This window comes from Streptomyces sp. NPDC058664, assembly GCF_042716635.1.
Taxonomy (GTDB): domain Bacteria; phylum Actinomycetota; class Actinomycetes; order Streptomycetales; family Streptomycetaceae; genus Streptomyces.
Window position 1 is genome coordinate 56066 of sequence record NZ_JBHXRW010000023.1, and the last position, 56438, is coordinate 112503.

Here is a 56438-nt window from a genome sequence, read left to right on the forward strand (position 1 = left end):
GGCAGCCACCACCTGCTGCTCTCCGGCCCACCAGGGGCCGGAAAGACCATGCTGGCCGAGCGCCTCCCCGGCATCCTCCCGCCGCTCACCCGGCAGGAATCCCTCGAAGTCACCGCCGTCCACTCGGTCGCCGGCATCCTCCCGCCCGGCGAACCCCTCGTCCGCCGCGCCCCCTACTGCGCGCCCCACCACTCCGCCACCACGCAGTCCCTCGTCGGCGGGGGAAACGGACTACCCAGGCCCGGAGCGGTCTCCCTGGCGCACCGCGGCATCCTCTTCCTCGACGAAGCCCCCGAGTTCTCCGGAAAGGTCCTCGACGCCCTGCGCCAGCCCCTCGAATCCGGGCACGTCGTCATCGCCCGCGCCGCCGGAGTCGTACGCCTCCCCGCCCGCTTCCTCCTCGCCCTCGCCGCCAACCCCTGCCCCTGCGGACGGCACACCCTGCAGGGCGCCGGCTGCGAATGCCCGGCCGCGCTCGTCCGCCGCTACCAGGCGCGCCTCTCCGGACCGCTCCTCGACCGCGTCGACCTGCGCGTGGAAGTGGAACCCGTCACCCGCGCCGACCTCCTCGGCCAGGGCGACCGGGGCGAGACCACCGCCGCCGTCGCCGCCCGCGTCCGCGAGGCCCGCGCGCGTTCCGCCGCACGCCTCGCCGGCACCCCCTGGAGCGTCAACAGCGAAGTCCCCGGGCACGAACTCCGCACCCGCTACCTCGCCGCACCCGGGGCCCTCGCGACAGCCGAACGCGACATCGAGCGCGGGTTCCTCACCGCCCGCGGTCTCGACCGCGTGCTCCGCGTCGCCTGGACCGTCGCCGACCTCGCCGGGCACGACCGGCCCGACGGCCAGGACATCGCCCTCGCCCTCGAACTGCGCACCGGCATCACCCGGGGCGTGCCCGTCGGAGCGGGGGAGCGCGCATGACCGCCCCCGGTCCCCTGGACGAACGGCGCGCCCGCGCCACACTCAGTCGAGCCGTCGAACCCGGCGACGAACACGCCGGCCGCTGGCTCCACCGCTACGGAGCCGTCGGCTTCCTCGACCGGCTGCTCCACCCCGCCGGCACGTCCGGCGCCTCCGGTTCCGGTGACCCCGGTGATCACGGTGGTTTCTTCGGGGGAGATTCCTTTCCCGGTACGGGGCAGAAGCGCGTCACCTCGTGGCGGCTGCGCGCCACCGCGGCGGAGCCCGACCGCGACCTCGCCGCCATCCACGACCTCGGCGGCCGGTTCCTCATCCCCGGCGACACCGAATGGCCCCGTCAACTCGACGACCTCGGGGACGCCCGTCCGCTCGGCCTCTGGGTCAGAGGCCCGGCCGACCTGCGCACCTGGGCCCTCCGCTCCGTCGCCCTCGTCGGTGCCCGCGCCTGCACCCCGTACGGCGCCCACACCGCGGCCGACCTCGCCACCGGGCTGGCCCGTCATGGCTGGGTCGTCGTCTCCGGAGCGGCCTACGGCATCGACGGCGCCGCCCACCGCGGCGCACTCGCGGCAGCCGGTGCCACCGTCGCCGTCCTCGCCTGCGGGGTCGACTCCCCGTACCCCAGAGGCCATGACCAGCTCATCCGGCGTATCGCCGAACAGGGCCTGGTCGTCGGGGAGTTGCCACCCGACAGCCATCCGACGCCCAGCCGCTTCATCCTCCGCAACCGCGTCATCGCCGCCCTCACCCGGGGGACCGTCGTCATCGAGGCCCAGCACCGCAGCGGCTCCCTCGTCACCGCTCGTGCCGCCGTCCGGCTCGGCCGCCACACCATGGGCGTCCCCGGGCCCGTCACCAGCGCGCTCTCCGCGGGTGTCCATGAACTCCTGCGCGGCGACGCCACCCTCGTCACCGACGCCGACGAGATCGTCGAACTCGTCGGCGACATGGGTGAACTCGCCCCGGCGCGCCGGGGGCCCGTCCTTCCCCGCGACCTCCTCGCCCCCGCGGCGGCCCACGTCCTCGAGGCGGTCCCCGCCCGCGGTCCCACCTCCGTGACCGTCATCGCCCGCCGTGCCGGCGCCACCCCCGACGACACCCTCGCCAAGCTGTACGAACTCCACTCGCTCGGCTTCGTCGAACGGCACGGAACGGGCTGGCAGTTGACGAAGGCGACGCCGTCGGAGTCGAACGCGCGGCGAGGCGGTACTTGACCTGGAGCATTCGGGTGAAAAGGTGAAGGCGATGAACAACCGAGTTCTCTCGGCCGCCCCCGAGGGGCCGACGCGCGCCACGGCCCGGGTTCGAAGATGTGGCCGACGGTGTCCACCCGGAGCGGCGCGATCCGCCGATGTTCGCGCACCGCGACCGCGCACTCACGCTACGCTCACCAGAATTCCGTCCAGGACACCCCTACCGACCCACCCGACAGCAGAACGGCTCAAGGCAACGCATGCCCCAGCACACCTCCGGGTCTGACCGCGCTGCGGTGCCCCCAGCAGCCCGGGGCACCGTGCGACCATCCGCACCGACCTCCCTCGACGAGCTGTGGCGGTCGTACAAGGACACGGGCGACGAGCGGCTGCGGGAGCAGCTGATCCTGCACTACTCGCCGCTCGTCAAGTACGTCGCCGGACGAGTCAGCGTCGGGCTGCCGTCCAACGTGGAACAGGCCGACTTCGTCTCCTCCGGCGTCTTCGGCCTCATCGACGCCATCGAGAAGTTCGACGTCGAGCGGGCCATCAAGTTCGAGACGTACGCCATCACCCGCATCCGCGGCGCCATGATCGACGAGCTCCGGGCCCTCGACTGGATCCCCCGCTCCGTCCGCCAGAAGGCCCGCAACGTCGAACGCGCCTACGCGACCCTCGAGGCCCAGCTCCGGCGCACCCCCTCCGAGGGTGAGGTCGCCGCGGAGATGGACATCACACTGGAGGAACTGCACGCGGTTTTCAGCCAGTTGTCCCTGGCGAACGTGGTCGCCCTGGAAGAGCTGCTGCACGTCGGCGGCGAGGGCGGCGACCGGCTCTCCCTGATGGACACCCTCGAGGACACGGCCGCCGACAACCCCGTCGAAATCGCCGAGGACCGTGAGCTGCGCCGACTGCTCGCCCGCGCCATCAACACGCTCCCCGAGCGGGAGAAGACCGTCGTCACGCTCTACTACTACGAGGGCCTCACCCTCGCCGAGATCGGCCACGTCCTCGGCGTCACCGAGAGCCGCGTCAGCCAGATCCACACCAAATCCGTCCTCCAGCTCCGCGCCAAGCTGGCCGACGTCGGACGCTGACCGGACGCGAGCCGGTCGTACAGTGGTGCCGTGCCCAGGATTCGAGCGGCCTCGGTGGCCGAGCACCGGACGATGCAGCGCGGCGCCCTCCTGGACGCCGCGCGTTCCCTGCTGTCCGAGGGCGGTACGGAGGCGCTGACCTTCCCCGCACTCGCCGAGCGCACGGGCCTCGCCCGCTCCTCGGTGTACGAGTACTTCCGGTCGCGCGCGGCCGTCGTCGAAGAGCTGTGCGCCGTCGACTTCCCCGTCTGGGCCGCCGAGGTCGAGGCCGCCATGGACGGGGCGGAGTCCCCCCAGGGCAAGGTCGAGGCGTACGTCCGCACGCAGCTGGAGCTGGTCGGGGACCGGCGCCACCGCGCGGTCGTCGCCATCTCGGCGAGCGAGCTCGACGACGGCGCCCGCGAGAAGATCCGCGCGGCCCACGGCGGACTCGTCGCCATGATCGTCGAAGCGCTCGCCGCGCTGGGCCAGCCCCGGCCCCGGCTCGGCGCCATGCTCCTCCAGGGCGTCGTCGACGCCGCCGTCCGCCGCATCGAGCTCGGCGCCGCCGAGGACCCGACGGAGATCGCCGAGGCGGCCGTCACGATGGCCCTCCACGGCGTCAACGGCTCACCGGCCTGACCCCTTCGCGGGGACCCGACCGTCCGCCCGTGGGCAGCAGGCGTGAGGGGGCTCTCCGGGTCAGGGCCAGGGGGTTCAGATAGACGTCGCCGCGGAGCAGCCCCCAGTGCAGGCAGCTCTCCGGGCAGTGGGTGCCGGTGGCCACCCGGGCGATCGGGGTGCCCGCCCGGACCCGGGTGCCCTTCCCCACCAGGGGGGTCACCGGGGAGAAGGTCGTCCGGAGCGGGGGAGTGCCCGTATCCGGCAGGGTGAGGGTGAGGACCCCGCGGCCGCCGACCGGGCCCGCGAAGGTGACGGTCCCCGCCGCCGGGGCCAGGACCGGGGTGCCCGGTGGCGCGGCCAGATCGGCGCCACGGTGCCCGGCGGCGTACGGGCCGGCCGGGGGCTGCCAGCCGCGGAGGACCACGGGAGGCGGCGGAGGCACGGGCCACAGCAGCCCGAGGGTGAGGATCAGTGTCATGAGACGCATGGCGAAAGGCTCCCTGGAGTGATCGTCCCGGACCGGTCGCGGGCGATTTCTGTGGACCACTCGCAGGTTGTGGACAGCGCCGTCACCCAGCGCTCCCGGGGTCCCGTACACTTCCTATGGCGACTCGGGTCACCGGGTCGACTTCGCACGCCCCGCCACTGCCCTCACCGGTCGTGGCAGCGCCTTTCGGTCCCTCGTGGGCATGGCGCGCCGGGGCGTCAGGAACACAACCGAGAAACCCAAGGAGATACGGCCATGGCCGTCGTCACGATGCGGGAGCTGCTGGAGAGCGGCGTCCACTTCGGTCACCAGACCCGTCGTTGGAACCCGAAGATGAAGCGCTTCATCTTCACGGAGCGCAACGGCATCTACATCATCGACCTGCTCCAGTCGCTGTCGTACATCGACCGCGCCTACGAGTTCGTCAAGGAGACCGTCGCGCACGGCGGCTCCATCATGTTCGTCGGTACGAAGAAGCAGGCCCAGGAGGCCATCGCCGAGCAGGCGACGCGTGTCGGCATGCCGTACGTCAACCAGCGTTGGCTCGGTGGCATGCTCACCAACTTCTCGACCGTCTACAAGCGTCTGCAGCGCCTCAAGGAGCTCGAGCAGATCGACTTCGAGGACGTCGCGGCCTCGGGTCTCACCAAGAAGGAGCTCCTGGTCCTCTCCCGCGAGAAGGCCAAGCTGGAGAAGACCCTCGGTGGTATCCGCGAGATGTCCAAGGTGCCCAGCGCCGTCTGGATCGTGGACACCAAGAAGGAGCACATCGCCGTCGGTGAGGCGCGCAAGCTCCGGATCCCGGTCGTCGCGATCCTCGACACCAACTGCGACCCCGACGAGGTCGACTACAAGATCCCGGGCAACGACGACGCGATCCGCTCCGTCACCCTGCTCACCCGCGTGATCGCCGACGCCGTCGCCGAGGGCCTCATCGCCCGCTCCGGCGCCGCGACCGGCGACTCGAAGCCGGGCGAGAAGGCCGCCGGCGAGCCGCTCGCCGAGTGGGAGCGCGACCTGCTCGAGGGTGAGAAGAAGGAGGCCTCCGCCGAGGCCGCCGCCGAGGCCCCCGCCGCCGAGACCGCCGAGGCGCCCGCCGCCGAGGCCGTCGAGGCTCCGGCCGCCGCCGAGGACGAGGCCGCTGCCGAGGCTCCGGCCGCGGACGCCGAGCAGGCCTGACCCTTCAGGACCTTCGGGTGACGACGGCGGGGGCCCACGAAGCCCCCGCCGTCCACCCGTAGACCGCCCGATCTTTCAGACTTCGAGAGAGAAACAGACTCATGGCGAACTACACCGCCGCTGACGTCAAGAAGCTCCGCGAGCTCACCGGCGCCGGCATGATGGACTGCAAGAAGGCCCTCGACGAGGCCGACGGCAACGTCGACAAGGCCGTCGAGGCCCTGCGCATCAAGGGCCAGAAGGGCGTCGCCAAGCGCGAGGGCCGCTCCGCCGAGAACGGCGCCGTGGTCTCCCTCATCGCCGACGACAACACCTCCGGCGTCCTCGTCGAGCTGAAGTGCGAGACGGACTTCGTCGCCAAGGGTGACAAGTTCCAGGCCGTCGCCGACAAGCTCGCCGCCCACGTCGCCGCCACCTCCCCGGCCGACCTGGACGCGCTGCTCGCCTCCGAGATCGAGGCCGGCAAGACCGTGCAGGCGTTCGTCGACGAGGCCAACGCCAACCTCGGCGAGAAGATCGTCCTGGACCGCTTCGCGCAGTACTCGGACGGCTTCGTCTACTCGTACATGCACCGCACGATGCCGGACCTCCCGCCGCAGATCGGTGTCCTCGTCGAGTTCGACAAGGCCGACGCCGCCGTCGCCAAGGGTGTCGCCCAGCACATCGCCGCCTTCGCGCCGAAGTACCTCACCCGTGAGGACGTCCCGGCCGAGGTCGTCGAGACCGAGCGTCGCGTCGCCGAGGAGACCACCCGCGCCGAGGGCAAGCCCGAGGCCGCGCTCCCGAAGATCGTCGAGGGTCGCGTGAACGGCTTCTTCAAGGACGCGACGCTGCTCGGTCAGCCGTACGCCCTTGACAACAAGAAGTCCGTCCAGCAGATCCTGGACGAGGCCGGTGTCACCCTGAAGCGCTTCACCCGCATCAAGGTCGGCATCTGAGTCCGTCCGCGAACGCGACGGACACCGGACCCCGGTAGGGTCTGAAGCAGTCGTCCAGGCCCGCGCAGGACGACCGCAGATCTGACAGGAGGCCATTGCCACACGGGATACCGCGAGGACCCAAGGCAATGGCCTCCTTCGTATGTGCACGAGGAGATCTCCATGAACCAGGGCGCCGTACAGGGCGACGACAACAACGGCAGGACGGCCGGCCGCTACATGCTGAAGCTGTCCGGAGAGGCCTTCTCCGGCGGTACCGGCCTGGGTGTCGACCCGAACGTCGTGCACGCCATCGCGCGTGAGATCGCGGCGGTCGTCCGCGACGGCGCGGAGATCGCGGTGGTGATCGGCGGCGGCAACTTCTTCCGTGGCGCCGAGCTCCAGCAGCGCGGCATGGACCGGGCCCGCTCCGACTACATGGGCATGCTCGGCACGGTGATGAACTGCCTCGCCCTCCAGGACTTCCTGGAGAAGGAGGGCATCGACTCGCGCGTCCAGACCGCCATCACCATGGGCCAGGTCGCCGAGCCGTACATCCCGCTGCGCGCCGTGCGCCACCTGGAGAAGGGCCGTGTGGTCATCTTCGGCGCGGGCATGGGCATGCCGTACTTCTCCACGGACACCACGGCCGCCCAGCGTGCGCTGGAGATCGACGCCGAGGCCCTGCTCATGGGCAAGAACGGCGTGGACGGCGTCTACGACTCCGACCCCAAGAGCAACCCCGACGCGGTCAAGTTCGACGCGCTGGAGTACGGCGAGGTGCTCTCCCGCGACCTCAAGGTCGCCGACGCCACCGCCATCACCCTGTGCCGGGACAACAACCTCCCGATCCTCGTCTTCGAACTGCTCACCGAGGGCAATATCGCTCGCGCGGTGAAGGGTGAGAAGATCGGCACGCTCGTGAGCGACCAGGGCACCCGGGCCTGACCCGAACCGGGGAACCGCCCCGCAAGGGGATGGACAGAGCCCTGCCGGTCGTACACCGTGCAGGACACAACGCGACGACACGCAGGAGCATGTGGTGATCGAAGAGACCCTCCTCGAGGCCGAGGAGAAGATGGAGAAGGCCGTCGTGGTCGCCAAGGAGGACTTCGCCGCGATCCGCACCGGCCGTGCGCACCCGGCGATGTTCAACAAGATCGTGGCGGACTACTACGGTGCCATCACCCCCATCAACCAGCTCGCGTCGTTCTCCGTTCCGGAGCCGCGGATGGCAGTGGTGACCCCGTTCGACAAGAGCGCGCTGCGCAACATCGAGCAGGCGATCCGGGACTCGGACCTCGGCGTCAACCCGAGCAACGACGGCAACATCATCCGGGTGGTGTTCCCCGAGCTGACCGAGGAGCGCCGTCGGGAGTACATCAAGGTCGCCAAGAGCAAGGCCGAGGACTCGAAGATCTCGATCCGCGCGGTCCGCCGCAAGGCCAAGGAGACCATCGACAAGTTCGTCAAGGACGGCGAGGTCGGCGAGGACGAGGGCCGCCGCGCCGAGAAGGAGCTCGACGACACCACCGCGAAGTACGTCGCGCAGGTGGACGAGCTGCTCAAGCACAAGGAAGCCGAGCTGCTCGAGGTCTGATGAACGACTCTTCCTGGGGTGCCCCGGCCGGTTCCGGCCGCGGGGGACCCGACCAGGGGCCCGCCCCGGCGGGTCCCGCCTACGATCGGCACCGGGCGGCGCAGACTCGGCCCATGCCCATCGTGCCCGACGTTCCCGCCGGCGGATTCCAGGACGGTCACGGCCGGGGGGCCGCTCATCCGAGCGGTCCCCTGTTCCGTGATGAGACGCCGCACGAGCACCCGCAGGAGCCCATGCACAGCCCCGCCACGCCTCCGCCGCCCGCGCCGCCGACGGCGCCACGGCAGAAGAAGAGCGCGGGGCGCGATCTGGGGGCGGCCATAGGGGTCGGGGTCGGTCTCGGCGCCGTCATCTTCGCCTCGCTGTTCATCTGGAAGCCGGCGTTCATCGGGGTGATAGCGGTCGCCGTGGTGGTCGGGCTCTGGGAGCTCACCTCCCGCCTCCAGGAGCGCAAGGCGATCAAGGCTCCGCTGGTCCCGCTCGCGGTCGGCGGTGCGGCGATGGTCGTCGCCGGTTACGTGCGGGGCGCCGAGGGCGCCTGGGTGGCGATGGCACTGACGGCGCTCGCGGTACTCGTGTGGCGGATGACGGAGCCGCCCGAGGGCTATCTGAAGGACGTCACGGCGGGCGTGTTCGCCGCGTTCTACGTGCCGTTCCTCGCGACCTTCGTGGCGCTGCTCCTGACCGCCGACGACGGCGCGCAGCGGGTGCTGACCTTCCTGATCCTGACCGTGGTCAGCGACACCGGGGCGTACGCGGTCGGCTGGCGCTTCGGCAAGCACAAGCTGGCCCCGCGGATCAGTCCCGGCAAGACCCGCGAGGGCCTGGTCGGCGCGGTGACGTTCGCGATGGCGGCGGGCGCGCTGTGCATGGAGTTCCTGATCGACGACGGTGCCTGGTGGCAGGGCCTGGTCCTCGGTGTCGCGGTGGCGGCGAGCGCGACGCTCGGCGACCTCGGCGAGTCGATGATCAAGCGCGACCTGGGCATCAAGGACATGGGCACGCTGCTGCCGGGACACGGCGGCATCATGGACCGTCTCGACTCGCTGCTGCCGACGGCGCCGGTGGTCTGGCTGCTGCTGGCTTTGTTCGTCGGAACCGCTTGACGGACACCGGGTACTCTGGAAGGGCTCGTGGCACGTGCGCCGCGGGCCCTTCCGTCGTCCTCGCCACTGCGGGGATGTTCCAGTGAGGTCTCCTGGCTCCGGCATCGCGATGCCGCGGTCCCCGCCTTCGCGGGGATGGCCAGACCTCGTGCCGTCTGAGGAGACACCCGATCGTGGCCCGTCCAGTGCCCGGAGAACTCACTTTCGTCGCCCCCCGCGGAGCCAAGAAGCCGCCGCGGCACCTGGCCGACCTCACGCCCGCCGAGCGGAAGGAGGCCGTCGCCGCGATCGGCGAGAAGCCCTTCCGCGCCAAGCAGCTGTCGCAGCACTACTTCGCGCGGTACGCGCACGACCCCGCCCAGTGGACGGACATCCCGGCCGCCTCGCGGGAGAAGCTGGCCGGGGAGCTGCTGCCCGACCTGATGTCCGTGGTGCGGCACATCTCGTGCGACGACGACACCACCCGTAAGACCCTGTGGCGGCTGCACGACGGCACGCTCGTCGAGTCGGTGCTCATGCGCTACCCGGACCGGGTGACCATGTGCATCTCCTCCCAGGCCGGCTGCGGGATGAACTGCCCGTTCTGCGCGACCGGGCAGGCGGGGCTCGACCGGAACCTGTCGACCGCCGAGATCGTGCACCAGATCGTCGACGGCATGCGGTCCCTGCGCGACGGCGAGGTCCCCGGCGGGCCGGCGCGGCTGTCCAACATCGTCTTCATGGGCATGGGCGAGCCGCTCGCCAACTACAAGCGGGTCGTCGGCGCGATCCGGCGGCTCACCGACCCCGAGCCGGACGGGCTCGGGCTCTCGCAGCGCGGGATCACCGTCTCCACGGTCGGTCTCGTGCCCGCGATGCTGCGGTTCGCCGACGAGGGCTTCAAGTGCCGCCTCGCGGTCTCGCTGCACGCCCCGGACGACGAGCTGCGCGACACCCTCGTACCGGTGAACACCAAGTGGAAGGTGCGCGAGGTCCTCGACGCCGCCTGGGAGTACGCGGAGAAGTCCGGCCGCCGGATCTCCATCGAGTACGCGCTCATTCGGGACATCAACGACCAGGCCTGGCGCGGTGACCTCCTCGGCCGGCTGCTCAAGGGCAAGCGGGTACACGTCAACCTGATCCCGCTGAACCCGACGCCCGGCTCGAAGTGGACGGCGTCCCGTCCCGAGGACGAGAAGGCCTTCGTCGAGGCCATCGCGCGCCACGGCGTTCCGGTGACCGTCCGGGACACCCGGGGCCAGGAGATCGACGGCGCCTGTGGACAGCTGGCCGCCGCCGAACGCTGACCTTGTACTCTGAGCTCGAACACATCTCCATATTCCGACAGGGGAGCGCCACAGCGCTGAGAGTGCGGTCACCGTAGGACCGCAGACCCTCTGAACCTTGCCCAGGTCATTCTGGGTAGGAAGTTCGGTTGTTGACTCAAGCTGTTGCGCCCTGCTCGCGACCGGTTCCGCCGGTCGCGGGCAGGGCCGCGTCTCTTCCTGGTCAACCCCAGGAGGAATCTCAGTGACCACCAAGAAGGCCGCCGCCGCCACGCTCGTCGCGGCGCTCGGCATGACCACCCTCGCCGCCTGTGGCACGGACGACGTCCGTGACGCCGCGGGCAAGTCCGGCGCGCCCGTGCCGAAGACCGTCACCCTCGTCAGCCACGACTCCTTCAACGCCTCCAAGGAGGTGCTCGCGGAGTTCACGAAGCAGACCGGCTTCACCGTCAAGGTCCTGAAGAGCGGCGACGCCGGCGAGGCCGTCAACAAGGAGATCCTGACCAAGGGCTCCCCTCAGGGTGACGTCTTCTTCGGCGTCGACAACACCCTGCTCTCCCGCGCCCTCGACAACGGGATCTTCGTCCCGTACGAGGCGAAGGGCGTCGACCGCGTCCCGGCGGAGTACCGCCTCGACAAGGAGAACCGGGTCACGCCGGTCGACTCCGGTGACATCTGCGTCAACTACGACAAGAAGTACTTCGCCGACAAGAAGCTGGCTCCGCCGCGGACCTTCGACGACCTGGCGGAGCCCGCGTACAAGAACCTGCTCGTCGTCGAGAACCCGGAGCGGTCCTCCCCGGGCCTCGGCTTCCTCCTCGGTACGGCCGCGAAGTACGGCGACGACGGCTGGCAGGACTACTGGACGAAGCTCAAGGCCAACGGCGTGAAGACCGTCGACAGCTGGGAGCTCGCCTACAACCAGGAGTTCTCCGGCTCGGCCGGCGGCAAGCAGGCCAAGGGCGACCGGCCGCTCGTCGTGTCGTACGCCTCCAGCCCGCCGGTCGAGGTCCTGTACGGCGAGCCGCAGCCGAAGGTGGCGCCCACCGGCGTCGCCACCGGCACCTGCTTCCGGCAGACCGAGTTCGCGGGCCTGCTGAACGGCGCGAAGAACCCCGAGGGCGGCAAGGCGCTGATCGACTTCCTGATCTCGAAGAAGTTCCAGGAGGACATGCCGCTCCAGATGTTCGTCAACCCGGTCGCGAAGGACGCCGTCCTGCCGGAGCTGTTCACGAAGCACGGTGTGGTCGTCGACAAGCCGGAGACCATGGCGCCCGAGAAGATCGCCGAGAAGCGTGACGCGTGGATCCAGCAGTGGTCGTCGCTCGTCCTGAAGTAATCCCCGACCGCGGGGGAAGCGCGGCGCGGCTCGGCCTGATGGTCGTGCCCGTCGCCTTCTTCGCGCTCTTCTTCGCCTGGCCCGTCCTCTCGATCGTCGAGCGCGGGCTGCGGGTCGAGGGGGCGTGGCAGTTCGGCCGGTTCGGCGAGACGCTGAGCCGGCCGGAGATTCTCGACGTCCTGTGGTTCACGCTCTGGCAGGCACTCGCCTCCACCGGTCTCACCCTGCTGATCGCGCTGCCCGGCGCGTACGTCTTCGCGCGCTTCGACTTTCCCGGCAAGGGGCTGCTGCGCGCCGTCGTCACCGTGCCCTTCGTGATGCCGACCGTCATGGTCGGCACGGCCTTCCTGGCGCTCGTCGGGCGCGGCGGGCTCCTCGACGAGCTGTGGGGCGTCCGGCTCGACACCACCGTCTGGGCGATCCTGATCGCCCATGTGTTCTTCAACTACGCCGTCGTCGTACGGACCGTCGGCGGCCTGTGGGCGCAGCTCGACCCGCGCCAGGAGGAGGCCGCCCGGGTCCTCGGCGCGTCCCGCTGGACCGCGTGGCGGACCGTGACCCTGCCGGCGCTCGCCCCGTCCGTCGCCGCGGCCGCGCTGATGGTGTTCCTCTTCACCGCGAGCTCCTTCGCCGTCGTCCAGATCCTCGGCGGATCCACGTACTCCACCCTGGAGACGGAGATCTACCGGCAGACCGTCATCCGCTTCGATCTGACGACGGCCGCCGTCCTCACGATGGTGCAGTTCGTCGCCGTCGGCGTCGTCCTCGCCGTGCACGCCCGGACGGTCCGCCGGCGTGAGACCGCGCTGAAGCTGGTCGCGCCCGAGCAGAACGCGCGCCCGCCTCGGGGCGCCGGCCAGTGGGCGCTGTTCGCGGCCGTCCTGCTGTCCGTCGCGCTGCTGATCGTGCTGCCCCTCGGCGTGCTCGTCGAGCGGTCCTTCGCGACCTCCGGCGGATACGGGCTCGACTACTACCGGGCCCTGCAGACCCCGGACCCCTCCGGCACCTTCCTCGTACCCCTCCTTGACACGATCGGGAACTCGCTCCGGTACGCCGTCGTCGCCACCCTGATCGCCCTCGTCATCGGCGGACTCGCGGCGGCCGCTCTGACCCGGCGGGCCGGGCGGCTCGTGCGGGGCTTCGACGCGCTCCTCATGCTGCCGCTCGGGGTGTCCGCCGTGACCGTCGGCTTCGGCTTCCTCATCACCCTCGACGAGCCGCCGTTCGACCTGCGGGCCGACTGGATCCTCGTGCCCCTCGCGCAGGCCCTGGTCGGCGTCCCCTTCGTCGTACGGACGATGCTGCCGGTCCTTCGCGCGGTCGACGAGCGGCTGCGGGAGGCGGCGGCCGTGCTCGGCGCGTCCCCGTGGCGGGCCTGGCGGGAGGTGGACCTGCCGCTGGTGCGGCGGGCGCTGCTCATCGCCGCCGGGTTCGCCTTCGCCGTCTCGATCGGCGAGTTCGGTGCGACGGTCTTCATCGCCCGGCCCGACAGCCCGACGCTGCCGGTGGCGGTGGCCCGGCTCCTCGGGCGGCCCGGCGAACTCAACTACGGCCAGGCGATGGCCCTCTCGACGATCCTCATGGTGGTGTGCGCGGTGTCCCTGCTGCTGCTCGAACGGCTCCGGACCGATCGCACCTCAGGGGAGTTCTGATGCTGAGACTCGACGGGGCGACCGTACGGTTCGGGGAACGGGCCGCGCTCGACGCCGTGGACCTGGAGGTCGCCGACCACGAGATCGTGTGCGTGCTCGGTCCGAGCGGCAGCGGCAAGTCCACGCTGCTGCGGGTGGTCGCCGGGCTCCAGAGGCTCGACGGCGGCCGGGTGCTGCTCGGCGGCACCGACCAGAGCGGGGTGCCGACGCACCGGCGCGGTGTCGGCCTGATGTTCCAGGACCACCAGCTGTTCCCGCAGCGGGACGTCGCAGGCAACGTCGCCTTCGGGCTCCGGATGCGGGGGGTGGGCCGCGCCGAACAGACCGGACGGGTCACGGAGCTGCTCGACCTCGTCGGTCTGCCGGGGGCCGGGCGGCGGTCCGTCGCCGCGCTCTCCGGCGGCGAGCAGCAGCGGGTGGCGCTGGCCCGCGCCCTCGCGCCCCGGCCCAGGCTCCTCATGCTGGACGAACCGCTCGGCCAGCTCGACCGGGGGCTGCGGGAGCGACTCGTCGTGGAGCTGCGGCAGCTGTTCGGACGGCTGGGCACGACGGTCCTCGCGGTCACCCACGACCAGGGTGAGGCGTTCGCGCTCGCGGACCGGGTGGTGGTCATGCGGGACGGACGCGTCGCCCAGTCGGGCGCGCCCGTCGAGGTGTGGTCGCGGCCAACCTCGGAGTTCGTGGCCCGTTTCCTCGGTTTCGACAACGTGGTGGCGGCGCGGGTGAGCGGGACGGTCGCGGACACGGTGTGGGGGAAGGTCCCGGTGCCGGAGGGCTCGCCGCAGGGCGAGCGGCGGCTCCTCGTCCGGCCGGGCGGGGTACGGCTCGTACCGACGGCGGAGGGGCGGGTCTGGACGGTGGAGTCCCGGACGTTCCGGGGCAGCCGGGTGGCCGTACGGCTCCGCCCGGCGGACGGGCCGCCGCTGGAGGCGGAGTTCCCGCTGCGGGAGGTCCCGGAGGAGGGTGCCGCGACGGGGGTGGCCTTCCGGGCGGAGGACGTGGTGGTGCTGGGGGACGACACCCCGTAGCGGGGCGATGAGTTCTTCCCCTCGGGAGAGTCTCCATGGTGTTCGTCGCCGTCTTCGTCGATCACGTAGGAGTGACAGCCATGGGTCAGCTGCTCAGAGTCCAGAACTTCATGGTCTCGTCGGACGGGTTCGGTGCCGGTGAGGGGCAGAGCCTTGAACGGCCGTTCGGCCACGCGGATCCCGGGGAGATGTTCGCCTGGGCCGGTGCCACGGCGAGCTGGCCCAACCGCACCGACCCCGGGGGCAGCCGTGGCCTCGACGATTACTTCACGCGGGACTTCTCCCGGAACATCGGTGCCGAGATCATGGGCCGCAACAAGTTCGGGCCCCAGCGCGGGCCCTGGCAGGACCACGAGTGGCGCGGCTGGTGGGGTGACGAGCCGCCGTTCCACACGCCGGTCTTCGTCCTGACGCACCACCCGCGTCCGTCCTTCACCCTCTCGGACACGACGTTCCACTTCGTCGACGCCGATCCGGCCACGGTGCTGGCCCGGGCGCGGGAGGCGGCGAAGGGCAAGGACGTCCGACTCGGCGGCGGGGCCACGACCGTCCGGGAGTTCCTCGACGCGGACCTCGTCGACACCCTGCACGTCGCCGTCGCGCCGGTGAAGCTCGGCTCAGGGGCACGGCTCTGGGAGTCGCCCGACGAGCTGCTCGACCGGTTCCACGTCGACGTCGTGCCCAGCCCGAGCGGGAATGTGACGCACCACGTCTACTGGCGGAAGTGAGCCGGAGCCGGCGTGGACAGTACCTGAGGCCCGCCCGGTGGATCATGCGGAGCCGGACAGGACCTGGCACCGTCCGCACGCGGCCCGGTCCGAGCGCTGGCGGATGAAGGTCGCGCGGGCCAGGGCGAGGCCGTAACAGGAGAAGCCGCCGTAGGCGACGGCGATCACCCAGGGTGCGTGGTCGGCCGGTTCGAAGCCGATCACGCCCGTCCAGGCCAGTACGCCGAGCGTGGCGAGGAGCGCCCCGAAGGGGGCGAGCGCGCCCGCCCCGGCCCAGCCGAGCGCGAGCAGCGGCAGTCGGGGCAGCCGTCGGCCCCAGGGGCGGGTCAGTGCGAGGGCGACGACCATGCCGAGGACGGCGAGGACCGCGGTGACGTCGACCCCGTGGTCGTACAGCCAGATGCCCAGGTCGCTGGTGTACTCCGGGTCGACGCCGGGGCGGCCGGTGCCGGTGTGGCCGACGGTGAGGCCGAGCGCCCAGGCCGTCTTCAGGGCGGTGTACGGGACCAGGGCGGCGACGGCGACGAGACCGGCGCGGGTCCGGGAGCGCCCGGCCGGGGCGGGGGCGCGTCCGCCGCAGTGCGGGCAGGCGCCGAGCGCCCCTCGGCGGTGGGCGAGGGCCGCGTATCCCCAGAGGACCGCGCCGAGGACGGCGGCGCTCTGGTTGGCGAGGGCCGCCCAGTCGACCGGCGACTGGTTGCGGGACAGGAAGAACAGCAGGTGGAGGGGGCTGAGGAGGGCGGCGAAGCCCGAGGTCAGACAGAGCGCGACGACCGGCCACGCCGCCGTGGACAGCCACCTGGCGTCCGGGCGGCGGAGCATGGCGTACGCGAGGACGGCGGTGGCCGCGTACAGCACGGCCGCGGTCGCCTCGGCCGCCGTGCCCGTCCCCTTGGTCAGCAGCGCGTAGCCGAACGCGGGATCGGTGAGGGCGGCGAGGGCCGCGCCCGTCGCGTACAGCAGGGACCAGAGGAGGGCGGCGCGACCGGCCCAGGACGGCCAGTCGGCCAGGCGTCTCTTCGGCGTCATGCTCCGAGCGTCCCGGAGCCGCCCCCCGGGCGCGTCGCTCGGGGGGCTGGTCCGGTCTCCGCCGCGCGGCGGAGACCGGCTACGTCTTTGTGAGGCGTTCCAGCGCCTCCGGTGCCTCGTCGACGGAGGAAGCGTCGCCATATGGGCCCACGATGGGGGCGGAGTGGCGGACCCACGACGGGAGCCGCCGTACCGCCCCTGGTGTCTCAGCCGGTGAGCGGCAGCGCCGCGAGTTCCCCGACCGCCCAGGTCAGTGGCAGGAAGACCGCGAGCAGGACGCCCGCGCGCAGCAGGGCGGCCGTGCGCAGCACCGTCGGCGGGGCGCCGATGCGGAGGAGGGCCGTGGTGGTGTGGGCGCGGCCCTGCCTGGATTCGAGCGCTGCGGTCAGGAGGGTGGCCGTGGTGCAGGCCAGGATCAGGCCGGCGCCCAGGCTGGTGAGCGGGCCGAACGCGTCGGAGCCGGTGTTCGCGTCGTACAGCGTGGCCGCCGCGAGGGTTCCGGAGATCACCGCGCTCACCACGCCGAGGGGCCGGCCGATACGGCGGGACTCGTCCATCAGGACGCGGCCGGCGAGCAGCCGGGTGGCGCCCGGTCTGACCGCCTGGAGGAGGCGGCCGCAGCCGTGGGCGATGCCGGGGCCCGCCATGGCGAGGCCGACCGCGGTGAGGATCCAGCCGGCCAGGACGCCCGCCGGGCTGCCGTCGAAGCGGCCCGGCAGCGGGAGCCCGTCGCCGCTTCCGCCGCGGCCCGCGTACGTCTCGACCGCCAGGCCGACCGCGACCAGGGCGACGCCCCACGGGAGGCCGGACGGCACCGGCTTCTCCGCGCCCTCCGCCGGGGCGGGCGCGGTGCGCGGGCGCAGCGCGAGGCCCGCGGCCGTGGCGGCGACGACGGGCAGCACCGCGAGCAGGGTGAGGGCCGCCGCGAGCGGGATCGGCCGGTCGGCGGCGAGGAGTCCGGCAGCGGCCCCGTCGAAGGGCAGGCCCGTGATGTCACCGCGCAGGTGCAGGTAGAACAGGAGCGCGACCGCGGAGCCGAGCGTGCAGGAGATCGCGGTCGAGGCGGCGGCGACGGCCGTGAGGCGGGCGGGGCCGAGGCCGACCGCGGAGAGTCCCGGCCGGGGCCGGGTGCTGGGATCGGCGCGGGCCACCGCCACGGCGAACTGGACGGTGGCGGCGAGCGGCAGCACGCACCAGAGCAGCCGCAGTACGGACGCCGAGGAGCGCTCCGGATGCCCGACGGCGTATCCCAGGGTGCAGAGCAGGAGGAAGCCCACCCCCGCGGCCGCGGCGGCGACGAGGAGCCGGCGGATCAGGACGAGGGGGTGGGCCCCGCGGGCTAGACGGAGAGCGAGCACGCGGCGACGCCCTCCGCCCCTGACGCCGGGGGTACGGTGCCGGCCCGGCGTCCGTCCAGGAGCGCGACCGTGCGGTCGGCGAGCGCCGCGACCTCGCCGTCGTGGGTGGCGAGGAGCACGGTGATGCCGTGCGAGCGGGCGGCGGCCGTCAGGGTGCGCAGGACCTGTGTGCCGTCGGCGCGGTGCAGGGTGGCGGTGGGTTCGTCCGCGAAGAGCACCGAGGGTGTGGTGACGAGGGCGCGGGCGGTCGCGATCCGCTGGCGCTGCGACTGGGTGAGGGCGTGCGGGCGCTTGCGGGCGCAGGCGCCGACGTCGAGGCGCTCCAGCCACTCCAGGGCGGTGGTCTTCGCGGCCCGGTGGGAGACTCCGCGGAGCAGCAGGGGCAGGGCGGTGTTCTCCCAGCCGGTGAGCTCGGGGACGAGGCCGGGTTCGGGGTCGATCCAGCCGAAGCGGTCGCGGCGGAGCCGTTCGCGGGCGGCGGGGCCCAGGGTGTGCACGGGGCTGCTGTTGAACCAGACCTCGCCCTGCTGGGCGAGGAGCTGGCCGGACAGACAGCGCATGAGGGTGGTCTTGCCGCTGCCTCGCGGGCCCACGAGGGCGAGGATCTCGCCTTCGCGCACGCCGAGGGAGACGCCGCTGAGGGCGTCCGAACCGCCCAGGGCGCAGTGCAGGGAACGCGCCCAGAGCACGTCGTTGTCCGGTGGGGCCATCGCGTACACCTCGATGTCGGATCCGATCTGTGTTCCCCCGTACGGGGGAACGAAGAGACGGGCCTGTCGGTCACTGGCTCCGTGAGGATCCAGGGCACGGCCAGGGATGCACCGTAAGGATTCAGATCCGCTTGTACGGACAGCACACGGCCCGGGCCGCCGCCATCCACTCGGATGGCGGCATCCCGGGCCGGTAGTCACGCCGTGAGGGCGGCGTGATGCTGGGGGGACCTGTTCGGCTCGGTCCTTCGCAGCCTGGTCCTTACAGCTTGGTCCACGCCTCGGTGAGCACCGAGCGCAGGATGCCTTCGATCTCGTCGAAGGTGCCCTGGTCGGCGATCAGCGGCGGGGCCAGCTGGATGACCGGGTCGCCACGGTCGTCGGCACGGCAGTACAGGCCGTTGTCGAAGAGCGCCTTGGAGAGGAAGCCGTACAGGACGCGCTCGGTCTCCTCGTCCGTGAAGGACTCCTTGGTGACCTTGTCCTTGACGAGCTCGATGCCGTAGAAGAAGCCGTTGCCGCGGACGTCGCCGACGATCGGGAGGTCGTGCAGCTTCTTCAGGGTGTCGAAGAAGTTGCCCTCCTGGTCGAGGACGTGCTGGTTTAGGCCTTCCTTGTCGAAGATGTCCAGGTTGGCGATCGCGACCGCCGAGGACACCGGGTGGCCACCGAAGGTGTAGCCGTGCAGGAAGGTGTTGTCGCCCTTGTAGAACGGCTCCGCGATGCGGTCGGAGACGATGCAGGCACCGATCGGGGAGTAGCCCGAGGTCATGCCCTTGGCGCAGGTGATCATGTCGGGCACGTAGCCGAACTTGTCACAGGCGAACATCGTGCCGAGGCGGCCGAAGGCGCAGATCGTCTCGTCGGAGACGAGCAGCACGTCGTACTGGTCGCAGATCTCGCGGACGCGCTGGAAGTACCCGGGCGGCGGCGGGAAGCAGCCGCCGGCGTTCTGCACCGGCTCCAGGAAGACGGCGGCGACGGTGTCGGCGCCCTCGAAGAGGATCTGCTGCTCGATCTGGTCGGCGGCCCAGCGGCCGAAGGCCTCGGGGTCGTCGCCGTGGATCGGGGCGCGGTAGATGTTGGTGTTCGGCACCTTGTGCGCGCCGGGGACCAGCGGCTCGAAGGGGGCCTTCAGGGCCGGCAGACCGGTGATGGACAGGGCGCCCTGCGGGGTGCCGTGGTAGGCGACCGCACGCGAGATGACCTTGTACTTGGTGTGCTTGCCCTGCAGCTTGAAGTACTGCTTGGCGAGCTTCCAGGCGGTCTCGACGGCCTCGCCGCCACCGGTGGTGAAGAAGACCTTGTTCAGGTCGCCCGGGGCGTAGTCCGCGAGACGCTCGGCGAGCTCGACGGCCTTGGGGTGCGCGTACGACCACACGGGGAAGAACGCGAGTTCCTTGGCCTGCTTGTACGCGACCTCGGCCAGTTCCTCGCGGCCGTGTCCGGCGTTGACGACGAACAGGCCCGCGAGACCGTCGAGGTAGCGCTTGCCCTTGTCGTCGAAGATGTAGGTGCCCTCACCACGCACGATGGTGGGAACGGGCGAGTTCTCGTACGACGACATGCGGGTGAAGTGCATCCACAGGTGGTCGTACGCGGTCTTGGAGAGGTCCTGGGTCACGATTATCGAGTTCCCCACATATAGGTCTGCTTCTTGAGCTTGAGGTAGACGAAGCTCTCGGTGGAGCGCACGCCGGGGAGGGTGCGGATGCGCCTGTTGATCACATCCAGCAGGTGGTCGTCGTCCTCGCAGACGATCTCCACCATCAGGTCGAAGGAGCCCGCGGTCATCACCACGTACTCGCACTCGGCCATGGCCGTGAGCGCTTCCGCGACCGGATCCAGGTCACCCTCGACGTTGATGCCGACCATCGCCTGCCGTCGGAAACCCACGGTGAGCGGGTCGGTGACGGCGACGATCTGCATGACGCCCTGGTCGAGCAGCTTCTGGACGCGCTGTCGCACGGCGGCTTCGGAGAGGCCGACGGCCTTGCCGATCGCCGCGTAGGGACGGCGGCCGTCCTCCTGGAGCTGTTCGATGATCGCCAGGGAGACGGCGTCGATCGTCGGGGACGAACCGGTTCCGGTTCTGGAGTCTGTGCTTCGACTGGCCACGACTTCACTGTGCACCGAGATTGCCCGTTGTGCAACCCGAGAGCGATGTAATTCGTTGTGAGCAGCCCTGAATCTCACCGAATCCGAAGTTGAGGGGGGTCGGGCCTGTTGAAAGCGTCGGTCGAGCGACTACCCTGAGGTGTCTCGCCCATCGGGACACCGCACAAGGACGTGCGACGACAGAACGTGACAGGAGGGGTGGCAAGTGACCACCGAGCTGCGCCGGCTGCGTAACTACATCAACGGGGAGTTCCGCGACGCGGCCGACGGCCGCACCATCGACGTGGTCAACCCGGTCAACGGTGAGGTGTACGCCACCTCCCCGCTTTCCGGACAGGCCGACGTCGACGCCGCCATGGAGGCCGCCGCGGCCGCCTTCCCCGCCTGGCGTGACAGCACCCCGGCCGAGCGCCAGAAGGTGCTCCTCAAGATCGCGGACGCCTTCGAGGAGCGCGCCGAGGACCTCATCGCCGCCGAGGTGCTGAACACCGGCAAGCCGACCGCCCTCGTCGCGAGCGAGGAGGTGCCGCCGATGCTGGACCAGATCCGCTTCTTCGCCGGTGCCGCCCGGATGCTCGAAGGCCGCTCGGCCGGCGAGTACATGGAGGGCATGACCTCCATGATCCGCCGCGAGCCGGTGGGCGTCTGCGCCCAGGTCGCGCCGTGGAACTACCCGATGATGATGGCCGTGTGGAAGTTCGCCCCGGCCCTCGCCGCGGGCAACACCGTCGTCCTCAAGCCCTCGGACACGACCCCCGCGTCGACCGTCCTGATGGCCGAGATCATCGGGCAGATCGTCCCCAAGGGCGTCTTCAACGTCATCTGCGGCGACCGCGAGACCGGCAAGACCATGGTCGAGCACCCGACCCCGGCGATGGCCTCCATCACCGGCTCCGTCCGCGCCGGCATGCAGGTCGCCGAGTCGGCGGCCAAGGACGTCAAGCGCGTCCACCTGGAGCTGGGCGGCAAGGCCCCCGTCGTGGTCTTCGAGGACACCGACATCGACAAGGCCGTCGAGGACATCTCCGTCGCCGGCTTCTTCAACGCCGGCCAGGACTGCACCGCCGCCACCCGCGTCCTCGTGCACGAGTCCATCCACGACGAGTTCGTCGCCGCCCTCGCCAAGGCCGCCGCCGAGACGAAGACCGGTCAGCCGGACGACGAGGACGTGCTGTACGGCCCGCTCAACAACGCCAACCAGCTGAAGCAGGTCTCCGGCTTCATCGACCGCCTCCCGGCCCACGCCAAGGTCGAGGCCGGCGGTCACCGCGTCGGCGACAAGGGCTACTTCTACGCCCCGACCGTCGTCTCCGGCCTCAAGCAGGACGACGAGATCGTGCAGAACGAGGTCTTCGGCCCGGTCATCACCGTCCAGTCCTTCACGGACGAGGCCCAGGCCCTCTCGTACGCCAACGACATCGAGTACGCCCTCGCCTCCTCCGTCTGGACCAAGGACCACGCGCGCGCGATGCGCATGTCCAAGGCGCTCGACTTCGGCTGTGTGTGGATCAACACCCACATCCCGCTGGTCGCCGAGATGCCCCACGGCGGCTACAAGAAGTCCGGCTACGGCAAGGACCTCTCCGCCTACGGCTTCGAGGACTACACGCGTATCAAGCACGTCATGACCTCCCTGGGCTGACCCTCCCGGCTCCGCCTCCCGCGGCCCCGACACCTTGATCGACAGGGTGTCGGGGCCGCGGTCCTTCGCTCGACGGACCGTCCATTGCCGCAGGTGGAGGCGGGCCGGGATGCTGCTCGGGTGAGAGCGAAAGCCAGCAAGAACATGTCCCGCCGGTCCCTGCTGCGCGGCATCGGCGGTGCCGGAACGGCGAGCCTCCTCGCCGCCGGATGCGGGGTCCCCGCCGCGTACGTCGACGAGGGCGACCGGTCCGGCCGCGACCTCTCCGCGCGCGACCGGACGCTCGACTTCGCCAACTGGCCGCTCTACATCGACACCGACGACGAGGACTCCGGGAAGCGGCCCACCCTCGACGCCTTCCGCTCGCGCACCGGGATCTCCGTCCGCTACACGGAGGAGATCAACGACAACGACGAGTTCTTCGGCAAGATCGGCCCGTCCCTGATGAACCGCCAGGAGACCGGCCGCGACCTGATCGTCGTCAGCGACTGGATGGCCGCCCGCTTCGTCCGCCTCGGCTGGGTCCAGGAGATGGACCGCGCGGCACAGCCGAACGTCGCCGCGCGGCTGGACCCGCAGCTGCGCGACCCCGCCTTCGACCGGGGGCGGCGGCACAGCGTTCCCTGGCAGTCCGGGATCACCGGCATCGCGTACAACCGGAGGAAGCTCGGCCGGGAACTGCGCTCCACCCGGGAGCTGTGGGCCGACGACCTGCGCGGCAAGGTCACGCTGCTCTCCGGGCTCGACGAGTCCTTCGCCCTGCTGATGCTGGGTGAGGGCGTCGACGTCACCCGGTGGACCGGTGACGACTTCCACGCCCTGTGCGAGCGGATCGAGCGGCTCGTCGCCACGAAGCACATCCGCCGCTTCACCGGCAACGACTACATCAAGGACCTGTCCAGTGGCGACGTGCTGGCCTGTCAGGCGTACTCCGGCGACGTCATCCAGCTCCAGGCCGACAACCCGGACATCGAGTTCGTCGTCCCCGAGGAGGGCGCCGAGCTCTGGGCCGAGTCCCTCATGATCCCCAACCGCGCCCGGCACAAGACCAACGCCGAGAGGCTCGTCGACTACTACTACGAGCCCGAGGTCGCCGCCGAACTCGCCGCCTGGGTCAACTACGTCTGCCCGGTGCCGGCCGCCCGGGACGTCCTCGCGGACTCCGGCGACGCGGACCTCGTGGCCCTCGCCGAGGACCCGCTGATCTTCCCGGACGCGGCCATGCGGGGGAGGCTCGCCATCGCCCGGGACATCACCCCCGAGGAGCGGCAGCCCTTCGCGAAGAGGTGGAACGCGATCGTCGGGCTGTGAGCGCCGCAACACCCTCCCAACTTTTGAACGCGTTCATAACAGGCGTACGCTGCGGTCATGAGCGACACGAACGGGCCGAGAGCCCTTCTCAAGCGCATCCGCGTCTGGCTGATCGTCTTCGTCGTCTGTCTGATCCTGAGCGGCGTCACCGCCTTCCCGCTCGTCACCGAACTCCGCTACCTCGACGCCTCCCTGGACGGCTGGGCGGCGCCCGTGGCCGAACTCCTGCCGGGGCTCGCCGAGTGGATCGACCGGGTGCGGGGCGGCCTCGAGCTCGCCGACGAGCGGGCTCCGTACCTCCTCTACGGCACCGACTGGCTGGCCTTCGCCCACCTCGTCATCGCCGTCGCCTTCTACGGCGCCTACCGCGACCCCGTCCGCAACGTCTGGGTCGTCGAGTTCGGCATGATCGCCTGCGTCGGCATCATCCCCCTCGCCCTGATCTGCGGACCCGTCAGGGGCATTCCCTTCTGGTGGTCCGTCATCGACATGTCCTTCGGCGTCATCGGGATCCTGCCGCTGCTCCACGTGCGCCGGATGATCAAGCGACTCGAGACGGCGACGGCGGCCGCGAAGGCCGCGACGGCCCCGGAGCCCGTGGCCGTCTAGTCCGGGAGGCCGTAGGCCGCGACCATGATGTCCAGCGCGGTCCGGTTCATGTCCTGGCCCTTCGCGTCGGTCGCGTTCACGCTGTAGGCGAGGGTGCGCGCGCCGTCGCGGGTCGAGGCGACGGCCGCGTTGTAGCCCCAGCGGCCACCCGTCTTGCCCCACACCTCGCGCCCGCCGAGCCGCTTCATCGACAGGCCCGCGGAGTACGCGGCCGGGGCGCCGGTCCTCACGTCCGGCACCTTCGGCAGCGTGAACATCTCCTCCAGGAGCGGCCCGCGCACCACCCGGCCCGCGAACAACTCCCGGGTGAAACGCTCCAGGTCGGCGGTGGTCGACACCAGGTCACCGGCCGCCCAGCCGTCCGTCGCCCGCCACACCGAGACGTCCCGCAGCCCGGTCGTCCCGTCGTCGAGCCGCATCGTCTGGTAGCCGTGGTTGTACGGGCCGGTGATCTCGGCGGCCGCCCCCGGGAGGTACGTGTCCCGGAGACCGAGCGGGCGCAGGACGCGCCGCTCCACCTGGTGCTCGAACGAGTCGCCCGTCACCCGCTCCACGATCAGGCCGGCGACCGTGTACCCGATGTTGAGGTAGTGCTGACGGGTGCCGGGCCGGAACTCGCGCGGCTTCGCCGTCGCCGAGCGGACCATCCCCTCGGGGGGGTGGACGTCGAAGCGGCGCTCGTACCACTCCTCCACCGTCGTGCCGGGGAAGTCGGGGGCCGGGATGCCGTGGGTGTGGTTCAGGAGCTGGCGTACGGTCACCGTCGCGTACCGGCCGGGGATCAGCTCCGGCAGGTACGAGCGGGCCGTGCGGTCCAGGTCGATCCTGCCCTCGGCGGCGAGCTGGAGGACGGTCGCCGCCGTGAACACCTTCGTCACCGAACCGGCCCGGAAGCGGGCGGCCGGGTCCGCCGGGGCGTTCGTCTCCAGGTCGTGGACGCCCGAACTGCCCTGCCAGGAGCCCTCGGTGCCGCCGACCCGCACGAGCGCGGCCGTCGCGTCGGCCCGGGGGAGTCCCGCGATCACCGCGCCCAGGTCAGGGTTCGACGGGGCGGACACGGCCGTCGACGCCGAGGGCTGCGCGAAGGCCGGGGTCAGCGCCGGTCCTGCCGCCACGCCCAGGACCAGGGCGGCGGCGAGCAGCGTGCGGGTGGGTTTCCTCATGGTCAACTCCGGTGGTGTGAGCCGTCGTTCTCGATGGCTCCATCCTGCTGACCGGGGCCGATCGGTGGATCACCCGCACCGGCGGTCTTCCGCCGGTCGGTTCCTCCCCGGCGCGGGGGACCCGCCTCCCCCGGGCGGGGGAGACCCCACGGCCACCAGACCCGTCTCGTACGCGCAGATCACCGCCTGGATCCGGTCGCGCAGACCCAGTTTGGCGAGCACGTTCCCCACGTGCGTCTTCACCGTGTGGTCGCTGACCACCAGCTCCGCCGCGATCTCCGCGTTGGACAGACCGCGCGCGAGCAGCAGCAGGGTCTCCCGCTCCCGGCCCGTCAGCACGTCGAGCCGCGGGTCCGGACCCGCCGCCGTCCGGCGCGGGCCGCCCGCCGTGTACTGCTCCACGAGCCGCCGCGCCACCGACGGCGCGAGCAGCGAGTCGCCCGCCGCCACCACCCGTACCGCGTGCACCAGGTCGTCCCGCCGCACGTCCTTGAGGAGGAAGCCGCTCGCGCCCGCGTGCAGCGCCTCGTACACGTACGCGTCGGTGTCGAAGGTCGTCAGCATCACCGCCCGGCAGCCCGACTCCGCGCTGATCGCCCGGCAGGCCTCGATGCCGTCGGTGCCGGGCATCCGGATGTCGAGCAGCACCACGTCCGGCGCGTGCCGGCGCACCGCCTCGACCGCCGCCGCCCCGTCCCCGGCCTCCGCCACCACCTCGATGTCCGGCTGCGCGTCCAGGATCATCGCGAAGCCGCTGCGGACCAGTTCCTGGTCGTCCGCGACCACCACCCGGATCGTCATGTCCCCACCTCCGCCGTGTCCGCCGTGGAGGGTACGGGGAGCAGCACCCGCACCTCGAACCCCCGGCCGCCCGGCCCCGGGCCCGCCGTCGCCGTCCCGCCGTGCGCGGCGGCCCGCTCCCGGATGCCGACGAGGCCGTGTCCGCCCGGGCCGCCCCGGGGGCCCCGCCCGTCGTCGGTCACCGTGACGCGCAGGACGCCGTCGGCACGGGCGAGCCGGACGTCGACCGTGCGGGCGTCCGCGTGCTTGACGACGTTCGTCAGCGCCTCCTGCACGATCCGGTACACGTGCGCGCCGGTCGCCGCGGGCAGCGCCCGTACCCCGCCCTCCGTCGTGTACGAGACGGCCGGACCGCTGTTCCTGACGCGCTCCACGAGCTCGGGGAGCGCGGTCAGGTCCGGCTGCGGCTCCCTCGGCGCGGCTCCCCCGGCTCCCTCCGCGCCCTCGCGCAGCAGCCCCAGCATCTGCCGCAGCTGGGTCATCGCCTCGCGGCCCGTCTCCGAGATCGCCTCGAACGCGGCCTCGGCCCGCTCCGGCGCCGTCCGTACCGCCACCGGCCCGGCCTCCGCCTGCACGATCATCAGGCTCACCGCGTGCGACAGGATGTCGTGCATCTCCCGGGCGATCCTGGCCCGTTCGCGCGCGGCGGCCCGCTCGGCCTCGATCCGGTGGGCGCGCTGCCGGGCGTCCTGGAGCCGGCCGAAGACATGGGCGGCGCCGAACACGAAGAGCGAGAACGTCAGTTCGCGCACCGACCGGGTGTTGAGCCACACCGAGACCGGCACCGCGACGAGCAGGAGCCCCGCCGTCGCGAGCCGCTTCCACGGGGAGGAGAGGAGCGCGATCGTGTAGACGATGACGAGCCCGGTGTACGGCAGCGGCTGCCCCGGCCCCTCCAGGGCCAGTTCGTACAGCGCGCTCGCCGCCATGATCGCGAGCAGTACGGCGACGGGGGCGCGCCGCCGCCAGACGAGAGGCAGCACGGTGAGCGTCGTGAGCCCGTACGCGGCCCAGGTCGCCGGTTCGAGCTCGGGCGGGCGCGGCACCACGAACGGCATCGTCATCGCCGCCTGCACGAGCAGCGCGATCCCGAGGTCGACCCCCCACGGGTTCGCCGCGCCCCAGGTCCGCGCCCGCTCCCATCGGCCGCGGACGTCCCCCCGTACGCCCATTACGGCTTGCGGCCCACCGCGCCGAACTGCGCCACCGTGTACGCCTCCGCGACGGCGGGGCGCCAGCGGGCGCAGGACACGATGCCGGGCTCCAGGACGTCGAGACCGTCGAGGAACGAGGCGAACTCGGCGCGGCTCCGGGCGGTGATCGGCGGCGTCGCGTTCTCGTTCCAGAAGGCCATCGCGGCCTTGTTGCCCTCGCCGCCGAGCTCCGGCTCCAGGGTGGGGTGCGTCAGGACCAGATGGCTGCCGGAGGGGACGGCGTCCATCAGGGTCCGCACGATCGACCGGGCCTCGTCGGTGTCGAGGACGAAGTTGAGGATGCCGAGCATCATCACCGCGACCGGACGGGAGAGGTCGAGCGTCGCACCGGCCGCCGCCAGGATCTTCTCCGGGTCGTGGGCGTCGGCGTCCACGTACTCGGTGACCCCCTCCGGCGCGCTCGTCAGGAGCGCGCGGGCGTGGGTGAGGACGATCGGGTCGTTGTCGACGTAGACGATCCGGGCGTCGGGGGCGACCCGCTGGGCCACCTCGTGGGTGTTGTCGGCGGTCGGCAGGCCCGTACCGATGTCCAGGAACTGGCGTACGCCGGCCTCGGCGGCCAGATGGGTCACCGCGCGGCCGAGGAACGCCCGGTCCGCGCGCGCCACTTCGCCGATGCTCGGGTAGAAGGCGGTGACCTGGTCGCCGACGGCGCGGTCCACCGGGTAGTTGTCCTTGCCGCCGAGCCAGTAGTTCCACACTCGGGCGTTGTGGGCGATGTCGGTCCGGATCCGGTCGTTCACGCGCGGGCCTTTCGCAGGACGTCGGCGAGTGTGCCGACCCGGTTCGTGGTGACCGCGTCGACCCCGTACATGATCAGCTTACGCATGGTGCGGGCCGTGTCCGGCGTCCAGGCCGAGACGAGCAGACCGTCCCGGTGCACCCGCTCGGTCAGCTCCCGACTCAGCAGCCCGAAGCGGTAGTTGAGCCACCGCGGCCGTACGGCGTCGAGCAGCACCGGGCGGGGCGGCGCGAGCGAGGTCCACGTCAGGGCGATCTCGGCGGCCGGGTCGGCGGCGCGCACCTGGAGCATGGCGACGGCCCCGGCGCAGTAGTACACCCGCTCCCCGGCGCCGCACTCGCGGACCGTGCCCACGATCGTGCGGACCGAGTTCTCGTCGCCGCCCGGCAGGTCCAGCATCAGGCGGTTCTCCCCGGCGGTCAGCAGCGCCTCGCGCAGGGTCGGCACCCCGCCGTACGTCAGCTCGCGGACCTGCTCGTACGAGAGCGAGGCGAGGGGACGGTCGTGGCGCCAGAGGCGCTTCAGCGTGTCGTCGTGGAGGAGGACGGGCACCCCGTCCTTCGTCAGCCGGACGTCGACCTCCACCGCGCCCGCGCCCCGCTCGATCGCCGAGCCGATCGAGCGGAGCGTGTTCTCGCGGACGCGGTACGGGTCGCCGCGATGGCCCACGACGGTGACGTGCCTCCCGGCGGCTTCCCGGAAGGCGGTCAGATCCCTGGCGGTGTCGGAGTCCATGGACCCATTCTCGCCGTCGTCAGCGCGCGAGCCAGCCGTCGGTGTACGTGTCGATCTCGGCGGCGATCCGGGCCTTGCCGGCCGAGTCGAGGAACGAGGCCTCCACCGCGTTCTTCGCGAGGGCGGCGACACCGCGCTCGTCGAGGCCGAGGAGACGGGCCGCGACCGCGTACTCGGTGTTGAGGTCGGTGCCGAACATCGGCGGGTCGTCGCTGTTGACCGTGACGAGGACGCCGGCCTCCACCATCCGCCGGATCGGGTGCTCGTCCAGGGTGGCGACGGCGCGCGTGGCGATGTTCGAGGTCGGGCAGACCTCCAGGGCGATGCGGTGCTCCGCCAGGTGGGCGAGGAGCGCCGGGTCCTGGACCGAACTGGTGCCGTGGCCGATGCGCTCGGCCCCCAGGTCGTTGATCGCGTCCCAGACCGTCTGCGGTCCCGTCGTCTCGCCCGCGTGCGGCACCGAGTGCAGACCGGCCGCCCGTGCCAGGTCGAAGTACGGCTTGAACTGCGGACGCGGCACCCCGATCTCCGGGCCGCCGAGACCGAAGGAGACCAGGCCCTCGGGGCGCAGGCCGTCGGTCGTGGCGAGGCGCGCGGTCTCCTCGGCGGAGACGAGGCCGGCCTCGCCCGGGATGTCGAAGCACCAGCGCAGGACGGTGCCGAACTCGGCCTCGGCCGACTTGCGGGCGTCCTCGATCGCCGCCATGAAGGCGCGCTCGTCGATGCCCCGGCGGGTGGAGGAGTACGGGGTGATGGTCAGCTCGGCGTACCGGATGTTCTGCCGGGCCATGTCACGGGCGATCTCGAAGGTGAGGAGCCGGACGTCCTCGGGGGTGCGGACCAGGTCGACGACCGACAGGTAGACGTCGATGAAGTGCGCGAAGTCGGTGAACGTGAAGTAGTCGGCCAGCGCCTCCGGGTCCGTGGGGACCTTGGAGTCGGGGTGCCGGGCCGCCAGCTCGGCCACGATGCGGGGCGAGGCGGAGCCCACGTGGTGGACGTGCAGCTCGGCCTTGGGCAGGCCCGCGATGAAGGGATGGAGATCGGTCATCGGATCATCGTAGGCCGGGCGGTTCCCCCGGAGGGGTGAGGCCTTAGCATGGCGGGACCATGATGGGGGAGGCCCATGTCTGACAATCGAGACCAGTCGCGGGACGGGTACGACCCGACGGACCCGTGGGCTCCGCCGAACCGTGACGGGGTGGAACTGAGCAAGCCGGTGACGCCGTCGCCGGTGCACGACCAGCAGACCGTCACGTCCATGCCGCTGACGCCGGACACCGGAGCGGTACCGCCGCCGCCGGTGGCACCCGGCGGCCCGGCGGCCACCTCCGGCGCGTACGGCTACCCGGCGGCGGACACGTCCGGCGGGTACGGCTACCCGACGGCCCCGACGCCGGTCACCCCGGCGCCCGGAGCGCCCTCCGGATACGGCTATCCCGGGTACCCGTCGTCGTACGGCAGCGGCTACCCCGGCCAGTCCGGCTACCCGCAGTCCCCGTCCAACGGCATGGGGACGGCCTCGATGGTGCTCGGCATCATCGCGGTGGCGGGCTTCTGCCTGTACGGCCTGGGGATGGTCCTCGGCATCCTGGCGCTGATCTTCGGCGTCATCGGCATGAAGAAGGCGGGCCGGGGCGAGGCGACCAACCGGGGCATGGCGCTCGCGGGCGTCATCCTCGGCGCGATCGGCACCGTGGTGAGCGCCGTCTTCCTGGGCTTCGTCATCTGGGCGGTCACCCAGGACCCCTCGACCTTCGAGGACTCGGGGACCGACGGGGACCCGTTCGGATCGAGCCTGGTGGTCGAGAGCGGCCGCTGAGGTCGTTCCTGTGGGAACCCTGCGGGAAAGGGCCCCGCACCGGTCTCCGGTGCGGGGCCCTCCCGCGTCTCAAGCCCCCCGCAGCCGCTCCCGTGCCTCCATGAGGGCGAAGCCCAGGAGGTTCAGGCCGCGCCACCGGGCGGGGTCGTGGGCGCCGGGGTCGTCGGCGGCCATGCCGATCCCCCAGACGCGGTCCACCGGACTGGCCTCCACCAGGACACGGGTGCCCGTCCCCAGGAGGTACGCGCGCAGCGCCTCGTCCGAGGCGAACTTGTGGACGCTGCCCGCCACGACGATCCCGAAGCGCTCCCGCTCCCACACGGCCTGGTCGAAGTCCCTCACGAGCCGCCCAGCCTTCTTGGCCTCGGCCGGGGTGCGGGCGGTCAGCGCGGCCCGCTCGGCGTCCGGGTCCCCGAAGAGCCGGGCCTTGGCCGCCATCATCCAGTGCTCCGCCGTCGCGTAGGGGACGCCGTCGACCACGAAGGGTGCCGGCCACCACTGGCTCAGACAGCTCGCCGAGAGGCGTCCCTCCGGGTGCGGACGGTGCCCCCAGAAGTGCAGCCACTTGACCTTGTCACCCCTGTTGACCTGCTGCGTCAGCTCCTCGATCTTGTTCATGCACGCGAGTCTGACAGCCGCCACGGACACTCCGTACGGAGATTTTCGGGGCGCCTCGACACATGGTCGACCGATTCCGTCGCGTAACCAAAAGGCAACAACGGAATCACTTGTTGGAGTGCCTGCCCTCTGTCAGGATCGGCACTCAATTCAAGCTGGGACAACGGAGAGCGTCATGGGCAACCGCTTCCAGGTGACGGGCCGCTTCGCGGACGGCGCGCAGTACATCGGCGGGCGGCTCCGTGCCGGAACGTCCGGTCAGGAACACCACGTGATCGATCCGGCCACCGGGGAGAGCGTCTACACGTACACGCTCGCCTCCACCGCCGACGTCGACGAGGCCGTGGCCGCGGCCAGGGCGGCGTTCCCGGGCTGGGCGGGCGCCACCCCGGGCGAGCGCTCCGACGCGCTGCACCGGTTCGCCGGGATCCTCGCCGAACGGGCCGAGGACTTCGCCCGCGTGGAGTCCCTCCAGTGCGGCAAGCCCCTCAAGCTCACCACCGAGTTCGACGTGCCCGGCACCGTCGACAACACCGCCTTCTTCGCGGGGGCCGCACGCCACCTCCAGGGCCAGTCGGCCGGCGAGTACAGCGGCGACCACACCTCGTACATCCGGCGCGAGCCCCTCGGTGTCGTCGGCTCCATCGCCCCCTGGAACTACCCCCTCCAGATGGCCGCCTGGAAGATCCTGCCGGCCGTCGCCGCCGGCAACACGATCGTCCTGAAGCCCGCCGAGCTCACCCCGCTGACCTCCCTGATGTTCGCGCAGGCCGCGACGGACGCCGGCATCCCCGACGGCGTGATCAACATCGTCAACGGCGCCGGCCGGACCGTCGGCGAACACCTCGTCGGCCACCCCGACGTCGTCATGACCTCCTTCACCGGCTCCACCCCGGTCGGCAAGCGGGTCGCCGAGATCGCCACCGCCACCGTGAAGCGCCTCCACCTGGAACTCGGCGGCAAGGCCCCGTTCGTCGTCTTCGACGACGCCGACCTGGAGGCCGCCGCCCACGGCGCCGTCGCCGCCTCCCTCATCAACAGCGGCCAGGACTGCACCGCCGCCACGCGCGCGTACGTCCAGCGCCCGCTCTTCGACGCCTTCGTCGCGCGCGTCGCCGAACTGATGGAGACCGTCCGCCTCGGCGACCCCTTCGAGCCGACCACCGACCTCGGCCCGCTCGTCAGCCACCGCCACCGCGACAGCGTCGCCGGCTTCGTCGAGCGCGCCCGCGCGTACGCCACCGTCGTCACCGGCGGCGAAGCTCCTGGAGGTGACCTCAAGGACGGTGCGTACTATCGTCCGACCCTGATCACCGGAGCCGCGCAGGACAGCGAGGTCGTGCAGTCGGAGATCTTCGGCCCGGTTCTGGTGGCCCTGCCCTTCGACAGCGACGACGAGGGCATCCGGCTCGCCAACGACACCCCCTACGGTCTGGCCGCCTCGGCCTGGAGCCGTGACGTCTACCGGGCCAACCGCGCCACCCGGGAGATCAAGGCGGGATGCGTGTGGGTCAACGACCACATCCCGATCATCAGCGAGATGCCCCACGGCGGCACCAAGGCATCCGGTTACGGAAAGGACATGTCGGCGTACTCCTTCGAGGAGTACACGCAGGTCAAGCACGTGATGTTCGACAACACCGCGGTGGCGGCGAAGGACTGGCACCGCACGATCTTCGGGGACCGATAGCAGTTCGCCGCGGGACCAGCGGCTCACACCATCCCGAAAGGGCACAGCGCATGGAGCAGTACGAGCCTGACAGCCTGTCCGCCGCGCAGACGGCGGCGATACGACGCAGCCTGACGAGCGGCCGGGGCGCCCTCACCCGCCGTTCGATGCTGCGCGCGGGCGGCGTCGGCGCGCTCACGGTCGGCGGCCTCGCCGGTCTGAGCGCCTGTGGCATCCCGCCGGCCAAGCGGGAGGGCCAGGGCCCCGCGTCCATCGACGTCTCGGCCAAGGAGAAGACCCTCGCCTTCTCCAACTGGACCGAGTACATGGACGTCAGCGAGGACGAGAAGGCCCGCCCCACCCTGGAGGCGTTCACGAAACGCACCGGGATCAAGGTCAAGTACACCGAGGACATCAACGACAACGTCGAGTTCTTCGGCAAGATCAAGCCGCAGCTCGCGGCCGGCCAGGACACCGGCCGTGACCTCATATGCGTCACCGACTGGCTCGCCGCCCGCATGATCCGGCTCGGCTGGGCGCAGAAGCTCGACCCGGCCAACCTGCCCAACGCGTACGCCAACCTCTCCAGCCAGTTCCGCCGCCCCGACTGGGACCCGGGCCGGTCCTACTCGTACCCGTGGACCGGCATCTCCACCGTCATCGCGTACAACGCGAAGGCGACCGGCGGGAAGAAGGTCGACTCGGTCACCCAGCTCCTGGACGACCCCTCGCTCAAGGGCCGGGTCGGTTTCCTCACCGAGATGCGCGACTCCGTCGGCATGACCCTGCTCGACATGGGCAAGGACCCGGGGAACTTCACGGACGCCGACTACGACGCGGCCGTCGGACGCCTCCAGAAGGGCGTCGACAAGAAGCAGATCCGCCGCTTCACCGGCAACGACTACACCTCCGACCTGGACAAGGGCGACATCGCCGCCTGCCTCGCCTGGGCCGGCGACATCATCCAGCTCCAGGCGGACAACCCGGACATCAGGTTCTCCATCCCGTCCGCCGGCTACATCACCTCCAGTGACAACCTGCTCGTCCCCGCGCAGGCCCGGCACAAGACGAACGCCGAGAAGCTCATCGACCACTACTACGAGCTTCCCGTCGCCGCCCAGCTCGCCGCGTACATCAACTACGTCTGTCCCGTCGACGGGGTGAAGGACGAGCTCGCCAAGATCGACCCCGAGCTCGCGAACAACACGCTGATCCTCCCGGACAAGGCCATGGCCAGGAAGTCGCACGCCTTCCGCTCCCTCACCAGCGCGGAGGAGACCGCGTACGAGGCGAAGTTCGCCAAGCTCATCGGCGCCTGAGGCCCACGTCGTCCACCTCTCTCACTCCCCTGGGACCACAACCCATGACTGACAAGAACACCGGCGGCGACGTCCGTCTCACCGGGATCAGCAAGTCGTACGGCTCCTTCACCGCCGTCCACCCGCTCGACCTCACCATCCCGCAGGGCTCCTTCTTCGCCCTCCTCGGCGCCTCCGGCTGCGGCAAGACCACCACGCTGCGCATGATCGCCGGCCTGGAGGACCCGAGCACCGGCACCGTCTTCCTCGGCGACACGGACGTCACCGACCTCCCGCCGTACAAGCGGCCGGTCAACACCGTCTTCCAGTCCTACGCGCTCTTCCCGCACATGGACATCACCGAGAACATCGCCTTCGGCCTGCGCCGACGCGGCATCAAGTCGGTGAAGAAGCAGGTCGACGACATGCTGGAGCTCGTCCAGCTCGGCGACAAGGCCCACCACAAGCCGCACCAGCTCTCCGGCGGCCAGCAGCAGCGCGTCGCCGTGGCCCGCGCGCTCATCAACCACCCGCAGGTGCTGCTCCTCGACGAGCCGCTCGGCGCCCTCGACCTCAAGCTGCGCCGTCAGATGCAGCTGGAGCTCAAGCGGATCCAGACCGAGGTCGGCATCACCTTCGTGCACGTCACCCACGACCAGGAGGAGGCCATGACGATGGCCGACCAGGTCGCGGTGATGAACGGCGGCCGCGTCGAGCAGCTCGGCGCCCCCGCCGACCTGTACGAGAACCCGAGCACGACGTTCGTCGCCAACTTCCTCGGCACCTCCAACCTCATCGAGGCCGAGGTCCTGGAGACGGGTTCCCCCAGCGCCGACGTGCTCGTCACGGCGGGCGGCGGCAAGCTCCGGGTGCCCGGCGACCGCTGTACCTCCGCCGTCCGCCAGGGCGGCAAGGTGCTCGTGGGCGTCCGCCCCGAGAAGATCTCGCTCGCGCACGCCGACGACGCGGGCACGATCGCCGACGGCCGCAACCGGGTCACCGGCCGGATCGCCGACTCCTCGTTCATCGGCGTCTCCACCCAGTACGTGGTGAACAGCCCGGCGGGCGCGGAACTCCAGGTGTACGAGCAGAATATCGAGCGGGACACCCGACTGGTTCCCGGCGCCGAGGTCGTCCTGCACTGGAACCCGGCGCACACCTTCGGCCTCGACGCGGCCCAGGACATCGACGCGGGCGTGGAGACGGTGGAGGACTCCCTGTGAGCGCCCCCACCCTGACGAAGGAGGCGCCGGCCCCGGCCGAAGAACCGGCTCTGCGCAAGCCTCCCACCCGCAAGCGGCTCGTCCCGTACTGGCTGCTCGTGCCCGGCATCATCTGGCTGCTCGTCTTCTTCGCGCTGCCGATGGTCTACCAGGCCTCGACCTCGGTGCAGACCGGCTCCCTGGAGAAGGGCTTCCAGGTCACCTGGCACTTCCAGACCTACTGGGACGCCTTCCAGGAGTACTGGCCGCAGTTCGTCCGCTCCCTGCTCTACGCCGGGACCGCGACCCTGCTCTGCCTGCTGCTCGGCTACCCGCTGGCGTACCTGATCGCCTTCAGGGCCGGCCGCTGGCGCAACCTGCTCCTCGTCCTCGTCATCGCGCCCTTCTTCACCAGCTTCCTCATCCGCACGCTGGCGTGGAAGACGATCCTGGCCGACGACAGCCTCGTCGTCGACGCGCTCAACGCGCTCCACGTCCTGGACGTGACCAGCTGGATCGGCTGGACCGAGGGCGACCGCGTCCTCGCCACCCCGATGGCCGTCGTCTGCGGTCTGACGTACAACTTCCTGCCCTTCATGATCCTGCCCCTCTACACCTCCCTGGAGCGGATCGACGGGCGGCTCCACGAAGCCGCGCAGGACCTGTACGCCTCCCCGGCGACCACCTTCCGCAAGGTGACCTTCCCGCTGTCGATGCCCGGCGTCGTCTCCGGCACCCTGCTCACCTTCATCCCGGCGAGCGGCGACTACGTCAACGCCGAACTGCTCGGCTCGACCGACACCAAGATGGTCGGAAACGTCATCCAGTCGCAGTTCCTGCGGGTCCTCGACTACCCGACGGCGGCCGCGCTCTCCTTCATCCTCATGGCGATCGTGCTGGTCATGGTCACCGTCTACATCCGCCGAGCGGGAACGGAGGACCTGGTCTGATGCGTTGGATCCGCCGCAACCTCGTCGTCATCGCGGGCCTGCTGACGCTCGCGTACATGATCCTGCCGAACCTCGTCGTGATGGCGTTCTCGTTCAACAAGCCGAACGGGCGCTTCAACTACTCCTGGCAGCGGTTCTCCCTGGACGCCTGGAAGGACCCCTGCGGCGTCGCCGACATGTGCGCGTCGCTCTCGCTCTCCCTCCAGCTCGCCGCCTGGGCCACCGTCGGCGCCCTCGTCCTCGGCACGCTGATCGCCTTCGCGCTGGTCCGCTACCGCTTCCGGGCGCGCGGCTCGATCAACTCGCTGATCTTCCTGCCGATGGCGATGCCCGAGGTCGTCATGGCCGCCTCGCTGCTCACCCTCTTCCTCAACATGGGGATCGAGCTGGGCTTCTGGACGGTCCTCATCGCCCACATCACGTTCTGTCTGTCGTTCGTCGTGACGGCGGTCAAGGCCCGGGTCATGTCCATGGACCCGCGCCTGGAGGAAGCCGCGCGCGACCTCTACGCGGGCCCCGTGCAGACCTTCCTGCGCGTCACCCTGCCGATCGCCGCGCCCGGCATCGCCGCCGGCGCCCTGCTCGCCTTCGCGCTCTCGTTCGACGACTTCATCATCACCAACTTCAACGCGGGTCCCTCCACCGTGACCTTCCCCATGTTCGTCTGGGGCTCGGCGCAGCGAGGAACCCCCGTACAGATCAACGTCATCGGCACCGCGATGTTCGTCCTCGCGGTACTGATGGTCCTGGCCGGACAGATCATCACGAACCGGCGCAAGAAAACAGCAACAGCCTGAGCAATAGGCAGCTCAGGCACCGAAGGAGTTGGAAACCATGGCCCCAGTCGCCATGCGTCTCGCTGCACAATCTCTCTCCGACGCCCAGCCCGTCCCCTTCTGGCTGGAAGATCCCGGCAAGCCCGGCGCCCTGCCCGCCCTCACCGGCACCGAGAAGTGCGATCTCCTCGTCGTCGGCGGCGGCTACAGCGGACTGTGGACCGCGCTCCTCGCCAAGGAGCGCGACCCCGCCAGGGACGTCGTACTGATCGAAGGCCGCGAGGTGGGCTGGGCCGCCTCGGGCCGCAACGGAGGATTCTGCGCCGCCTCCCTCACCCACGGTTTCGGCAACGGGCTCGCCCGCTGGCCGGGCGAGCTGCCGAAACTGGAGGAGCTCGGCGAGCACAACCTCGACGCCATCGAGGAGGCGGTCGCCCGCTACTCCCTGGACTGCGACTTCGAGCGCACCGGCGAGCTCGACGTCGCCACCGAGCCGTACCAGGTCGAGGAACTGGCCGAGGTGTACGAGGAGATCGACCGGCTCGGCCTCGCGGACGGCATCGAACTCCTCGACCGGGACGCCGTCCGCGCCGAGGTCGACTCGCCGACCTTCCTCGGCGGTCTCTGGGACCGCCGGGGCGTGGCCATGCTGAACCCGGCCAAGCTGGCCTGGGGCCTCAAGCGGGCCTGCCTCGACCTGGGCGTGCGGATCTTCGAGAACACCCCCGGGCTCGAACTGGTCTCCGTGGGCGCCGGCATGGGCGTCCGCACCCCGTACGGCCGGGTCGTCGCCCGCCGGGTCGCGCTCGGCACCAACGTCTTCCCCTCGCTGGTCAAGCGCGTCCGCCCGTACACCGTCCCGGTCTACGACTACGCCCTGATGACCGAGCCGCTCAGCCCCGAGCAGCTCGCCTCGGTCGGCTGGAAGAACCGGCAGGGGCTCGGCGACTCCGCCAATCAGTTCCACTACTTCCGGATCACCGCCGACAACCGGATCCTCTGGGGCGGCTACGACGCGATCTACCCCTTCGGCGGCAAGCTGAACGCCGAGATGGACCACCGCCCGGAGACGTACCTCAAGCTCGCCGAGCACTTCTTCCGCTGCTTCCCGCAGCTGGAGGGCCTGCGCTTCAGCCACGCCTGGGGCGGCGCGATCGACACCTGCTCCCGCTTCTCGGCCTTCTTCGGTACGGCGTACCGGGGCAAGGTGGCGTACGCGGCCGGGTTCACCGGCCTGGGCGTGGGGGCCACCCGCTTCGGCGGCGACGTGATGCTCGACCTGCTCGCGGGGGAGCGCACCGAGCGCACCGACCTGGAGATGGTCCGCTCCAAGCCGCTGCCGTTCCCGCCCGAGCCGATCGCCTGGGCCGGCATCGGCATCACCAAGTGGTCGATGGCGCGCGCCGACGAGAACGGCGGACGGCGCAACCTGTGGCTGAAGGCCATGGACCGGGTGGGACTCGGCTTCGACAGCTGAACCGTCGTCACGCACCGACGCCGTGTGACGTACGTCACGATCGATGGGTGGCTGAATCCGCGTAAGAGAAGTCGCCCGAACAGCTCTCTCCGTACGGACACCGTGTCCCTACGGAAGGAGATCGTCGCGATGACTGGTACGGGGGCCTCGGGCGCCAGGAGCGCGGTGGAGTGGCTGGTCTCGGTCGCACCCGATCCCGACGCCTGCCGGTGGGAGTGGGAGCGCAACCCGCACGGGGTCGCGCTGCTGCCCGCCGGCAGGCGCTGGGACGTGCTGATCCTGTCGGCGGAGCTCGGCTACCCGACACTCGACGTGCTGACCCGCCTGGTCGACCGGCCGGGCCCGGTCCTCGCCGACTTCGGTGACGCCCGCATGGGCTTCTTCGTCCCGCCCGGCACCGCCACCCGCTGGCTCGGCACGGGCGTGCGCGGCGCGGGCGCCGGGACCTGGATCGTGGTCCCCTACCCGGGGCGGGCGGCGGGCGCGGTCCGCTGGCTGGTGGCGCCGGACGGCGCGGGCACCCTCACCGACGCGGCCCTGCTCGAACTGGCGATGCACGAGGCGGCGGGGCGGCTGGCCAGGGGGGAAGGGGGATCCGGCGGAAGGTGAGGGAGGTGTCGTCCGGACAGAGGTCTTGACCACTTGATTGGTCTGGACCATGCTGTGGCGCGCTCGCACCTCGATTCCCCCACCCCCGGAGGCAGTTGTGGAACGCGTCAGACACCTCACCCTGCTCCTCGCGGGCGCCCTCGCCGCCGGCGGACTCGCCGCGCTCACCCCCGCGGCCCAGGCCGCCGACGCCGAACTCGCCCGCAACGGCGGCTTCGAGGCCGGCCTCGACGGCTGGACCTGCACGGCGGGCAGTGGCGCCGCCGTCTCCTCGCCCGTGCGCAGCGGTACGAAGGCGCTCCAGGCGACTCCCGCCGGCAGCGACAACGCCCGCTGCTCCCAGACCGTCACCGTCAAGCCGAACTCCACGTACACGCTCAGCGGCTGGGTGCGCGGCAGCTACGTCTACCTCGGCGCCTCCGGCACCGGTACCACCGACGTCTCCACCTGGACGGGCTCCGCCCCCGACTGGCAGAAGCTCAGCACCGCCTTCACCACGGGCGGCTCCACCACCTCGGTCACGATCTACACCCACGGTTGGTACGGCACGCCCGCCTACCAGGCCGACGACCTCTCCCTGTACGGCCCCGGCGGCGACCCCGTCCAGCTCCCGGCCGCCCCCACCGGACTCACGGCCGGCTCCCCGACCTCCACCTCCGTACCGCTGACGTGGGCAGCGGTCCCCGGCGCCACCTCGTACAAGGTCCACAAGGGCGGCGCTCTCCTCGCGACCGTGACCGGCACCTCGTACACCGCCACCGGTCTCGCCCCCGCCACCTCCCACACCTTCCAGGTCTCGGCCGTGAACAGCGCGGGCGAGTCCCCGAAGTCGGCGGCCGTGACGGCGACGACGACCAGCGGCGGCGGGGGCGGCAACCCGGGTCTCCCCGCGCACGCCCTCGTCGGCTACCTCCACGCGAGCTTCGCCAACGGCTCCGGCTACACCCGGATGGCCGACGTCCCCGACTCCTGGGACGTCATCAACCTCGCCTTCGGCGAACCGACCTCGGTGACCTCCGGTGACATCCGCTTCAGCCTGTGCCCGGCGACCGAATGCCCGAACGTCGAGTCCGTCACGGACTTCAAGGCGGCGATCAAGGCCAAGCAGGCCGCCGGGAAGAAGGTCCTGATCTCCATCGGCGGCCAGAACGGCCAGGTCCAGCTCTCCACCACCGCCGCCCGTGACGCCTTCGTCTCCTCCGTCTCGAAGATCATCGACGAGTACGGGCTCGACGGCCTCGACATCGACTTCGAGGGCCACTCCCTCTCGCTCCAGACCGGCGACACCGACTTCCGCAGCCCCACCAGCCCGGTCATCGTGAACCTCATCCAGGCGGTCAGGACCCTCAAGGCCAAGTACGGCGCCGGCTTCGTCCTCACCATGGCCCCGGAGACCTTCTTCGTCCAGCTCGGCTACCAGTACTACGGCTCAGGCCCCTGGGGCGGCCAGGACCCGCGCGCCGGCGCCTACCTCCCGGTCATCCACGCCCTGCGCGACGACCTGACCCTGCTCCACGTCCAGGACTACAACTCGGGCCCCATCATGGGCCTGGACAACCAGTACCACTCGATGGGCGGCGCCGACTTCCACATCGCCATGACCGACATGCTCCTCACCGGCTTCCCCGTCGCCGGCAACACGGACCGCTTCTTCCCGGCCCTCCGCGCCGACCAGGTCGCGATCGGCCTCCCCGCCTCCACCCAGGCGGGCAACGGCCACACCGCCCCGGCCGAGGTGAACAAGGCCCTGAACTGCCTCACGAAGAAGACCGACTGCGGTACGTACCGGACCCACGGCACCTGGCCCGCCCTGCGCGGCCTGATGACCTGGTCGATCAACTGGGACCGCTACGGCCAGTGGGAGTTCAGCCGGAACTTCGACGCGTACCGGTGGAGCTGACGGCCAGGATCAGCGACGAGAGACAGAGACTGGCCAGCACGTCCAGCGGCCAGTGGTAGCCCCGCAGGACCAGACCGGTCCCCGTCGCCGCCGTCAGGACGGCGGCGACGGGGAGCAGGCGGTTCGAGACGAGGAAGGCCGCGCCGAAGTAGGCGACCGCGGCCGTGGCCGTGTGGCCCGAGGGGTAGTAGCCCTGCGCCCAGGGCTCCAGCGGGCCGGGGCGGGCCGTCCACTCCTTCAGGGGGATGACGAGGAGCGGGACCGCCGCCATCGCGAGACCCGCGTACAGGGCGGCGGCGCGGCGGCCGCGCCACAGGGCGTACGCCATCGCGCAGAGGAGGACGGGCAGAGCCACCGTCATGTTGCCGAGGTCGGCGCCGAGTTCGGAGAGGGGCCGGGGGACCGTGTCCACCAGGGCCCGGGACACCCGCTCGTCGAGCCTGGCCAGAGGGCCGTGGACGAGCACCTGCCAGGTCACGACGGCGAGGGCGACGAGCGCCGAGAAGAGAGCCGGCCGCCCTGGAACAGGGGGGGTGGTTCCAGGGCGGCCGAGGGGATCGGGCTGCCGCACGCCCCGGGGGGTGTGGGGCGGGCGGCCATCCGATCGGTGAGGAGTTCCGGAGCACGAGGCTCCAGGGGTGTGCGCGACGGCACGGTGTGGGCGGGGCTGGGGAGGCTCCGCCCGGGGTGTTTCTCTCATCTGCGGAAACCGTACGGCAGAGAAGAGGGGACCGACAGCGGGAAACGCATCCCGCCATCGGCCCCCCACAGAGTCTTCACACGGAGCGCCGGATCCGCGGCCGGATCCGCGGCCGGGCCCGTGACCGGACTCGCGACCCGATCTGTGGTCCGATCCGTGGTCGGACCGGTGATCGGACCGGTGATCGCGGACCCGCGATCAGATCTGCGCGAACGCGTTCTCGATGACGTCGAGGCCCTCGTTCAGGAGGTCCTCGCCGATGACCAGCGGCGGCAGGAAGCGCAGCACGTTGCCGTAGGTGCCACAGGTCAGGACCAGCACGCCCTCGGCGTGGCAGGCCTTCGCCAGGGCGCCCGCGGCCTCCGGGTTCGGCTCCTTGGTCGCGCGGTCCTTGACGAGCTCGATGGCGATCATGGCGCCGCGGCCGCGGATGTCACCGATGGCGTCGAACTTCTCGGCCATCGCCGACAGGCGGGCCTTCATGACCTCCTCGATGCGCTTCGCCCTGCCGTTGAGGTCGAGCTCCTTCATCGTCTCGATGGAGCCGAGCGCACCGGCGCACGCCACCGGGTTGCCGCCGTAGGTGCCGCCAAGACCGCCGCCGTGGACGGAGTCCATGATCTCGGCGCGGCCGGTGACGGCGGCGAGCGGCAGACCGCCCGCGATGCCCTTGGCGGTGGTGATGAGGTCCGGGACGATGCCCTCGTCCTCGCACGCGAACCACTGGCCGGTACGGCAGAAGCCGGACTGGATCTCGTCGGCGACGAAGACGATGCCGTTGTCGTTGGCGAACTTCACGATCGCCGGCAGGAAGCCCTTGGCCGGCTCGATGAAGCCGCCCTCGCCGAGGACCGGCTCGATGATGATCGCGGCGACGTTGTCGGCGCCGATCTGCTTGCTGATCTGGTCGATCGCCTGGGCGGCGGCCTCGGGGCCGCAGTTCTCGGCACCGGTGGCCCAGCGGTAGCCGTACGCCACCGGCACGCGGTAGACCTCGGGGGCGAACGGACCGAAGCCCTGCTTGTACGGCATGTTCTTCGAGGTCAGCGCCATCGTGAGGTTCGTACGGCCGTGGTAGCCGTGGTCGAAGACGACGACGGCCTGGCGCTTGGTGTACGAACGGGCGATCTTGACCGCGTTCTCGACGGCCTCGGCGCCGGAGTTGAACAGCGCGGACTTCTTGGCGTGGTCGCCCGGGGTCAGCTCGGCCAGCGCCTCGCAGACCTCCACGTAACCCTCGTACGGCGTCACCATGAAACAGGTGTGGGTGAAGTCCTGGAGCTGCGCGGAGGCGCGGCGCACGACGGCCTCGGCGGAGGCGCCGACGGAGGTCACGGCGATGCCGGAGCCGAAGTCGATCAGACGGTTGCCGTCGACGTCCTCGATGATGCCGCCGCCGGCCCGCTTCGTGAAGACGGGGAGCGTGGAGCCCACGCCACCGGCGACCGTGTCGAGGCGGCGGGCCTGAAGCTCCAGCGACTTCGGACCGGGGATGGCGGTGACGACGCGCCGCTCCTGCGGGACAGCGTTCATGCGGGGCTCCTGGGGGTGTTCTGGACGCACTTGCGGGTTTCCTCCGCAGGCTAGGCGCGGGGGAGGGGCTGAGGCATGCGCCGATCGGGAGTGGTGGGGGGTGTGTCGTTGTCCGTGGTGGACATGAGGCCTCCGCTTCCGCCGCGGCGGGCGCCTCGCCGCTGCGCGGCCACACGGGTGGGCGAAACCCCTCCGGGGCGTCCCCGGGCCACTAGATTGACGATGGCACAGAGACGGCGACCTGGCTGTTCAGGGGGCAGGGGTTCATGGAGACCGACGGCACGTACGAGTCACGCGACACGCGGGGGAGCGCGGTCCCGCGTCCGGCGGGACCGCCCGTGCCACCCGGCCCCCCGCCCCGGGGATCCGCCGGTCAGCCGTCCTGGGGGCCCGCGGGACCGCCGTCCCCTGGGTCGGCCGGTCAGCCGTCCCGGGGATCCGCCGCCTCTCCGCCCCCGCGGCCCGCCGGACCCCCGCCCCAGGGGGCCGTCGCCTCCCCGCCCCCGCGGCCCGCCGTCTCGCCCCCGCCCGCCCACGTGTCCGCGCGCGTCGGGGTCGCCGAGTGGCTGCGCATCCCCCGCCCCGCCGCCGCCCCCGGCATCTGGCGGCTCGGGCACCGCGAGCGGCCCGAGCGGGAACCCGACCTCGTGCCCGGCCGCCAGCTGATCACCGGCGCGTTCGTCGCGTACCTCTGCGGCTGGCTCCTCTGGTCGCTGCTGTGGAACGGCTACCTGGAGGGGTGGTGGATCTTCGTCAACGACTGGTGGCTGCTGCCCATGCTGTGGCTCGTCCCCAGCGAATGGCGGAACCCCACGCACCCCGACGTCGAGTTGTACGTCGGCGCCTCCTACCTCTGGTACGGCATCCTCCTCACCCTCTTCGCCGTCGGCTTCGGCCGCGTCGGGAACTGGCGCGACATCTGGCAGCGGTACGGCGTGCCCATCTGGCCGCTGTTCGTGCTCCTGCCGGGCGTCTGGCGCGAGATGCCCCGCACGGTCACCTGGCTCACCTGGGTCTCCAGCCTCTACTACGTGCTCCTCGCCGCCTCCCTCGTCGCCGCCGTCTGCCGGGTCGGCAGCTGGCCGCCCGTACGGCGACGTCTGGAACGCGGCTCCGCGACCGGCGCCCCGCCGCCGCCCGCACCGGCCGCCGACCCCGCCGAGTGGCCCGACCTGCGTGACGCCGGAGTGGCCGAGGCCGCGGCCCGGCTCGCCGAGGCCACCCGCCAGGGGGTGCTCGGCGACGTCGACTACGCCCGGATCCGGCGTGCCTGGCAGGGCGTACGGACCAGGCCCGAGCGGCTCGCCGCCTTCACCGAGGCCGTCCGCGCCCGTGGGGCCGCCGCCTGCGGCCACCCCTCCGGCCTGCGCGACCTGCCCGTCCGCACCGCCACCCACGACCTCGCCACCGGCCAGGTCCTCATCGGCACCGCCGCCGACCACCCCCGCAACCCCTACGCCCGGCGCACCACCGGCGTCGCCCTGGAACCGGCCCTGCTCGGCACCTCGCTGCTCGCCGTCGGGCCCGCGGGGGCCGGGAAGACCGCGCGACTCGTGCGGCCCGTCGTCGAGTCGCTCTGTCTGCAGGCGCTCGCCAACCGCGCCGCGGTCGTCGCCGTCACCGCCCAGGGCCCGGCCCTCGGCCCCGACGAGGCCTTCGACGTCGTCGTCTCGGTGGGGCGGCCGCGGTCCACCCACGACCTCGACCTGTACGGCGGCGCCGACGACCCCGACGAGGCCGCCCGCATCCTCGCCGAGGCCCTCGTCGGGGACCTGGTCGCCGACAACCGCCGGGCCGCCACGGCGGTCGCCCAGCTGATCGGGCCCTTCCTGGCCGCGTACGGCCGCTTCCCCGGCGTGCCGGAGCTGCGCGAGCTGCTCGTCGGGACGCCCGAGGCGCTCGCGGCGCTGCGGGCGGCCGTCGCGGGCGACGCCGCGCAGCTGCGTGAACTCGACGCCCGGCAGCGGCAGGCCGAGCGCGGCGACGAGGTCGGCGTCCTGCTCGCCGAGCGGATCGCCTTCCTCGACCGGCCCGCCTTCGCCGGCTTCTTCCGCACGGCGGGCGGTACGCACACGGGCGCGGACGCCGCTGAGAACGCCGGTAGGGACGCCGGTACGGACCGCCGCCTCGGCGAGGAACGGGAACGGCCGCAGTTCTCCCTCCGCGCCGTCGAGCACCCCCTCCGCGTCCGCGTCGACCTGCCCGAGCGCGGCCACGCCGAAGCCTCCCGGATCGTCTCCCGGCTGCTGCTCGCCCAGTTCGCCGAGGCCGCCCTCGGACGCCGCGACCGCTCCCTCTTCGCCTGCCTGGTCCTCGACGACGCCACGTACACCGTCACCGGCGACTCGGTGCGGGCCCTCCAGCGACTGCGCTCCGCCAACGCCGGCGTCGTCCTCGCGCTGCGCAGCCTGGAGGACGTGCCCGAGGCGCTGCGCGGGCCGCTGCTCGGGGCCGTCGGCTGCCGGATGGCGTTCGCCGGGATCGCGCCCTGGGACGGCGGACGGTTCGCCGAGGCCTGGGGCACCGAATGGGTGCAGACCCGGGACGTCACCAACCGGCAGATCATCTCCGACGAGCCGCTCACCAAGGCCCTGCACTTCATGCGGCGCCTGGTGACCGGCAAGGCGGCGACGGCCGAGGCCGTGACCGTGCGGGAGGTGGAGCGCGAGCGCTGGTCGGCCTCAGACCTCGCGCACGCCGTCCCCGCCGGACACGCCGTGCTGTCCGTCACCCACGTGCGGGGCGAGCACGCGCCGCCGCTCCTCGTCGACCTGTGGAGCTGAGCGCGCCCCCGCGGACGGGCTGGCACAATCGGGGGCGCCGCTCGGCTGAGCGGCGCCCCCTCGCCCAAAGGTCCGACGGTCCCCAATGCCGCCCACCCTCGCCTCGCTCGTCCAGCACTCCTCCCTGAAGCTCGTCGTCCGCGCAGGTGAGGACCGCCTCGGCACCCCCGTCCGCTGGGCGCACGTCAGCGAGCTCGCCGACCCCGTCCCGTACATGGAGGGCGGTGAGCTCCTCCTCACCACCGCGCTCACGCTCGACGCGGAGGACCTGGAGGCGATGCGCCGCTACGTGCGGCGGCTGCTCGGCGCGGGAGTCGTCGGGCTCGGCTTCGCCATCGGCGTCAACTACGAGGAGATCCCGCCGGCGCTGCTCGAAGCGGCCCGCGAGGAGCATCTGCCCCTCCTCGAAGTGCCGCGCAGGACCCCGTTCCTCGCCATCAGCAAGGCGGTGTCGGCCGCCATCTCCGCCGACCAGTACCGGGCCGTCACGGCCGGCTTCGAGGCCCAGCGCGAGCTGACGAGGGCCGCGCTCGCCGAGGGCCCCGAAGCCGTCGTCGCCCGGCTCGCCGCGCACGTCGACGGCTGGGCCGCGCTCTACGACACCTCCGGCACGGTCGTCGCCGTCTCGCCCGACTGGGCGGCGCGCCGGGCCGCCCGGCTCACCCCCGACGTGGAGCGGCTGCGCGACCGGCCCGCGCCCGCGAGCGCGGTGGTCGGCGGTACGGACGACCGCGTCGAGCTCCAGTCGCTCGGTACCGGACGGCGGGTACGGGGCGCCCTCGCGGTCGGTACGGGCGCCCCCCTCGGGACGGCCGAGCGGTACGCGGTCCACTCGGCGATCGCCCTGCTCACCCTCACCACGGAACGCTCCCGCTCGCTCCAGGCGGCCGAACAGCGGCTCGGCGCGGCGGTCCTGCGGATGCTGCTCGCGGGGCAGCCGGACCACGCGCGCGCGGTGGCCGGGGACGTGTACGGCGGGCTGCTCGACGCCCCCTTCCGGCTGATCGTCGCGGAACCCGCCGGGGGCGACCCGGCCGGCGAACCGCCCCTGCCGGTGCTCGCCGAGTCCCTGGAGGCGGCCGCGGCCCGGGCCGGCGAGGCGGTGCTCGCCGTCGCCGAGAGCGAGCAGCGGCTCGTCGTCCTCGCCGGGGACGGCGGCGCGGTCGTCGCCGCCTGCGAGGGGTACGCGGAGCGGGACGCCGAGGACGCCGGTGTCGCCATCGGGCTCTCGGCCCCGGCGGGACCGATCGCGGCCGCCGCGGCGTACAAGCAGGCCGAGCAGGCGCTCTCGGTGGCCCGTCGACGGGGGAAGGCGCTCGTCGAGCACGAGGACCTGGCGGCGGGCTCGGTCCTGCCGCTCCTCGCCGACGACGCCGTGCGCGCCTTCGCCGACGGGATGCTCCGCGCGCTCCGGGACCACGACGCGACGGGCCGCGGCGACCTGGTCGCCTCCCTGCGGGCCTGGCTCTCCCGGCACGGCCAGTGGGACGCGGCGGCGGCGGACCTGGGCGTCCACCGGCACACCCTGCGCTACCGGATGCGGCGGGTGGAGGAGATCCTCGGCCGCTCCCTGGACGATCCGGACGTACGGATGGAACTGTGGCTGGCCCTGAAGGCGACGGCGGAGGACACGGAGTAGCGGCCGGGCCTGTCATGGCCGGGCCCTTCTGCGGCCGGACCTTTACGGCTGGGCCCTTCCACGGACGGCCCTTCTGCGGCCGGACCTTCAGGCCGGGTTCCCGCCGTCGTCGCCTCCGCCCGCCCGTCGTCCGCTCCGGCGCTGTCCGGCGCGGACCGCCTCGCCGCCCAGCAGCGTCACGGCGGCCACCGCGCGGACCCAGCGGGGGCCGCCCCGCGCCGCCCACACGACACAGCCGCAGCCCGCGAGGGCTAGGACCACGACGCCGATCAGTACGTAAAGGATCATGCTTCCCCCTGGGTTGCCGTGTTCCCGATCCCGCTCCCGCTCCTGCTCCTGCTCTTGCGGTGCGGTCATCCTCCCATCCCTCCCCGACATCCCACCGGCCCTCGCCGTCGCCCGAAGTCCGCCACCCCTGCCCGATTCCGGGCAATTTCCTTGGCCTTCGGGGCCCGTGCTCCGTATTCTCCTGCGCATGACAAGACCCGCCGTCGACCCGGCCCCCGAGGCGCACCCGGACGCCCCCGCACCCCGTACCGCCGTCCCCGCAGCCCCCGCCGCCCCCGCCCGCCGGATCACCGGCGCCGTCTGGGCCGCGCTCGGCATCGTGTACGTCGTGTGGGGGTCCACGTACCTCGGGATCCGGATCGTCGTCGAGACCCTCCCGCCGTTCCTCTCCGGCGGCGCCCGCTTCGTCATCGCGGGCCTGCTCCTCGCCGCGATCGTCGCCTGGCGGCAGGGCCCCGCCGCGCTCAAGGTGACCCGCCGGGAACTCGGCTCCGCCGTCCTCGTCGGTCTGCTCCTCATCCTCGGCGGCAACGGCCTCGTCGTCCTCGCCGAGACCTCCATCCCGTCCGGCCTCGCCGCGCTCCTCGTCGCCGCCGTCCCCGTCTGGGTCGTCCTGCTCCGCGCGGCCTTCGGCGAGCGCCCCGGACTCGGCGCCTTCGGCGGCGTCCTGCTCGGCTTCGCCGGCCTGGGCGTCCTCACCGCCCCCGGCCTGAGCGGCGACGTGAAGATCGGCGGCGTTCTGCTCGTCGTCGTGGCGGCGCTGCTGTGGGCCCTGGGCTCCGTCTCCTCCGCCCGGCTGCCCATGCCCGCCAACCCCTTCACCGCGAGCGTGTACGAGATGCTGACCGGCGGCCTCGCCGCGCTCGCCGTCGGTCTCGTACGCGGCGAACACCACGGCTTCGACCCGGCCGCCGTCTCCGACCGCTCCTGGGTCGCCCTCGCGTACCTGATCGTCTTCGGCTCGCTCGTCGCCTTCACCGCGTACGCCTGGCTCCTCCAGACCGCGCCGGTCTCCCTCGCCGCCACCTACGCCTACGTCAACCCGGTCGTCGCCGTCCTGCTCGGCGCGCTCGTCCTGAACGAGGCCCTGACGTGGCCCATCCTCCTCGGCGGTGCGATCGTCGTCGGCGCCGTCTGCCTCATCGTGTCGACCGAACGGCGCAGATGACCACGCGTCCCCGACCCTGACGCCACTCCGCCGGAAGTGCCCCCTCCGCCAAAGCGGACAGGAACCCCCGTCCATCACTCCACTGAGGACAAGCGCCCGTTCGCCCGCTTCGCCCTAACGTGGCACGAGAGCGCGAGAGCACCCCCTCGCACCACCCCCGAAACGGAAAGGGCCGGTACGCAATGACGACCACCCACGCCTTCTGGCTCGCCGGCCGCGAGGCCACCGGCGACGCCACCTTCGACGTCACGAACTCGTACGACGGACGTCTGGTCGGCAAGGTCAGCGTGCCCACCGAGGCCCAGGTCGAGGAGGCCGTCGCCGCCGCCCACGCCGTCGTCGACGAGTTCGCCGCGACCCCGGCGCACGTCCGCGCCGCCGCCCTCGACCACGTGTCGAAGCGGCTCGCCGAGCGCACCGAGGAGATCGCCCAGCTGATCTCCGCCGAGAACGGCAAGCCCGTCAAGTGGGCCCGCGGCGAGGTCGGCCGTGCCGTCTCCGTCTTCCGTTTCGCCGCCGAGGAGGCCCGCCGCTGGAACGCCGGCGAGGCCCAGCGCCTGGACACCGAGGCCGGCGGCGCGGGCCGCCTCGCCCTCACCCGCCGTATCCCCACGGGCGTCGTGCTCGGCATCGCGCCGTTCAACTTCCCGCTGAACCTCAGCGCCCACAAGGTCGCCCCGGCCATCGCCGTCGGCGCCCCGATCATCCTCAAGCCGGCCCCGTCGACCCCGATCTCCTCCCTGATCCTGGGTGAGATCCTGGCCGAGACCGACCTGCCGGCCGGCTCCTGGTCGATCCTCACCGTGCCGAACGACCGGATGCCCGCCCTCGTCCAGGACGAGCGCCTCCCCGTCATCTCCTTCACCGGTTCCGACAAGGTCGGCTACGCCATCCAGCAGTCGGTGCCGCACAAGCACTGCACCCTGGAGCTCGGCGGCAACGCCGCGGCCGTCGTCCTCCCCGACTGGTCCTCCGAGGCCGACCTGGACTGGGCCGCGAGCCGCATCGCCACCTTCTCCAACTACCAGGGCGGCCAGTCCTGCATCTCCGTGCAGCGCGTGATCGCCGACACCTCGGTCTACGACCGCCTGGTGCCGAAGATCGTCGCCGCCGTGGAGGCCCAGGTCACCGGTGACCCGGCGGACGACGCCACCGACGTCGGCCCGCTCGTCGACGAGGCCGCCGCGAAGCGCGTCGAGTCCTGGGTCGACGAGGCCGTCGCGGCCGGCGCCAAGCTCCTCGCCGGCGGCAAGCGCGAGGGCGCCACCTACGCCCCGACCGTCCTCACCGACCTCCCGGCCGACGTCACCCTGGCCCGCGCCGAGGTCTTCGGCCCGGTCCTGACGATCGCCAGGGTCGACGGCGAGGCCGAGGCCTTCGCCGCGGTCAACGACTCGGACTTCGGCCTCCAGGCCGGTGTCTTCACCCACGACCTGCAGACCGCCTTCCGCGCCCACCGCGCCCTGGAGGTCGGCGGCGTGATCGTCGGCGACGTCCCGTCCTACCGCGCCGACCAGATGCCGTACGGCGGCGCCAAGCGCTCCGGCGTCGGCCGCGAGGGCGTGAAGTTCGCGATGGACGACTACACCTACGAGCGCGTCCTCGTCCTGACCGGCCTCGCCCTGTAACCCGTACGCCCACGGGTCCACGAGACCAGGCGGCCTGAGCCCACTGTGCGGGGGCTCAGGCCGTCTTCTCGTCTTTCCGGACCGCCGGAAATCGGGTACGACGGACAAAGACCCCAGGAGGTGTCCATGTCCGCGCCCACCCAGCGGCCCAAGGTCACCGCACACGAGGCCCGGCAGACCGCCGAGGCCGCACGTGAGCGGGACTGGCACAAGCCGAGCTTCGCCAAGGAACTCTTCCTCGGCAGGTTCCGCCTGGACCTCGTCCATCCCCATCCGCTCCCCGCGGAGGAGGACGCCCGGCGCGGCGAGGCCTTCCTCGCGGCGCTGCGCACGTTCTGCGAGACCCGGATCGACGGCGCCCGCATCGAACGCGAGGCCCGCATCCCCGACGAGACGATCACCGGGCTCAAGGAGCTCGGCGCGCTCGGGATGAAGATCGACCGGAAGTACGGCGGCCTCGGCCTCACCCAGCTGTACTACAACCGGGCCCTCGCCCTCGTCGGCTCCGCCAGCCCCGCCGTCGGCGCCCTGCTCTCCGCGCATCAGTCGATCGGCGTACCGCAGCCGCTGAAACTCTTCGGCACCCAGGAGCAGAAGGACGCCTTCCTGCCCCGGCTCGCCAGGACCGACCTCTCCGCCTTCCTGCTCACCGAGCCCGACGTCGGCTCCGACCCGGCGCGCCTCGCCACCACGGCCGTGCCGGACGGGGACGCGTACGTCCTCGACGGGGTCAAGCTCTGGACCACCAACGGGGTCGTCGCCGACCTGCTCGTCGTCATGGCCCGCGTACCCGCCTCCGAGGGTCATCACGGCGGCATCACCGCCTTCGTCGTCGAGGCCGACTCGCCCGGCATCACCGTCGAGCACCGCAACGCCTTCATGGGCCTGCGCGGCCTGGAGAACGGCGTCACCCGCTTCCACCGCGTGCGCGTGCCCGCCGCGAACCGCGTCGGCCCCGAGGGCGCCGGCCTCAAGATCGCCCTCACCACCCTCAACACCGGCCGTCTCTCGCTCCCCGCGGCCTGCGCGGGCGCCGGGAAGTGGTGCCTGAGGATCGCCCGCGAATGGGCGGGCGTCCGCGAGCAGTGGGGCGGACCGGTGGGCCGCCACGAGGCCGTCGGCACCAAGATCTCCTTCATCGCGGCCACCACCTTCGCCCTGGAGGCCGTCGTCGACCTCGCCTCCCAGATGGCCGACGAGGACCGCAACGACATCCGCATCGAGGCCGCCCTCGCCAAGCTGTACGGCTCCGAGATGGCCTGGCTGATCGCCGACGAGCTGGTCCAGATCCGGGGCGGCCGCGGTTACGAGACCGCCGACTCGCTGGCCGCCCGCGGCGAACGCGCGGTCCCCGCCGAGCAGCTCCTGCGCGACCTGCGGATCAACCGGATCTTCGAGGGCTCGACCGAGATCATGCACCTGCTGATCGCCCGCGAGGCCGTCGACGCCCACCTCTCCGTCGCCGGCGACCTCATCGACCCCGGGAAGTCACTCGCCGACAAGGCGAAGGCCGGTGCGCGGGCCGGCGGCTTCTACGCCCGCTGGCTGCCCGGCCTCGTCATGGGACCGGGACAGCGGCCGGGGGCGTACGCGGAGTTCGGCGAGCTCGCGGCCCACCTCCGGTACGTGGAGAGGGCCTCCCGCAAACTCGCCCGCTCCACCTTCTACGCGATGTCCCGCTGGCAGGGCCGGATGGAGCTCAAGCAGGCCTTCCTCGGCCGGATCGTCGACATCGGCGCCGAACTGTTCGCGATGAGCGCCGCCTGCGTACGGGCCGAACTCCTCCGCACCACCGGTGACCACGGCCGCGAGGCCCACCAGCTCGCGGACGCCTTCTGCCACCAGGCCCGGCTGCGGATCGAGGAGCTGTTCGGGCGCCTCTGGTCCAACACCGACGACCTCGACCGGCGGGTCGTCGACGGGGTCCTCGCCGGGCGGTACACCTGGCTGGAGGCCGGAATCGTCGACCCGAGCGACGACGGCCCCTGGATCGCGGACGCGAGCCCCGGCCCGTCCACGGAGCAGGACGTCCACCGCCGGATCCGGTAGACGCGCCGCGGGCGTACGCCCCGCCCCTCACCCCCGTGTGCTCACCCGTCCCGCCCTGCGGGACGGGTGAGCACACGGGCACGGGCCACGGCAGGATGACGCCCGTGACCGTCATCCACATCCCCGGTTCCAAGTCCGTGACCGCCCGCGCGCTCTTCCTCGCGGCCGCCGCCGAGGGCACCACCACCCTCCTCAGGCCCCTCGCCTCCGACGACACCGAGGGCTTCGCCGAGGGCCTCACCGCCCTCGGCTACGCCGTCCGCCGCGAGAGCGACGCCTGGCACGTCGAGGGCCGCCCCACCGGTCCGGGCGCCACCGACGCCGACGTGTACTGCCGTGACGGCGCCACCACCGCCCGCTTCCTGCCCACCCTCGTCGCCGCCGCCGGCCACGGCACGTACCGCTTCGACGCCTCTGCCCAGATGCGGCGACGGCCCCTCGGCCCGCTCACCACCGCCCTGCGCAGCCTCGGCGTCGACCTGCGCCACGGCGAGAAGGAGGGGCACCACCCGCTCGCCGTCCACGCCCACGGCGTGAAGGGCGGCGCGCTCACCCTGGACGCCGGGCAGTCCTCCCAGTACCTGACGGCCCTTCTCCTGCTGGGCCCGCTCACCGCCGAGGGCCTCGACATCACGGTCACGGACCTGGTCTCGGAGCCGTACGTGGAGATCACCCTCGCGATGATGCGGAGCTTCGGCGCCGAGATCCGCCAGGACGGCCGCACGTACCGGGTCGCTCCCACCGGCTACCGGGCGCGTACGTACGACATCGAGCCCGACGCCTCCACGGCCAGCTACTTCTTCGCCGCGGCCGCCCTCGAACCGGGCCGTTCCGTCACCGTCCCGGGCCTCGGCACCGGCGCCCTCCAGGGCGACCTCGGCTTCGTCGACGTCCTGCGCCGCATGGGCGCCGACGTACGGATCGAGGCGGACCGCACCACCGTCCGCTCCACCGGCACCCTGCGCGGCCTCACGGTGAACATGCGGGACATCTCCGACACCATGCCGACCCTCGCCGCCATCGCGCCCTTCGCCGACGGCCCCGTACGCATCGAGGACGTCGCCAACACCCGGGTCAAGGAGTGCGACCGCCTCGACGCCTGCGCCGAGAACCTGCGCCGCCTCGGCGTCACCGTCCGCACAGGCCCCGACTGGATCGAGATCCACCCCGGCACGCCCACCGGTCCGGCCGAGATCGCCACCCACGGCGACCACCGGATCGTCATGTCCTTCGCGGTCACCGCCCTGCGCACCCCCGGCATCACCTTCGACGACCCGGGCTGCGTGCGGAAGACGTTCCCCGACTTCCACCAGGTCTTCGACAGGTACGTCCACACCGCGTGAAGACCCCACAGCGTTTGCGGCAAGAATGGGGGGCATGAGCGACCGCCCCTCTCCTCTCGCCGATCCCCATATCGCCTTCGACGTGTCCGAAGGACGCCGGGACATCGTCGTCCTCGGCTCGACCGGGTCCATCGGCACCCAGGCCATCGACCTGGTGCTGCGCAATCCCGACCGCTTCCGGGTCACCGCCCTGGCCGCCTCGGGCGGCCGGGTCGCGCTGCTCGCCGAGCAGGCGCACCGGCTGAAGGTCGCCGCGGTCGCCGTGGCCCGCGAGGAGGTGCTGCCGGAGCTGCGTGACGCCCTGAAGGCGCTGTACGGCTCCGAGCCGCTGCCCGAGCTCCTGGCGGGCCCCGACGCGGCCACCCGGCTTGCCGCGTCCCCGTGCCACACCGTCCTCAACGGCATCACCGGCTCCATCGGCCTCGCGCCGACCCTGGCCGCCCTCGAAGCCGGCCGCACCCTCGCCCTCGCCAACAAGGAGTCGCTGATCGTCGGCGGCCCGCTGGTGAAGGCGCTCGCCAAGCCGGGGCAGATCATCCCGGTGGACTCCGAGCACGCGGCCCTCTTCCAGGCGCTCGCCGCCGGGACCCGCGCCGACGTCCGCAAGCTGGTCGTCACCGCCTCCGGCGGCCCCTTCCGCGGCCGTACGCGGAAGCAGCTGGCCGACGTCACCCGCGAGGACGCGCTCGCCCACCCCACCTGGGCCATGGGCCCGGTGATCACGGTGAACAGCGCCACCCTGGTGAACAAGGGCCTGGAGGTCATCGAGGCCCACCTGCTCTACGACATCCCCTTCGACCGCATCGAGGTCGTCGTCCACCCCCAGTCGTACGTCCACTCGATGGTCGAGTTCACGGACGGCTCCACGCTCGCCCAGGCCACCCCGCCGGACATGGGCGGCCCGATCGCCATCGGCATCGGCTGGCCCGAGCGGGTTCCCGACGCGGCCCCCGCCTTCGACTGGACCAAGGCCTCCACCTGGGAGTTCTTCCCGCTCGACACCGAGGCCTTCCCGTCCGTCGGCCTCGCCCGGCACGTCGGCGAACTCGGCGGCACAGCGCCCGCCGTCTTCAACGCGGCGAACGAGGAGTGCGTCGAGGCGTTTCTCGCCGGACGGCTGCCGTTCAACGGAATCATGGATACGGTCACAGCGGTCGTCGCGGAACACGGCGTTCCCGTCACGGGAACCTCTCTCACCGTCCCGGACGTCCTCGAAGCGGAGACCTGGGCGCGCGCCCGGGCCCGAGAGCTCGCAGCGAAGGCAACAGCGGAGGCCCGCGCATGACCGAAATGCTCCTGTACGCCCTGGGCATCGTGCTGTTCGCGCTCGGGCTGCTGGTCTCCATCGCCTGGCACGAGCTCGGCCACCTCTCCACGGCCAAGCTCTTCGGCATCCGCGTGCCGCAGTACATGGTCGGCTTCGGCCCCACGATCTGGTCGAAGAAGCGCGGCGAGACCGAGTACGGCATCAAGGCCATCCCGGCCGGCGGCTACATCCGCATGATCGGCATGTTCCCGCCCGGCGAGGACGGCAAGATCGAGGCCCGCTCCACCTCGCCCTGGCGCTCGATGATCGAGGACGCCCGGGAGGCCTCGTACGAGGAGCTGAAGCCCGGCGACGAGACCCGGCTCTTCTACACGCGCAAGCCGTGGAAGCGCGTGATCGTGATGTTCGCGGGACCGTTCATGAACCTGGTCCTGGCGGTGGCGCTGTTCTTCGGCTCGATGATGACGCTGGGCATCGCGGGCCAGACGACCGAGGTCGCCGGCGTCCAGAAGTGCGTCATCAAGCAGAGCGAGAAGCGCGAGAAGTGCGCGCCGGGCGACCCCGTCTCCCCGGCGTTCAAGGCCGGGCTGAAGGACGGCGACAAGATCGTCGCCTTCAACGGCACGCCGGTCGGCGACTGGGACACCCTCTCCGACCGCATCCGGGACACCATCGGCCCCGCGACGATCACCGTCGAGCGGGCCGGGCAGCGCGTCGACCTGCACCCCACCCTCGTCTCCAACAAGGTCCCGAAGAAGGACGAGGACGGCAAGGTCGTCCAGCCGGTGACCTACATCGACGCCGGCTACCTCGGCTTCGCCTCCAAGTCCGAGGTCGCGCCCCTCACCTTCGTCGAGACCACCAACCGGATGTCCGACCTCCTGGAGAACGGCGTCCACTCGGTCATCGCCCTCCCGGGCAAGATCCCCGGCCTCTGGGACGCCACCTTCGGGGACGGCGAGCGCGCCGACGACTCCCCGGTCGGCGTCGTCGGCGCCGCCCGCATCACCGGTGAACTGATGAACGTCGAGGCCCCGCCGACGACGATCCTCGTGATGTTCATGAACCTGCTGGTCATGTTCAACGTCTCGCTGTTCCTGTTCAACATGCTCCCGCTGCTGCCGCTCGACGGCGGCCACATCGCGGGCGCCCTGTGGGAGTCCGTGCGC

At 71.8% G+C, this 56438-nt stretch carries 50 protein-coding genes and 1 riboswitch (2 of these 51 running past the window's edge); of the genes, 34 read left to right on the forward strand and 16 right to left on the reverse strand.

The features are described 5' to 3' along the window. From ACFWUY_RS20115 to ACFWUY_RS20130, 4 genes are all read left to right on the forward strand, one after another. Positions 1 to 924, forward strand: partial view of a YifB family Mg chelatase-like AAA ATPase gene (locus ACFWUY_RS20115; RefSeq protein WP_384109892.1) — the 3' portion only. It extends 699 nt beyond the left edge of the window; the window shows 924 of its 1623 coding nt (coding positions 700-1623); its start codon lies off the left edge, out of view; the stop codon is at positions 922 to 924. Next, complete coding sequence (gene dprA, locus ACFWUY_RS20120; RefSeq protein ID WP_384109897.1) at positions 921 to 2138, forward strand: DNA-processing protein DprA; 1218 nt, start codon at positions 921 to 923, stop codon at positions 2136 to 2138. Before ACFWUY_RS20115 ends, dprA begins: the two co-directional genes overlap by 4 nt. A gap of 239 nt (positions 2139 to 2377) precedes the next feature. Further along, positions 2378 to 3214 carry an RNA polymerase sigma factor WhiG gene (gene whiG / locus ACFWUY_RS20125; protein ID WP_384109903.1) on the forward strand — a complete coding sequence of 279 codons (837 nt, stop codon included), beginning with the start codon at positions 2378 to 2380 and terminating at the stop codon, positions 3212 to 3214. Positions 3215 to 3286: 72 nt separating this feature from the next. Beyond that, positions 3287 to 3835 (forward strand): TetR/AcrR family transcriptional regulator, encoded by a 549-nt coding sequence (locus tag ACFWUY_RS20130; RefSeq protein ID WP_384110229.1) that lies wholly within the window; start codon positions 3287 to 3289, stop codon positions 3833 to 3835. Here ACFWUY_RS20130 and ACFWUY_RS20135 read toward each other — a convergent pair. After that, on the reverse strand, positions 3816 to 4304 hold the full coding sequence (locus ACFWUY_RS20135) for a M23 family metallopeptidase (protein WP_384109910.1): 489 nt from the start codon (positions 4302 to 4304) through the stop codon (positions 3816 to 3818). The genes ACFWUY_RS20130 and ACFWUY_RS20135 overlap by 20 nt on opposite strands. Before the next feature lie 255 nt (positions 4305 to 4559). Here ACFWUY_RS20135 and rpsB point away from each other — a divergent pair, with 255 nt between their 5' ends. The 10 genes from rpsB (at position 4560) to ACFWUY_RS20185 (ending at position 15118) form a co-directional block, all read left to right on the forward strand. Further along, positions 4560 to 5483, forward strand: coding sequence for a 30S ribosomal protein S2 (rpsB, locus tag ACFWUY_RS20140; RefSeq protein ID WP_384109913.1), 924 nt, complete (start codon positions 4560 to 4562; stop codon positions 5481 to 5483). Between the two features lie 101 nt (positions 5484 to 5584). Continuing rightward, positions 5585 to 6421, forward strand: a complete 837-nt coding sequence (tsf, locus tag ACFWUY_RS20145; RefSeq protein ID WP_384109916.1) for a translation elongation factor Ts — start codon at positions 5585 to 5587, stop codon at positions 6419 to 6421. Between the two features lie 162 nt (positions 6422 to 6583). Next, the gene (gene pyrH, locus ACFWUY_RS20150; protein ID WP_384109919.1) at positions 6584 to 7348 is read left to right on the forward strand and encodes a UMP kinase; all 765 of its coding nucleotides are present in this window, start codon (positions 6584 to 6586) and stop codon (positions 7346 to 7348) included. 94 nt (positions 7349 to 7442) lie between these two features. Beyond that, positions 7443 to 8000: a ribosome recycling factor gene (frr, locus tag ACFWUY_RS20155; RefSeq protein WP_384109922.1), complete on the forward strand. Its 558-nt coding sequence runs from the start codon at positions 7443 to 7445 to the stop codon at positions 7998 to 8000. Then, positions 8000 to 9106 (forward strand): phosphatidate cytidylyltransferase, encoded by a 1107-nt coding sequence (locus ACFWUY_RS20160; RefSeq protein WP_384109929.1) that lies wholly within the window; start codon positions 8000 to 8002, stop codon positions 9104 to 9106. Before frr ends, ACFWUY_RS20160 begins: the two co-directional genes overlap by 1 nt. 173 nt (positions 9107 to 9279) lie before the next feature. Further along, a complete protein-coding gene (rlmN, locus tag ACFWUY_RS20165) occupies positions 9280 to 10392 on the forward strand; it encodes a 23S rRNA (adenine(2503)-C(2))-methyltransferase RlmN (protein ID WP_384109935.1) in 1113 nt (370 codons plus the stop codon). 29 nt (positions 10393 to 10421) lie between these two features. Then, positions 10422 to 10532: riboswitch (TPP riboswitch) on the forward strand. A 131-nt stretch (positions 10533 to 10663) separates the two neighbouring features. Beyond that, on the forward strand, positions 10664 to 11710 hold the full coding sequence (locus tag ACFWUY_RS20170) for a thiamine ABC transporter substrate binding subunit (protein ID WP_384110234.1): 1047 nt from the start codon (positions 10664 to 10666) through the stop codon (positions 11708 to 11710). A gap of 38 nt (positions 11711 to 11748) precedes the next feature. After that, the gene (locus tag ACFWUY_RS20175; RefSeq protein ID WP_384110238.1) at positions 11749 to 13362 is read left to right on the forward strand and encodes an ABC transporter permease; all 1614 of its coding nucleotides are present in this window, start codon (positions 11749 to 11751) and stop codon (positions 13360 to 13362) included. Next, entirely contained in the window at positions 13362 to 14390 is a 1029-nt protein-coding gene (locus ACFWUY_RS20180; protein WP_384109942.1) for an ABC transporter ATP-binding protein, read from the forward strand. The genes ACFWUY_RS20175 and ACFWUY_RS20180 overlap by 1 nt, the downstream gene beginning before the upstream one ends. An 80-nt stretch (positions 14391 to 14470) precedes the next feature. Then, positions 14471 to 15118, forward strand: coding sequence for a dihydrofolate reductase family protein (locus tag ACFWUY_RS20185; protein ID WP_384110245.1), 648 nt, complete (start codon positions 14471 to 14473; stop codon positions 15116 to 15118). A 42-nt stretch (positions 15119 to 15160) separates the two neighbouring features. On the opposite strand, the gene ACFWUY_RS20190 is transcribed toward ACFWUY_RS20185, so the two are convergent. The 5 genes from ACFWUY_RS20190 to ACFWUY_RS20210 all read right to left on the reverse strand — a co-directional run bounded on the left by ACFWUY_RS20190 (position 15161) and on the right by ACFWUY_RS20210 (position 20348). Further along, complete coding sequence (locus ACFWUY_RS20190; RefSeq protein ID WP_384109949.1) at positions 15161 to 16147, reverse strand: hypothetical protein; 987 nt, start codon at positions 16145 to 16147, stop codon at positions 15161 to 15163. 206 nt (positions 16148 to 16353) lie between these two features. After that, positions 16354 to 17505 (reverse strand): hypothetical protein, encoded by a 1152-nt coding sequence (locus tag ACFWUY_RS20195; RefSeq protein WP_384109954.1) that lies wholly within the window; start codon positions 17503 to 17505, stop codon positions 16354 to 16356. Then, positions 17487 to 18215 carry an ABC transporter ATP-binding protein gene (locus ACFWUY_RS20200; protein ID WP_384109960.1) on the reverse strand — a complete coding sequence of 243 codons (729 nt, stop codon included), beginning with the start codon at positions 18213 to 18215 and terminating at the stop codon, positions 17487 to 17489. The genes ACFWUY_RS20195 and ACFWUY_RS20200 overlap by 19 nt, the downstream gene beginning before the upstream one ends. A 262-nt stretch (positions 18216 to 18477) precedes the next feature. Continuing rightward, the gene (locus ACFWUY_RS20205) at positions 18478 to 19857 is read right to left on the reverse strand and encodes an aspartate aminotransferase family protein (RefSeq protein WP_384109966.1); all 1380 of its coding nucleotides are present in this window, start codon (positions 19855 to 19857) and stop codon (positions 18478 to 18480) included. Then, the gene (locus ACFWUY_RS20210; protein WP_046905507.1) at positions 19842 to 20348 is read right to left on the reverse strand and encodes an Lrp/AsnC family transcriptional regulator; all 507 of its coding nucleotides are present in this window, start codon (positions 20346 to 20348) and stop codon (positions 19842 to 19844) included. Before ACFWUY_RS20210 ends, ACFWUY_RS20205 begins: the two co-directional genes overlap by 16 nt. Before the next feature lie 190 nt (positions 20349 to 20538). On the opposite strand from ACFWUY_RS20210, the gene ACFWUY_RS20215 reads away from it, so the two are divergent. The 3 genes from ACFWUY_RS20215 (at position 20539) to ACFWUY_RS20225 (ending at position 23895) form a co-directional block, all read left to right on the forward strand. Then, the gene (locus tag ACFWUY_RS20215) at positions 20539 to 21975 is read left to right on the forward strand and encodes a gamma-aminobutyraldehyde dehydrogenase (protein ID WP_384109969.1); all 1437 of its coding nucleotides are present in this window, start codon (positions 20539 to 20541) and stop codon (positions 21973 to 21975) included. 144 nt (positions 21976 to 22119) lie between these two features. Beyond that, positions 22120 to 23286: a PotD/PotF family extracellular solute-binding protein gene (locus ACFWUY_RS20220; RefSeq protein ID WP_384110252.1), complete on the forward strand. Its 1167-nt coding sequence runs from the start codon at positions 22120 to 22122 to the stop codon at positions 23284 to 23286. A gap of 57 nt (positions 23287 to 23343) precedes the next feature. After that, positions 23344 to 23895 (forward strand): hypothetical protein, encoded by a 552-nt coding sequence (locus tag ACFWUY_RS20225; RefSeq protein ID WP_384109972.1) that lies wholly within the window; start codon positions 23344 to 23346, stop codon positions 23893 to 23895. Here ACFWUY_RS20225 and ACFWUY_RS20230 read toward each other — a convergent pair. From ACFWUY_RS20230 to ACFWUY_RS20255, 6 genes are all read right to left on the reverse strand, one after another. After that, the gene (locus ACFWUY_RS20230) at positions 23892 to 25058 is read right to left on the reverse strand and encodes a serine hydrolase domain-containing protein (protein WP_384109975.1); all 1167 of its coding nucleotides are present in this window, start codon (positions 25056 to 25058) and stop codon (positions 23892 to 23894) included. The genes ACFWUY_RS20225 and ACFWUY_RS20230 overlap by 4 nt on opposite strands. A gap of 69 nt (positions 25059 to 25127) precedes the next feature. Continuing rightward, on the reverse strand, positions 25128 to 25859 hold the full coding sequence (locus tag ACFWUY_RS20235; RefSeq protein ID WP_384109978.1) for a response regulator: 732 nt from the start codon (positions 25857 to 25859) through the stop codon (positions 25128 to 25130). After that, positions 25856 to 27031, reverse strand: a complete 1176-nt coding sequence (locus ACFWUY_RS20240) for a sensor histidine kinase (RefSeq protein WP_384109981.1) — start codon at positions 27029 to 27031, stop codon at positions 25856 to 25858. Before ACFWUY_RS20240 ends, ACFWUY_RS20235 begins: the two co-directional genes overlap by 4 nt. After that, positions 27031 to 27816 carry an SAM-dependent methyltransferase gene (locus ACFWUY_RS20245; RefSeq protein WP_384109984.1) on the reverse strand — a complete coding sequence of 262 codons (786 nt, stop codon included), beginning with the start codon at positions 27814 to 27816 and terminating at the stop codon, positions 27031 to 27033. The genes ACFWUY_RS20240 and ACFWUY_RS20245 overlap by 1 nt, the downstream gene beginning before the upstream one ends. After that, a complete protein-coding gene (locus ACFWUY_RS20250) occupies positions 27813 to 28550 on the reverse strand; it encodes a glycerophosphodiester phosphodiesterase (RefSeq protein ID WP_384109987.1) in 738 nt (245 codons plus the stop codon). Before ACFWUY_RS20250 ends, ACFWUY_RS20245 begins: the two co-directional genes overlap by 4 nt. Before the next feature lie 19 nt (positions 28551 to 28569). Further along, positions 28570 to 29601, reverse strand: a complete 1032-nt coding sequence (locus ACFWUY_RS20255) for an adenosine deaminase (protein ID WP_384109990.1) — start codon at positions 29599 to 29601, stop codon at positions 28570 to 28572. A 75-nt stretch (positions 29602 to 29676) separates the two neighbouring features. Here ACFWUY_RS20255 and ACFWUY_RS20260 point away from each other — a divergent pair, with 75 nt between their 5' ends. Continuing rightward, on the forward strand, positions 29677 to 30372 hold the full coding sequence (locus ACFWUY_RS20260; protein ID WP_384109993.1) for a DUF4190 domain-containing protein: 696 nt from the start codon (positions 29677 to 29679) through the stop codon (positions 30370 to 30372). Positions 30373 to 30441: 69 nt separating this feature from the next. Here ACFWUY_RS20260 and ACFWUY_RS20265 read toward each other — a convergent pair whose 3' ends face one another. Next, entirely contained in the window at positions 30442 to 30990 is a 549-nt protein-coding gene (locus ACFWUY_RS20265; protein ID WP_384109996.1) for an NADAR family protein, read from the reverse strand. A 175-nt stretch (positions 30991 to 31165) separates the two neighbouring features. Between ACFWUY_RS20265 and ACFWUY_RS20270 the strand changes: the two genes are divergently transcribed. The 8 genes from ACFWUY_RS20270 (at position 31166) to ACFWUY_RS20305 (ending at position 40871) form a co-directional block, all read left to right on the forward strand. After that, positions 31166 to 32680 (forward strand): gamma-aminobutyraldehyde dehydrogenase, encoded by a 1515-nt coding sequence (locus tag ACFWUY_RS20270; RefSeq protein WP_384109999.1) that lies wholly within the window; start codon positions 31166 to 31168, stop codon positions 32678 to 32680. A 50-nt stretch (positions 32681 to 32730) separates the two neighbouring features. Beyond that, entirely contained in the window at positions 32731 to 33978 is a 1248-nt protein-coding gene (locus ACFWUY_RS20275; protein WP_384110002.1) for a PotD/PotF family extracellular solute-binding protein, read from the forward strand. 44 nt (positions 33979 to 34022) lie between these two features. Further along, on the forward strand, positions 34023 to 35180 hold the full coding sequence (locus ACFWUY_RS20280) for an ABC transporter ATP-binding protein (RefSeq protein ID WP_384110008.1): 1158 nt from the start codon (positions 34023 to 34025) through the stop codon (positions 35178 to 35180). Beyond that, complete coding sequence (locus tag ACFWUY_RS20285) at positions 35177 to 36109, forward strand: ABC transporter permease (protein ID WP_384110017.1); 933 nt, start codon at positions 35177 to 35179, stop codon at positions 36107 to 36109. The genes ACFWUY_RS20280 and ACFWUY_RS20285 overlap by 4 nt, the downstream gene beginning before the upstream one ends. Continuing rightward, on the forward strand, positions 36109 to 36906 hold the full coding sequence (locus tag ACFWUY_RS20290; protein WP_384110026.1) for an ABC transporter permease: 798 nt from the start codon (positions 36109 to 36111) through the stop codon (positions 36904 to 36906). Before ACFWUY_RS20285 ends, ACFWUY_RS20290 begins: the two co-directional genes overlap by 1 nt. 37 nt (positions 36907 to 36943) lie before the next feature. Further along, positions 36944 to 38362 (forward strand): NAD(P)/FAD-dependent oxidoreductase, encoded by a 1419-nt coding sequence (locus ACFWUY_RS20295; protein ID WP_384110034.1) that lies wholly within the window; start codon positions 36944 to 36946, stop codon positions 38360 to 38362. Positions 38363 to 38491: 129 nt separating this feature from the next. Then, on the forward strand, positions 38492 to 38971 hold the full coding sequence (locus ACFWUY_RS20300) for a hypothetical protein (protein WP_384110040.1): 480 nt from the start codon (positions 38492 to 38494) through the stop codon (positions 38969 to 38971). 97 nt (positions 38972 to 39068) lie between these two features. Continuing rightward, positions 39069 to 40871 (forward strand): chitinase, encoded by a 1803-nt coding sequence (locus ACFWUY_RS20305; RefSeq protein WP_384110046.1) that lies wholly within the window; start codon positions 39069 to 39071, stop codon positions 40869 to 40871. Here ACFWUY_RS20305 and ACFWUY_RS20310 read toward each other — a convergent pair. Both ACFWUY_RS20310 and gabT read right to left on the reverse strand, forming a co-directional pair. Continuing rightward, a complete protein-coding gene (locus tag ACFWUY_RS20310) occupies positions 40837 to 41571 on the reverse strand; it encodes a phosphatase PAP2 family protein (protein WP_384110053.1) in 735 nt (244 codons plus the stop codon). The genes ACFWUY_RS20305 and ACFWUY_RS20310 overlap by 35 nt on opposite strands. A 198-nt stretch (positions 41572 to 41769) precedes the next feature. Continuing rightward, the gene (gene gabT / locus ACFWUY_RS20315; protein ID WP_384110060.1) at positions 41770 to 43104 is read right to left on the reverse strand and encodes a 4-aminobutyrate--2-oxoglutarate transaminase; all 1335 of its coding nucleotides are present in this window, start codon (positions 43102 to 43104) and stop codon (positions 41770 to 41772) included. A gap of 266 nt (positions 43105 to 43370) precedes the next feature. Between gabT and ACFWUY_RS20320 the strand changes: the two genes are divergently transcribed. After that, the gene (locus ACFWUY_RS20320) at positions 43371 to 45887 is read left to right on the forward strand and encodes an ATP/GTP-binding protein (protein ID WP_384110068.1); all 2517 of its coding nucleotides are present in this window, start codon (positions 43371 to 43373) and stop codon (positions 45885 to 45887) included. A gap of 85 nt (positions 45888 to 45972) precedes the next feature. Then, the gene (locus ACFWUY_RS20325; RefSeq protein ID WP_384110074.1) at positions 45973 to 47526 is read left to right on the forward strand and encodes a PucR family transcriptional regulator; all 1554 of its coding nucleotides are present in this window, start codon (positions 45973 to 45975) and stop codon (positions 47524 to 47526) included. A gap of 87 nt (positions 47527 to 47613) precedes the next feature. Here ACFWUY_RS20325 and ACFWUY_RS20330 read toward each other — a convergent pair whose 3' ends face one another. Beyond that, on the reverse strand, positions 47614 to 47883 hold the full coding sequence (locus ACFWUY_RS20330) for a hypothetical protein (protein WP_384110080.1): 270 nt from the start codon (positions 47881 to 47883) through the stop codon (positions 47614 to 47616). A 118-nt stretch (positions 47884 to 48001) separates the two neighbouring features. Between ACFWUY_RS20330 and ACFWUY_RS20335 the strand changes: the two genes are divergently transcribed. From ACFWUY_RS20335 to ACFWUY_RS20360, 6 genes are all read left to right on the forward strand, one after another. After that, complete coding sequence (locus ACFWUY_RS20335) at positions 48002 to 48982, forward strand: EamA family transporter (protein ID WP_384110087.1); 981 nt, start codon at positions 48002 to 48004, stop codon at positions 48980 to 48982. Positions 48983 to 49164: 182 nt separating this feature from the next. Next, positions 49165 to 50610, forward strand: a complete 1446-nt coding sequence (locus ACFWUY_RS20340; protein ID WP_384110091.1) for an aldehyde dehydrogenase family protein — start codon at positions 49165 to 49167, stop codon at positions 50608 to 50610. A 126-nt stretch (positions 50611 to 50736) separates the two neighbouring features. Next, entirely contained in the window at positions 50737 to 52659 is a 1923-nt protein-coding gene (locus ACFWUY_RS20345; protein ID WP_384110094.1) for an acyl-CoA dehydrogenase family protein, read from the forward strand. A gap of 104 nt (positions 52660 to 52763) precedes the next feature. Then, entirely contained in the window at positions 52764 to 54002 is a 1239-nt protein-coding gene (aroA, locus tag ACFWUY_RS20350) for a 3-phosphoshikimate 1-carboxyvinyltransferase (protein ID WP_384110098.1), read from the forward strand. Positions 54003 to 54036: 34 nt separating this feature from the next. After that, positions 54037 to 55287 carry a 1-deoxy-D-xylulose-5-phosphate reductoisomerase gene (gene dxr / locus ACFWUY_RS20355; protein WP_384110105.1) on the forward strand — a complete coding sequence of 417 codons (1251 nt, stop codon included), beginning with the start codon at positions 54037 to 54039 and terminating at the stop codon, positions 55285 to 55287. After that, positions 55284 to 56438, forward strand: partial view of a M50 family metallopeptidase gene (locus tag ACFWUY_RS20360; protein ID WP_384110108.1) — the 5' portion only. Its footprint extends 153 nt past the window's final position; 1155 of the gene's 1308 nt are visible here — the first part of the coding sequence; its start codon is at positions 55284 to 55286; the stop codon falls past the right edge of the window. Before dxr ends, ACFWUY_RS20360 begins: the two co-directional genes overlap by 4 nt.

Coding starts and splice junctions, on each gene's coding strand:
- dprA (WP_384109897.1), top strand. CDS start 921: ATGACCGCCCCCGGTCCCCTGGACGAACGGCGCGCCCGCGCCACACTC.
- whiG (WP_384109903.1), top strand. CDS start 2,378: ATGCCCCAGCACACCTCCGGGTCTGACCGCGCTGCGGTGCCCCCAGCA.
- ACFWUY_RS20130 (WP_384110229.1), top strand. CDS start 3,287: ATGCAGCGCGGCGCCCTCCTGGACGCCGCGCGTTCCCTGCTGTCCGAG.
- ACFWUY_RS20135 (WP_384109910.1), bottom strand. CDS start 4,304: ATGCGTCTCATGACACTGATCCTCACCCTCGGGCTGCTGTGGCCCGTG.
- rpsB (WP_384109913.1), top strand. CDS start 4,560: ATGGCCGTCGTCACGATGCGGGAGCTGCTGGAGAGCGGCGTCCACTTC.
- tsf (WP_384109916.1), top strand. CDS start 5,585: ATGGCGAACTACACCGCCGCTGACGTCAAGAAGCTCCGCGAGCTCACC.
- pyrH (WP_384109919.1), top strand. CDS start 6,584: ATGAACCAGGGCGCCGTACAGGGCGACGACAACAACGGCAGGACGGCC.
- ACFWUY_RS20160 (WP_384109929.1), top strand. CDS start 8,000: ATGAACGACTCTTCCTGGGGTGCCCCGGCCGGTTCCGGCCGCGGGGGA.
- ACFWUY_RS20170 (WP_384110234.1), top strand. CDS start 10,664: ATGACCACCCTCGCCGCCTGTGGCACGGACGACGTCCGTGACGCCGCG.
- ACFWUY_RS20175 (WP_384110238.1), top strand. CDS start 11,749: ATGGTCGTGCCCGTCGCCTTCTTCGCGCTCTTCTTCGCCTGGCCCGTC.
- ACFWUY_RS20180 (WP_384109942.1), top strand. CDS start 13,362: ATGCTGAGACTCGACGGGGCGACCGTACGGTTCGGGGAACGGGCCGCG.
- ACFWUY_RS20185 (WP_384110245.1), top strand. CDS start 14,471: ATGGGTCAGCTGCTCAGAGTCCAGAACTTCATGGTCTCGTCGGACGGG.
- ACFWUY_RS20190 (WP_384109949.1), bottom strand. CDS start 16,147: ATGACGCCGAAGAGACGCCTGGCCGACTGGCCGTCCTGGGCCGGTCGC.
- ACFWUY_RS20200 (WP_384109960.1), bottom strand. CDS start 18,215: ATGGCCCCACCGGACAACGACGTGCTCTGGGCGCGTTCCCTGCACTGC.
- ACFWUY_RS20220 (WP_384110252.1), top strand. CDS start 22,120: ATGTCCCGCCGGTCCCTGCTGCGCGGCATCGGCGGTGCCGGAACGGCG.
- ACFWUY_RS20225 (WP_384109972.1), top strand. CDS start 23,344: ATGAGCGACACGAACGGGCCGAGAGCCCTTCTCAAGCGCATCCGCGTC.
- ACFWUY_RS20230 (WP_384109975.1), bottom strand. CDS start 25,058: ATGAGGAAACCCACCCGCACGCTGCTCGCCGCCGCCCTGGTCCTGGGC.
- ACFWUY_RS20235 (WP_384109978.1), bottom strand. CDS start 25,859: ATGACGATCCGGGTGGTGGTCGCGGACGACCAGGAACTGGTCCGCAGC.
- ACFWUY_RS20240 (WP_384109981.1), bottom strand. CDS start 27,031: ATGGGCGTACGGGGGGACGTCCGCGGCCGATGGGAGCGGGCGCGGACC.
- ACFWUY_RS20250 (WP_384109987.1), bottom strand. CDS start 28,550: ATGGACTCCGACACCGCCAGGGATCTGACCGCCTTCCGGGAAGCCGCC.
- ACFWUY_RS20255 (WP_384109990.1), bottom strand. CDS start 29,601: ATGACCGATCTCCATCCCTTCATCGCGGGCCTGCCCAAGGCCGAGCTG.
- ACFWUY_RS20260 (WP_384109993.1), top strand. CDS start 29,677: ATGTCTGACAATCGAGACCAGTCGCGGGACGGGTACGACCCGACGGAC.
- ACFWUY_RS20265 (WP_384109996.1), bottom strand. CDS start 30,990: ATGAACAAGATCGAGGAGCTGACGCAGCAGGTCAACAGGGGTGACAAG.
- ACFWUY_RS20270 (WP_384109999.1), top strand. CDS start 31,166: ATGGGCAACCGCTTCCAGGTGACGGGCCGCTTCGCGGACGGCGCGCAG.
- ACFWUY_RS20275 (WP_384110002.1), top strand. CDS start 32,731: ATGGAGCAGTACGAGCCTGACAGCCTGTCCGCCGCGCAGACGGCGGCG.
- ACFWUY_RS20280 (WP_384110008.1), top strand. CDS start 34,023: ATGACTGACAAGAACACCGGCGGCGACGTCCGTCTCACCGGGATCAGC.
- ACFWUY_RS20290 (WP_384110026.1), top strand. CDS start 36,109: ATGCGTTGGATCCGCCGCAACCTCGTCGTCATCGCGGGCCTGCTGACG.
- ACFWUY_RS20295 (WP_384110034.1), top strand. CDS start 36,944: ATGGCCCCAGTCGCCATGCGTCTCGCTGCACAATCTCTCTCCGACGCC.
- ACFWUY_RS20300 (WP_384110040.1), top strand. CDS start 38,492: ATGACTGGTACGGGGGCCTCGGGCGCCAGGAGCGCGGTGGAGTGGCTG.
- ACFWUY_RS20310 (WP_384110053.1), bottom strand. CDS start 41,571: ATGAGAGAAACACCCCGGGCGGAGCCTCCCCAGCCCCGCCCACACCGT.
- gabT (WP_384110060.1), bottom strand. CDS start 43,104: ATGAACGCTGTCCCGCAGGAGCGGCGCGTCGTCACCGCCATCCCCGGT.
- ACFWUY_RS20320 (WP_384110068.1), top strand. CDS start 43,371: ATGGAGACCGACGGCACGTACGAGTCACGCGACACGCGGGGGAGCGCG.
- ACFWUY_RS20325 (WP_384110074.1), top strand. CDS start 45,973: ATGCCGCCCACCCTCGCCTCGCTCGTCCAGCACTCCTCCCTGAAGCTC.
- ACFWUY_RS20330 (WP_384110080.1), bottom strand. CDS start 47,883: ATGACCGCACCGCAAGAGCAGGAGCAGGAGCGGGAGCGGGATCGGGAA.
- ACFWUY_RS20335 (WP_384110087.1), top strand. CDS start 48,002: ATGACAAGACCCGCCGTCGACCCGGCCCCCGAGGCGCACCCGGACGCC.
- ACFWUY_RS20340 (WP_384110091.1), top strand. CDS start 49,165: ATGACGACCACCCACGCCTTCTGGCTCGCCGGCCGCGAGGCCACCGGC.
- ACFWUY_RS20345 (WP_384110094.1), top strand. CDS start 50,737: ATGTCCGCGCCCACCCAGCGGCCCAAGGTCACCGCACACGAGGCCCGG.
- dxr (WP_384110105.1), top strand. CDS start 54,037: ATGAGCGACCGCCCCTCTCCTCTCGCCGATCCCCATATCGCCTTCGAC.